Annotated in this window: 48 protein-coding genes, 1 pseudogene and 1 riboswitch (2 of these 50 cut by a window edge); of the genes and pseudogenes, 34 read left to right on the forward strand and 15 right to left on the reverse strand. The window is 66.3% G+C overall.

What is annotated here, in order from left to right:
• From htpX to bamC, 7 genes are all read left to right on the forward strand, one after another.
• Positions 1–238, forward strand: partial view of a protease HtpX gene (gene htpX / locus ACP7EY_RS03780; RefSeq protein WP_426190617.1) — the final stretch only. It extends 647 nt beyond the left edge of the window; 238 of the gene's 885 nt are visible here — the last part of the coding sequence; the start codon falls outside the window, past its left edge; its stop codon occupies positions 236–238.
• Between the two features lie 18 nt (positions 239–256).
• On the forward strand, positions 257–877 hold the full coding sequence (locus ACP7EY_RS03785) for an L-threonylcarbamoyladenylate synthase (protein ID WP_426190619.1): 621 nt from the start codon (positions 257–259) through the stop codon (positions 875–877).
• A 61-nt stretch (positions 878–938) separates the two neighbouring features.
• Positions 939–1,607: a site-2 protease family protein gene (locus ACP7EY_RS03790; protein WP_426190621.1), complete on the forward strand. Its 669-nt coding sequence runs from the start codon at positions 939–941 to the stop codon at positions 1,605–1,607.
• 6 nt (positions 1,608–1,613) lie between these two features.
• Positions 1,614–2,816 (forward strand): tryptophan--tRNA ligase, encoded by a 1,203-nt coding sequence (locus tag ACP7EY_RS03795; RefSeq protein ID WP_426190623.1) that lies wholly within the window; start codon positions 1,614–1,616, stop codon positions 2,814–2,816.
• Between the two features lie 25 nt (positions 2,817–2,841).
• Positions 2,842–3,426, forward strand: a complete 585-nt coding sequence (locus ACP7EY_RS03800) for a class I SAM-dependent methyltransferase (protein WP_426190625.1) — start codon at positions 2,842–2,844, stop codon at positions 3,424–3,426.
• 61 nt (positions 3,427–3,487) lie between these two features.
• The gene (gene dapA / locus ACP7EY_RS03805) at positions 3,488–4,372 is read left to right on the forward strand and encodes a 4-hydroxy-tetrahydrodipicolinate synthase (protein ID WP_426190627.1); all 885 of its coding nucleotides are present in this window, start codon (positions 3,488–3,490) and stop codon (positions 4,370–4,372) included.
• 82 nt (positions 4,373–4,454) lie between these two features.
• A complete protein-coding gene (gene bamC, locus ACP7EY_RS03810) occupies positions 4,455–5,606 on the forward strand; it encodes an outer membrane protein assembly factor BamC (RefSeq protein ID WP_426190629.1) in 1,152 nt (383 codons plus the stop codon).
• A 209-nt stretch (positions 5,607–5,815) separates the two neighbouring features.
• On the opposite strand, the gene ACP7EY_RS03815 is transcribed toward bamC, so the two are convergent.
• The 3 genes from ACP7EY_RS03815 to ACP7EY_RS03825 form a co-directional block, all read right to left on the reverse strand.
• Positions 5,816–6,067: a hypothetical protein gene (locus tag ACP7EY_RS03815; protein ID WP_426190631.1), complete on the reverse strand. Its 252-nt coding sequence runs from the start codon at positions 6,065–6,067 to the stop codon at positions 5,816–5,818.
• Positions 6,068–6,375: 308 nt separating this feature from the next.
• Positions 6,376–6,861 (reverse strand): hypothetical protein, encoded by a 486-nt coding sequence (locus ACP7EY_RS03820; protein WP_426190633.1) that lies wholly within the window; start codon positions 6,859–6,861, stop codon positions 6,376–6,378.
• 11 nt (positions 6,862–6,872) lie between these two features.
• Positions 6,873–7,994 (reverse strand): JmjC domain-containing protein, encoded by a 1,122-nt coding sequence (locus tag ACP7EY_RS03825; RefSeq protein ID WP_426190635.1) that lies wholly within the window; start codon positions 7,992–7,994, stop codon positions 6,873–6,875.
• A gap of 82 nt (positions 7,995–8,076) precedes the next feature.
• On the opposite strand from ACP7EY_RS03825, the gene ACP7EY_RS03830 reads away from it, so the two are divergent.
• Positions 8,077–8,625, forward strand: a complete 549-nt coding sequence (locus tag ACP7EY_RS03830) for an FKBP-type peptidyl-prolyl cis-trans isomerase (RefSeq protein ID WP_426190637.1) — start codon at positions 8,077–8,079, stop codon at positions 8,623–8,625.
• An 82-nt stretch (positions 8,626–8,707) separates the two neighbouring features.
• On the opposite strand, the gene ACP7EY_RS03835 is transcribed toward ACP7EY_RS03830, so the two are convergent.
• Positions 8,708–9,706: a hypothetical protein gene (locus ACP7EY_RS03835; RefSeq protein ID WP_426190639.1), complete on the reverse strand. Its 999-nt coding sequence runs from the start codon at positions 9,704–9,706 to the stop codon at positions 8,708–8,710.
• Complete coding sequence (gene mutS, locus ACP7EY_RS03840) at positions 9,706–12,399, reverse strand: DNA mismatch repair protein MutS (RefSeq protein ID WP_426190641.1); 2,694 nt, start codon at positions 12,397–12,399, stop codon at positions 9,706–9,708. The genes ACP7EY_RS03835 and mutS overlap by 1 nt, the downstream gene beginning before the upstream one ends.
• Before the next feature lie 172 nt (positions 12,400–12,571).
• Between mutS and ACP7EY_RS03845 the strand changes: the two genes are divergently transcribed.
• Positions 12,572–12,898, forward strand: coding sequence for an H-NS family nucleoid-associated regulatory protein (locus ACP7EY_RS03845; protein WP_426190643.1), 327 nt, complete (start codon positions 12,572–12,574; stop codon positions 12,896–12,898).
• Positions 12,899–12,925: 27 nt separating this feature from the next.
• On the opposite strand, the gene ACP7EY_RS03850 is transcribed toward ACP7EY_RS03845, so the two are convergent.
• Positions 12,926–13,438 (reverse strand): hemerythrin domain-containing protein, encoded by a 513-nt coding sequence (locus ACP7EY_RS03850; RefSeq protein ID WP_426190645.1) that lies wholly within the window; start codon positions 13,436–13,438, stop codon positions 12,926–12,928.
• 71 nt (positions 13,439–13,509) lie between these two features.
• Complete coding sequence (locus tag ACP7EY_RS03855; RefSeq protein ID WP_426190754.1) at positions 13,510–13,746, reverse strand: KGG domain-containing protein; 237 nt, start codon at positions 13,744–13,746, stop codon at positions 13,510–13,512.
• A 453-nt stretch (positions 13,747–14,199) separates the two neighbouring features.
• A riboswitch (TPP riboswitch) is annotated at positions 14,200–14,306 on the forward strand.
• Positions 14,307–14,373: 67 nt separating this feature from the next.
• On the opposite strand from ACP7EY_RS03855, the gene thiC reads away from it, so the two are divergent.
• The 5 genes from thiC to thiE are packed head-to-tail and all read left to right on the forward strand — an operon-like array spanning position 14,374 to position 18,860.
• Positions 14,374–16,299: a phosphomethylpyrimidine synthase ThiC gene (gene thiC, locus ACP7EY_RS03860; protein ID WP_426190647.1), complete on the forward strand. Its 1,926-nt coding sequence runs from the start codon at positions 14,374–14,376 to the stop codon at positions 16,297–16,299.
• A gap of 8 nt (positions 16,300–16,307) precedes the next feature.
• Positions 16,308–16,511, forward strand: coding sequence for a sulfur carrier protein ThiS (gene thiS, locus ACP7EY_RS03865; RefSeq protein WP_426190649.1), 204 nt, complete (start codon positions 16,308–16,310; stop codon positions 16,509–16,511).
• 47 nt (positions 16,512–16,558) lie between these two features.
• The gene (locus ACP7EY_RS03870; RefSeq protein ID WP_426190651.1) at positions 16,559–17,353 is read left to right on the forward strand and encodes a thiazole synthase; all 795 of its coding nucleotides are present in this window, start codon (positions 16,559–16,561) and stop codon (positions 17,351–17,353) included.
• Positions 17,350–18,183, forward strand: coding sequence for a bifunctional hydroxymethylpyrimidine kinase/phosphomethylpyrimidine kinase (gene thiD, locus ACP7EY_RS03875; protein ID WP_426190653.1), 834 nt, complete (start codon positions 17,350–17,352; stop codon positions 18,181–18,183). The genes ACP7EY_RS03870 and thiD overlap by 4 nt, the downstream gene beginning before the upstream one ends.
• Before the next feature lie 8 nt (positions 18,184–18,191).
• Complete coding sequence (thiE, locus tag ACP7EY_RS03880) at positions 18,192–18,860, forward strand: thiamine phosphate synthase (RefSeq protein ID WP_426190756.1); 669 nt, start codon at positions 18,192–18,194, stop codon at positions 18,858–18,860.
• A gap of 5 nt (positions 18,861–18,865) precedes the next feature.
• Here thiE and ACP7EY_RS03885 read toward each other — a convergent pair whose 3' ends face one another.
• The 5 genes from ACP7EY_RS03885 to ACP7EY_RS03905 all read right to left on the reverse strand — a co-directional run bounded on the left by ACP7EY_RS03885 (position 18,866) and on the right by ACP7EY_RS03905 (position 25,141).
• Positions 18,866–19,375, reverse strand: a complete 510-nt coding sequence (locus ACP7EY_RS03885; protein WP_426190655.1) for a hypothetical protein — start codon at positions 19,373–19,375, stop codon at positions 18,866–18,868.
• 151 nt (positions 19,376–19,526) lie between these two features.
• The gene (locus tag ACP7EY_RS03890) at positions 19,527–19,712 is read right to left on the reverse strand and encodes a hypothetical protein (RefSeq protein ID WP_426190657.1); all 186 of its coding nucleotides are present in this window, start codon (positions 19,710–19,712) and stop codon (positions 19,527–19,529) included.
• 86 nt (positions 19,713–19,798) lie between these two features.
• Positions 19,799–22,369 carry a cyanophycin synthetase gene (gene cphA / locus ACP7EY_RS03895; protein ID WP_426190659.1) on the reverse strand — a complete coding sequence of 857 codons (2,571 nt, stop codon included), beginning with the start codon at positions 22,367–22,369 and terminating at the stop codon, positions 19,799–19,801.
• A gap of 76 nt (positions 22,370–22,445) precedes the next feature.
• Positions 22,446–24,626 (reverse strand): cyanophycin synthetase, encoded by a 2,181-nt coding sequence (gene cphA / locus ACP7EY_RS03900; RefSeq protein ID WP_426190661.1) that lies wholly within the window; start codon positions 24,624–24,626, stop codon positions 22,446–22,448.
• Positions 24,627–24,817: 191 nt separating this feature from the next.
• On the reverse strand, positions 24,818–25,141 hold the full coding sequence (locus ACP7EY_RS03905) for a hypothetical protein (RefSeq protein WP_426190663.1): 324 nt from the start codon (positions 25,139–25,141) through the stop codon (positions 24,818–24,820).
• On the opposite strand from ACP7EY_RS03905, the gene ACP7EY_RS03910 reads away from it, so the two are divergent.
• The 17 genes and pseudogenes from ACP7EY_RS03910 (at position 25,128) to ACP7EY_RS03990 (ending at position 49,977) form a co-directional block, all read left to right on the forward strand.
• Entirely contained in the window at positions 25,128–27,239 is a 2,112-nt protein-coding gene (locus ACP7EY_RS03910) for an ABC transporter ATP-binding protein (RefSeq protein ID WP_426190665.1), read from the forward strand. The genes ACP7EY_RS03905 and ACP7EY_RS03910 overlap by 14 nt on opposite strands.
• 16 nt (positions 27,240–27,255) lie before the next feature.
• On the forward strand, positions 27,256–27,726 hold the full coding sequence (locus tag ACP7EY_RS03915; protein ID WP_426190667.1) for a DUF1854 domain-containing protein: 471 nt from the start codon (positions 27,256–27,258) through the stop codon (positions 27,724–27,726).
• Between the two features lie 290 nt (positions 27,727–28,016).
• A pseudogene (locus tag ACP7EY_RS03920) lies at positions 28,017–28,328 on the forward strand (GAF domain-containing protein); the annotation flags it as partial.
• 130 nt (positions 28,329–28,458) lie between these two features.
• On the forward strand, positions 28,459–30,606 hold the full coding sequence (locus tag ACP7EY_RS03925) for a putative bifunctional diguanylate cyclase/phosphodiesterase (protein ID WP_426190669.1): 2,148 nt from the start codon (positions 28,459–28,461) through the stop codon (positions 30,604–30,606).
• 150 nt (positions 30,607–30,756) lie between these two features.
• The gene (locus ACP7EY_RS03930) at positions 30,757–31,983 is read left to right on the forward strand and encodes a glycosyltransferase (protein WP_426190671.1); all 1,227 of its coding nucleotides are present in this window, start codon (positions 30,757–30,759) and stop codon (positions 31,981–31,983) included.
• A 167-nt stretch (positions 31,984–32,150) separates the two neighbouring features.
• On the forward strand, positions 32,151–33,287 hold the full coding sequence (locus ACP7EY_RS03935) for an OmpA family protein (RefSeq protein ID WP_426190673.1): 1,137 nt from the start codon (positions 32,151–32,153) through the stop codon (positions 33,285–33,287).
• Between the two features lie 216 nt (positions 33,288–33,503).
• Complete coding sequence (locus ACP7EY_RS03940; RefSeq protein ID WP_426190675.1) at positions 33,504–36,080, forward strand: ATP-binding cassette domain-containing protein; 2,577 nt, start codon at positions 33,504–33,506, stop codon at positions 36,078–36,080.
• A gap of 40 nt (positions 36,081–36,120) precedes the next feature.
• Positions 36,121–39,612: a response regulator gene (locus tag ACP7EY_RS03945; RefSeq protein WP_426190677.1), complete on the forward strand. Its 3,492-nt coding sequence runs from the start codon at positions 36,121–36,123 to the stop codon at positions 39,610–39,612.
• 35 nt (positions 39,613–39,647) lie between these two features.
• Complete coding sequence (locus ACP7EY_RS03950; protein WP_426190758.1) at positions 39,648–40,436, forward strand: CheR family methyltransferase; 789 nt, start codon at positions 39,648–39,650, stop codon at positions 40,434–40,436.
• Positions 40,433–41,110, forward strand: coding sequence for a chemotaxis protein CheB (locus tag ACP7EY_RS03955; RefSeq protein ID WP_426190679.1), 678 nt, complete (start codon positions 40,433–40,435; stop codon positions 41,108–41,110). The genes ACP7EY_RS03950 and ACP7EY_RS03955 overlap by 4 nt, the downstream gene beginning before the upstream one ends.
• Entirely contained in the window at positions 41,107–42,360 is a 1,254-nt protein-coding gene (locus ACP7EY_RS03960; protein WP_426190681.1) for a hybrid sensor histidine kinase/response regulator, read from the forward strand. Before ACP7EY_RS03955 ends, ACP7EY_RS03960 begins: the two co-directional genes overlap by 4 nt.
• 419 nt (positions 42,361–42,779) lie before the next feature.
• A complete protein-coding gene (locus ACP7EY_RS03965; protein ID WP_426190683.1) occupies positions 42,780–42,959 on the forward strand; it encodes a DUF3553 domain-containing protein in 180 nt (59 codons plus the stop codon).
• A 12-nt stretch (positions 42,960–42,971) separates the two neighbouring features.
• On the forward strand, positions 42,972–44,042 hold the full coding sequence (locus tag ACP7EY_RS03970; protein ID WP_426190685.1) for a ligase-associated DNA damage response exonuclease: 1,071 nt from the start codon (positions 42,972–42,974) through the stop codon (positions 44,040–44,042).
• On the forward strand, positions 44,035–45,672 hold the full coding sequence (locus ACP7EY_RS03975; protein WP_426190687.1) for an ATP-dependent DNA ligase: 1,638 nt from the start codon (positions 44,035–44,037) through the stop codon (positions 45,670–45,672). The genes ACP7EY_RS03970 and ACP7EY_RS03975 overlap by 8 nt, the downstream gene beginning before the upstream one ends.
• Positions 45,669–48,134, forward strand: coding sequence for a ligase-associated DNA damage response DEXH box helicase (locus ACP7EY_RS03980; protein ID WP_426190689.1), 2,466 nt, complete (start codon positions 45,669–45,671; stop codon positions 48,132–48,134). Before ACP7EY_RS03975 ends, ACP7EY_RS03980 begins: the two co-directional genes overlap by 4 nt.
• Positions 48,131–48,781, forward strand: a complete 651-nt coding sequence (pdeM, locus tag ACP7EY_RS03985) for a ligase-associated DNA damage response endonuclease PdeM (protein WP_426190690.1) — start codon at positions 48,131–48,133, stop codon at positions 48,779–48,781. Before ACP7EY_RS03980 ends, pdeM begins: the two co-directional genes overlap by 4 nt.
• Positions 48,782–48,933: 152 nt before the next feature.
• A complete protein-coding gene (locus tag ACP7EY_RS03990; protein WP_426190692.1) occupies positions 48,934–49,977 on the forward strand; it encodes a glycine zipper 2TM domain-containing protein in 1,044 nt (347 codons plus the stop codon).
• Between the two features lie 73 nt (positions 49,978–50,050).
• Here the strand turns inward: ACP7EY_RS03990 and ACP7EY_RS03995 are convergent, their stop codons facing one another.
• The 3 genes from ACP7EY_RS03995 to ACP7EY_RS04005 all read right to left on the reverse strand — a co-directional run bounded on the left by ACP7EY_RS03995 (position 50,051) and on the right by ACP7EY_RS04005 (position 52,533).
• Positions 50,051–50,842, reverse strand: coding sequence for a Crp/Fnr family transcriptional regulator (locus tag ACP7EY_RS03995; RefSeq protein ID WP_426190760.1), 792 nt, complete (start codon positions 50,840–50,842; stop codon positions 50,051–50,053).
• Positions 50,843–51,291: 449 nt separating this feature from the next.
• Positions 51,292–51,936, reverse strand: a complete 645-nt coding sequence (locus ACP7EY_RS04000) for a response regulator (protein ID WP_426190694.1) — start codon at positions 51,934–51,936, stop codon at positions 51,292–51,294.
• Between the two features lie 132 nt (positions 51,937–52,068).
• A complete protein-coding gene (locus ACP7EY_RS04005) occupies positions 52,069–52,533 on the reverse strand; it encodes a universal stress protein (protein ID WP_426190696.1) in 465 nt (154 codons plus the stop codon).
• A 357-nt stretch (positions 52,534–52,890) separates the two neighbouring features.
• Here ACP7EY_RS04005 and ACP7EY_RS04010 point away from each other — a divergent pair, with 357 nt between their 5' ends.
• From ACP7EY_RS04010 to leuC, 3 genes are all read left to right on the forward strand, one after another.
• Entirely contained in the window at positions 52,891–53,730 is an 840-nt protein-coding gene (locus ACP7EY_RS04010) for a protein phosphatase CheZ (RefSeq protein WP_426190698.1), read from the forward strand.
• Positions 53,730–55,664 (forward strand): chemotaxis protein CheA, encoded by a 1,935-nt coding sequence (locus tag ACP7EY_RS04015; protein WP_426190700.1) that lies wholly within the window; start codon positions 53,730–53,732, stop codon positions 55,662–55,664. Before ACP7EY_RS04010 ends, ACP7EY_RS04015 begins: the two co-directional genes overlap by 1 nt.
• A 241-nt stretch (positions 55,665–55,905) precedes the next feature.
• On the forward strand, positions 55,906–57,098 hold the 5' portion of the coding sequence (leuC, locus tag ACP7EY_RS04020) for a 3-isopropylmalate dehydratase large subunit (RefSeq protein ID WP_426190702.1). Its footprint extends 211 nt past the window's final position; only the first 1,193 of its 1,404 coding nucleotides appear in the window; its start codon is at positions 55,906–55,908; its stop codon lies off the right edge, out of view.

Below are 57,098 nucleotides of genomic sequence, written 5' to 3' on the forward strand. Positions count from 1 at the left end.
CTGGTTTTCGCGCCAGCGCGAATTTCGCGCCGATGCCGGCTCGGCCAAGCTGCTCGGCTCGCCCCTGCCCATGCAGCGCGCGCTGGCCCGCCTGTCCGGCCAGCATCCGGGCGAGCTGCCGCAGAGCATGAATGCGCTGGGCATTTCCGGCGCCAACTCGGGCTGGGGCGCCCTGTTCGCCACCCATCCGCCGATGGAACAGCGGATTGCGGCATTGCAGGGCCAACAGCCCGTTTAAAAAAATCAAACAGACCCGATGAGCCAATTTTTCACGATTCACCCGGACAACCCGCAAGCGCGCCTGATCAAGCAGGCCGCGCAGATCATCCACGGCGGCGGCATCGTCGCCCTGCCCACCGACTCGTGTTACGCGCTGGTGTGCCACCTCGACGACAAGGCCGCGGTGGAACGCCTGCGCCGTATCCGCGGCATCGACGAAAAGCAGCACCTGACCTTGCTGTGCCGCGACCTGTCGGAAATTGCCCTGTATGCGCGGGTCGACAACCGCCAGTTCCGCCTGCTCAAGTCGGCCACCCCGGGACCGTTCACGGTGATCCTCGAAGCGACCCGCGAGGTGCCGCGGCGCCTGTCGCACCCGTCGCGCAAGACCATCGGCCTGCGCGTGCCCGAACACGGCGTGGCCAGCGCCCTGCTGGAAGAACTGGGCCAGCCCCTGATCGGCACCACCCTGATCATGCCCGACGGCGAACTGCTCAACGACGCCGAGGACATCCGCGAACGCCTGGCCAAGCTGGTCGACCTGGTCATCGATGGCGGCCCCTGCCCGATGGCGCCCACCACCGTCATCGACCTGAGCGGCGAGCAGCCGCTGCTGATACGCCAGGGCCGCGGCGACGCCGCCGTATTCGGCCTGTAAGCGGGCGCCCCTTCCACCCCGCGCCGCCGGTTCGCCGGCGGCGCTCTGTTAGAATCGACCCATGAACGAAATTATCCAGGCGATCGCCGTGTATGCCTTGCCGGTCATCTTCGCGATCACCTTGCACGAAGCGGCCCATGCGTATGCGGCCAAGTATTTTGGCGACGACACCGCATTTGCCCAGGGCCGCATGAGCCTGAACCCCATGCGCCACATCGATCCCTTCGGCACCCTGGTGCTGCCAGCCTTGCTCTATATCACCAGCAAATCGCTGGGCTACCCCATGTTGCTCGGCTACGCCAAGCCCGTGCCGGTCGACTACAGCCGCCTGCGCAATCCGAAAAAGCAGATGGCCTTCGTGGCGCTGGCGGGGCCGATGGCCAATTTCATCATGGCGCTGGGCTGGATCATTTTCGCCTTGCTGCTGTCGAAATTGCAGGTCACGGAACTGTATCCGTTCAAGGTGGCCCAGGCCGGCATCCTCACCAACTGCGTGATGTTCGTGTTTAACTTGTTGCCCATTCCCCCCCTCGATGGCAGCCGCGTGGTGTACGCCCTGTTGCCGAACCGCCTGGCCGCGCAGTACGCCAAAATCGAGCCCTACGGCATGTTCATCGTGCTCGGCTTACTGGTGCTGCAACTGCTTAATTATTGGTTTGTGCCCATGATGGCCCTGACGCAAATGCTGCTGCGCTGGACTGCCTTTCCTTTCCGATTGCTGCTCGGCTAAGCGCCCATGTATCCTGATCGCGTCGTTTCCGGCATGCGCCCCACCGGGGCCATGCACCTGGGGCACTATCACGGGGCCCTGAAAAATTGGGTCAAGTTGCAGGCCCAGCAGCCCTGCCTGTTTTTCGTCGCCGACTGGCACGCCCTCACCACCCACTACGACGACCCTGCCATCATCGAGCGGGCCACCTGGGACATGCTGGTCGACTGGCTGGCGGCCGGCGTCGATCCCTCGCAGGCGACCCTGTTCATCCAGTCGAAGGTGCCGGAACACGCCGAACTGCACCTGCTGCTGTCGATGGCGACGCCGCTGACCTGGCTCGAACGGGTGCCCACCTACAAGGACCAGATCGACAACCTGGCCGGGCGCGACCTCACCACCTACGGCTTTCTCGGCTACCCGCTGCTGCAGGCGGCCGACGTGCTGATCTACCGGGCCAGCGAAGTGCCGGTGGGTGAGGACCAGGTGCCGCACATCGAAATGATGCGCGAACTGGCGCGCCGCTTCAACCACTTGTATGGCAAGGAAGCCGGCTTCGAAGAGAAGGCCCAGGCCGCCGTCAGGAAACTGGGCAGCAAGCGCGCCAAGCTGTACCTGGAACTGCGCACCGACTACCAGCAGGACGGCAAGGAAGCGGCCCTCGAGCAGGCCCGCGCCATGCTCGACGATGCCGCCAGCCTGAGCAATATCGACCGCGAACGCCTGTTCGGCTACCTCGAGGGCAGCCGCAAGCTGATCCTGGCCCTGCCGCGGGCAACCTTGAGCAGCGCCTCGCGCCTGCCGGGACTGGACGGGCGCAAGATGTCCAAGAGCTATGGCAACGCCATCGGCCTGCGCGAGGACCGCGACAGCGTCACCAAAAAAGTGCGGACCATGCCGACCGACCCCGCGCGCGTGCGGCGCACCGACGCGGGCGATCCCGCCAAGTGCCCCGTGTTCCAATTGCACCAGGTCTATACCGACGACGCCACGCGCGACTGGGTGCAGAAGGGCTGCACGTCGGCGGCGATTGGTTGCATCGAGTGCAAGCAGCCCGTGATCGACGCCATCATCGCCGAGCAGCAACCCATGCACGAGCGCGCCCAGCAGTACCTGGACGACCCCACCCTGGTCCGCGCCATCGTCGCCGACGGTTGCGACCAGGCCCGCAAGCTGGCCCAGGAAACCATGCGCGACGTGCGCGAGGCAATGGGGCTGGGCTACCTGTGAAATCAACGATGGACACCGTCTCGCCATGAGCCTTGTTTCTTCCTGGGTGGCCCGCTGGGCGCCGCTGGCCCCGCCTGGCAAGGTGCTCGACCTGGCCTGCGGCATGGGCCGCCACGCCCATCACTTCGCCGCGCTCGGTCATCCCGTGCTGGCGGTCGACCGCGATGCCAGCGCCCTGATCCACGCGGCGGGAGAGGGCATCGTCACCGTGCACGCCGACCTGGAAAGCGAGGATGCGACCTGTGCGGCGCAGCGCGCGCTGATCCTGCGGCCGGGGCAGTTTGCCACCATCGTCGTCACCAATTACCTGCACCGTCCCCTGATGGCGGCGCTGCTGGCCAGCCTGGCGCCGGACGGCATGCTGATCTATGAAACTTTTGCCGCCGGCAACGAGGCGTATGGCAAGCCGTCCAATCCCGCCTTCCTGCTGCAGCCGGGCGAGCTGCAGGCCTTGGCCGATGCGGCCGGCTTGCGCGTGCTGGCCGTCGAGGATGTGCATGTAATGACGCCGAACGAGGCCCTAATCGGGCGTATCTGCGCCGTTGGCCCCGCATTCACGTTACCAAACGTAAAGCTCGACGTTTCGGGCGGGCTTTCTAGTCAAGAATGAACCACGGGAGCGGCCTATCCGCTACAATCAGGTTTTTCCAGGTCACCAACATTCAGACATTATGATCAAGGGCAGCATAGTAGCAATCGTCACTCCAATGCACGAAGATGGCAGTCTCGACCTGCCTGCGCTGCGTAAACTCATCGACTGGCACTGCGCCGAAGGCACGGACGGCATCGTCATCGTCGGCACCACGGGCGAATCGGCGACCGTCAATGTCGACGAGCACTGCGCGCTGATCAAGCTGGCCGTCGAGCACGCGGCCGGTCGCATGCCAATCATCGCCGGCACGGGTGGCAACTCGACGGAAGAGTCGATCACGCTCACGCGCTTCGCCAAGCAGGCCGGCGCCGACGCCGCCCTGGTGGTGGTGCCGTATTACAATCGCCCCACCCAGGAAGGCATGTACCGCCATTTCAAGGCGATTGCCGAAGCGGTCGATCTGCCCATCATCCTGTACAACGTGCCGGGCCGCACGGTGGCCGACATGAACAACGACACGGTGCTGCGCCTGGCCGCGATTCCAAACATCGTCGGCCTGAAAGACGCCACCGGCAACATTGGCCGCGGCGCCGAACTGCTCAAACTGGCGCCGAGCTCGTTTGCCGTGTATTCGGGCGACGATCCGACCGCCATCGCGCTGATGCTGCTCGGTGGTGCCGGCAATATTTCCGTCACCGCCAACGTGGCCCCGCGCGGCATGCACGAATTGTGCGTGGCGGCGATGGCCGGCGATATCGCCGGCGCCGTCGCCATCAACAATCGCCTCATGCCCCTGCACGCGAAACTGTTTGTCGAGCCGAACCCGGTGCCCGTCAAATGGGCGCTGGCAGAAATGGGCATGATGCCTGCTGGCCTGCGCTTGCCGCTGGCGCCCCTGGCCGAAGAATTCCACGCCACCGTCAGAGGCGCTTTGCGCGATGCCGGTGTGTTGCCGCCGACTTGAGTTTGCCCGCTTCGCTTTCGTCACCCCTTTATTCTGATTCCCGCTGTTTGGTCACTTATTTCAGCACTTACTTCGTTACGACATGACAAAACGCACCATTATCGCCCCGGCCGCCAAGCAAGGTCTCGTCCTCTCCGCGCTGCTCGTCAGCCTGACCGGCTGCACCTTTGTCGGTTCGGTGTTCGAGTCGGACAAGCTCGACTATCGCGCCTCGAAGAAAGCGCCGCCGCTGGACATTCCGCCCGATCTGACCCAGATGCAGAAAGACAACCGCTACGCCATCCCCGATGGCCGTGGCGTGGCCAGCGCATCGAGCTACCAGAAGGGCGCTGCGCCGGCCGGCATGCCGCAAGCGGGCGCCACCGAGACGGTGGGCCTGGCCAGCACGGCCGCGGTCAAGGTCGAGCGCAACGGCAACCAGCGCTGGCTGGTGGTCAAGCAGACGCCGGAGCAGTTGTGGCCGCAGCTCAAGCAGTTCTGGGCCGATTCCGGCTTCACCGTGGAAGAAGAATCCGCCACCACGGGCGTGATGGAAACGAACTGGGCGGAAAATCGCTCGAAGATTCCCCAGGACGTCCTGCGCCGCACGCTGGGCCGGGTGTTCGATTCGGCTTATTCGACGGGCGAACGCGACAAGTACCGCACCCGCCTCGAGCGCGCGGCCGACGGCAGCACCGAGATCTATATCAGCCACCGCGGCGCCGAAGAAGTGCTGACGGGCCCGTCCAAGGAAATCACCCAGTGGACGGCGCGGGCAAATGACCCGGGCCTGGAAGCGCAGTTCCTGGCCAAGCTGATGGCGCGCCTGGGCGGCGTCACCGACGTCAAGACCACCACCGCGCAAGTGCAGAACGCGCCCGTGCAGGCCACCCATGCCAAACTGGTGGGCTCGACGGTCGAAGTCGACGAGGGTTTCGACCGCGCCTGGCGCCGCGTCGGCCTGGCGCTCGACCGCGTCGGCTTCACGGTGGAAGACCGCGATCGGGTCAATGGCGTGTATTTCGTGCGCTATGTCGATCCAGACCTGATCGGCAGCACGGGTTTCCTGAAGAAACTGTTCACCTTCGGCGCCGCCAGCGACAAGGAAAAAGAAGCCCAGCGCTATCGCATCGCCGTCAAATCGGCGCCGAACGCGACCGTCAGCACGGTGTCCGTGATGACCAACGACGGCAAGGCCGAAACGGGCCCGACCGGCACGAAGATCCTGCGCCTGCTCGGCGACGAACTGAAGTAAGCAGCCTTGCTGCAACAAAAAAGCAGGCCTGCGGGCCTGCTTTTTTTCGTCCGCACGCGCAGGGCAGGCGTGCAGGCGTAAAAAAACCGGCCATCAGGCCGGTCAAGCAGTGCGCTACTTTCCCGGGCTGCGGGGCCCAGGCGCATTCATGAATGCGAAGAGACAAAAAAACCGGCCCAAGGGCCGGTTTGATTTGCCAAAGGCAAATATTACTTAGCAGCGGCCGAAGCAGCGGTAGCAGCAGCCGAAGCGGCGGTGCTAGCAGCAGCGGTTGCGTCAGCAGCAGCCGAAGCGGCGACCGAAGCGGCAGCAGCGGCTTCAGCAGCAGGAGCTGGTGCAGCTGCTGGTGCAGGAGCGGCTTCAACGACTGGAGCTGGAGCAACAACAACTGGCTCTTCTTTTTTGCTGCAAGCAGCCAGAGCGATAGCCATCAGGGAGACGATCAGCAGGGATTTTTTCATGGGTTTTCCTTTAATTTTTCAAAAAGTAGAGACGACTGTTATTGCGATGAATAATTACCGGTAATTATCGCTCGTTAGGGAATTCGCGTTAGCTTTCGTACCTGTAATGGTGCCTGACAGACAACGGAAACTTCCTAACCCGATATTATAGCTAAATTTGGTGCTTCGCAATAGCGTAGCGATGCCTTTATGTAATTTTCCCGGGCGATAAGAGACTTCATTTTGTAACAATATGTTTACACCCGTATAAGGGCCATGCGCAATGGGTCCGGCTACAGCGAAAATTCGGTCTTGAACGTGCTGCACACTTACAATCCGGTCGCCGTGCCGGCCAGGGTGGGACGCGATTCCAGCCACAGGGCGGCGAAGCGCTGGGCGCTGATATCGACGGCGGCGGGGTCGTCGACACGCACTTCACCGCGCATGTGGTCGCAATGGAAACGCCGCACGATGTGTACGCCGTCGCCGATACAGAATGAATCGGTCAGTATGCGCAAACCCGGCGGGGTGGCGCGGCAGGCGATGCGGTGGCCGAACTGGCGCAGCAGGAGCAGGAAGCGGGGGCAGTCGCGCTCGATGTGGGTGGTCTCGTGCAGGGCCAGTTCGATGCTGCCGCCCTTGCCCAGAAACCCGCGCAGGGCGGCGTCGACCCGGGCCTCGCCCAGCGGCAGCGCGGTGAAGTCGGGATCGAACAGTTGCAAGGTGCGCGTGGAAGCGCCGACGACGTCGAGGAAGGCGGCGCCGAAGCGGGCCCGCGTGTCGAACAGGGGGGATGCTGGTGGCGTCGCTTCCACGGCAGGTCTCCTTAGCCCAGCACCAGCCAGCCGTCCTGGTACCAGGTGTAGAGCGCTTCGACGACATCGTCGGAGGCGCCCGCCAGCGCGGCGCCGTCCAGCGCGCGCTCATTGGCCAGCGCTTCGAGTACCCGCTTGTCGTTGCGGCCGACGGCAAACGACTCGCCGTTGATGAACACGTGTTTGCCGCGGTACAGCATCTGGCTTTTCAGCGACAGGGCCACGCCCCGCTTGGCAATGGTGTCGATGAAGCGGCCCATGGTCAGCGGTTTTGCCGGTCCCGTGAAGAACACATTGTGCTTCGGCTCCGACAGGTATTCGCCGACGAAGATGGTGATGTCTTCTTCGTCGAAGCGGACCTTGTTCATCTCTTCGGTGATGGTGGCGAGCATGTGGCGGGGAATTTCCGCCGGCTTGCTCGACAGTTCGAGCGCGGGATCGGCGTAGCGGCCCGGCAGGTCGATCGAGTCGGCCATGAACTGCAGGAAGGCCTCGCCCAGTTCCTGGTAGGACGGCGTACGAAAACCGATCGAATAGGTCATGCAGTCGCCGACGGCGACGCCGTCGTGGGCGTAGTGGGGCGGCAGGTACAGCATGTCGCCCGCTTCAAGCACGAATTCTTCGTCGGCCTCGAAGTTTTGCAAAATCTTCAGAGGCATGCCTTCCACCAGCGACAAGTCTTTCTGCGCCGAAATGCGCCAGCGCCGCGTGCCTTGCGCTTGCAGCAGGAACACATCGTAGCTGTCGAAATGGGGGCCGACCCCACCGCCGTCGGTGGCGAAGCTGATCATCAGGTCGTCCAGGCGGGCATCGGGAATGAAGCGGAACTGGCGCAGCAAGGCATCGGCCTTGGCATCGACCAGGTTGACGCCCTGCACCAGCATGGTCCAGCCAGCCTGGCTGCGGGCCGGCAGTTGCGCCAGCGGGCCGTGCTGCATGTTCCACTGGCCGTCGGTGTTGGTGATCAGGCGCGATTCGACGAAATTTTCAGCCGCCATCCGGGTGAGCGCGTCGAAACCGACCAGCGGCTTCATGCCTGGCACAGCCTGGCGGATCAGCAGCGGTTTTTTATGCCAGTAGTCGCGCAGGAACTGGGCCGGCGTCAGGTCGCCGAGAAGGGGAAGTTTTTTCATGCGCCATTATAACCGCGCAGTATGGCCGAACCGGTGGGCGAGGGTATAATCTGCGTGCTCAAAACATAGAAAGGGTAGCACGATGAAGATTGGCAAAAACACCGTCGTCACGGTCAAATACAAACTGTCTGACGCACAGAACAACCTGATCGAAGACGGCAATCAGCCCATGGTCTACCTGCACGGCGGCTACGAAAACACGCTGCCGAAAATCGAAGAAGAACTCGACGGCAAGGAACTCGGCTACGCCGCCACCATCCAGGTCGAACCGGACGACGCCTTCGGCGACTACGATCCGGCGCTGGTCAAGGTCGAACCGCGCGATCGCTTGCCGGAACCACTGGAAGTGGGCATGCAGTTCGAAGGCATGCCCGACGGCTCGGAAGGCGACGATGAAGCGTTGATCTTTACCGTCACCGACATCGCCGACGACAAGGTTGTACTCGACGGCAATCACCCGCTGGCCGGCATGGCCCTGCGCTTTGAACTGGAAGTGGTCGACGTGCGCGCAGCGAGCGACGAAGAAATCCAGCACGAACACGTGCACGGCGCCCATGGCCACCACCACGGCCATGACGACGGCGACGACGACAGCGCCGGCGACGAGTTCCGCTCGCATCCGGTGCATTAAACCGCACAACAGGCTGGCCTTGTAACATGAAAAAGGGGGCGGACACCAGGTGTTCGCCCCCTTTTTTTCAGCCCTGCGGGCACTATTTCTCGTCCGCCGCCCCCTGCAGGGTGAACAGGCGCGCCGTCCCCGGGGCCACCGTCACCTCGACCGCCTGCGCCCCCAGGCTCAGGTGGCCCAGGTTGCCGCGCCACTCGATGGCGGGCACCGCCTTCGGCGCGGCCAGGTCGGTATCGACCAGCAGCACCTTGCCCTCGTACTTGGCCGCCAGCGTGGCGATTTGCCGGCGCGGCACGTCGAAGCCGTCGGCCTTGCTGCTGGCCCGGTCGAGCAGGGCGCGCAGCCCCGTGCGCTGCGCCAGCGCCTTGACGTCGCCTTCCGAAAACAGCACCACCGCTTGCAGCTTTTCCCGCTTGGCCATGGCGAACAGGCGGTTGAGCCAGAAGCGGTTGGCCACCAGGCGGTCCTCGAACTCGCTGTTGCGGCCCGCCTCGGGGCGGAAGTGGTTGTTGTTGGCGGGCAGATTGACGGTGGCGTACAGCACGTCGCCCACCTGCCAGTGGGCATTTTCAGCGTAGCTGCGAAACTTGGCACTGCTCGACAGGCGCGTCACGGGCAGCTTGCGCACGCCCAGCGACAGCGGCTCGCCGAAAAACAGTTCGCGCAGGCGGTTCAGGCGATCGATGGCCACCGAGCGGCCGGCCGAGTTCTTGCATTCGCTCCAGTCGGTGCTTGAGGGCAGCACGATTACGGGGCGCCTGGCGTCATCGAGCAGCTCGCGTCGCCGCGCATACAGGCGATCGCTGCAGGGCTCGTTGACGCCCTTGATGCCGGTGACGACGACAAACGCCAGCGCCGCCTCGCTTTCGTCGGCCAGCGCCTGCTTCAGGCGCGCTTCGCCGCCGCCGGCCGATTCATCGGCATGAAAGCTGTGGCCGATGATGCCGAACTGGTGGCGCGCGGGATCGACCTTGGCGGCGCTGGCCGCCTTGCGGGGCGCGCCCTGGGCCGTCGCCATCGCCGGCACTGCCACCGCCAGCACCGCCAGCGCCGTCGCCGCACCGAGCGCGAGGCGGCGCATCAGGCGGCCAGGCGCTTTAACTGGTACAACTGCTCGAGCGCCTCGCGCGGGCTCATGGCGTCCGGGTCGAGCGCGTCGAGCGCGGCGCGCAGGGCCTGGTGGCCGGCCCGGTCGGCGTCGTCATTGTCGTCGTCGCCGTCATGGCCGATGGCGTCGTCGGCGGCGTCCGGCTCGACGCAGGGCAGGGCGAACAGGTCGAGCTGGGCGGTGCTGTCGAGCGCCTGCGATTCGAGCCGCGCCAGGTGCTTGCGGGCGGCCTTGATGACGGCGGGCGGCACCCCGGCCAGCTGCGCCACCTGCAGGCCGTAGCTTTGCGACGCCGGCCCGGCCTGCACCGCGTGCAGGAATACGATGCTGTCCTTGTGCTCGACCGCCGACAGGTGCACATTGGCGGCGCTGGGATGGCTTTCGGGCAGCTGGGTCAATTCAAAATAATGGGTGGCGAACAGGGTGAAACTGCGGCTGACGTCGATCAGGTGGCGGGCGATCGCCCACGCCAGCGCCAGGCCGTCGAAGGTCGAGGTGCCGCGCCCCACTTCGTCCATCAGCACCAGCGAGCTGGCGGTGGCGCCGTTGAGGATGGCGGCCGATTCCGTCATCTCCACCATGAAGGTCGAGCGCCCGCCGGCCAGGTCGTCGGTGGCGCCGATGCGGGTAAAGATGCGGTCGATGGGGCCAATGGTGGCGGCCACCGCCGGCACGTAGCTGCCGACGTAGGCGAGCAGGGTGATCAGGGCGACCTGGCGCATGTAGGTCGATTTACCGCCCATGTTGGGGCCGGTGATGAGCAGCAGGCGGCGCTCGTCGGAAAAGCCGCAGTCGTTGGCGATGAAGCGTTCGATCTGCGCTTCGACGACGGGGTGGCGGCCCTCGCGGATGTCCAGGCAGGGCTCGGCCACCAGCTGGGGCGCGCACCAGTTGCGCTCGAGCGCGTGGGCGGTCAGGGCGGTGAGGGTGTCGAGCTGCGCCAGCGCCCCGGCGATGTGCTGCAGGAGGGTGATGTGGGGCGCCAGGTCGGCCAGCAGCAGCTCGTACAGGGCCTTTTCGCGCACCAGCGCCTTGTCCTGCGCCGACAGGGCCTTGTCCTCGAACAGCTTGAGTTCGGGGGTGATGTAGCGCTCGGCGTTTTTCAGGGTCTGACGCCGGCGGTAATCGTCGGGCACCTTGTCGGTCTGGCCGTGCGTGACCTCGATATAAAAGCCGTGCACGCGGTTGTATTCGACGCGCAGGTTGGCGATGCCGGTGCGGGCGCGCTCGCGCGTTTCCAGGTCGACCAGATAGGCGCCGGCGTTGTCGGACAGGCCGCGCAGTTCATCGAGTTCGGCGTCGAAGCCGGGCGCAAAGACGCCGCCGTCGCGCACCATCGCCGCCGGCTCTTCGGCCACCGCGCGCGTGAGCAGGTCGAGACAGGCGGTGGGGGTGGCCAGCGCCGCGTGGATGGTGCACAGCAGGTCGGGCGTGCCGGCGACAAAACTGTGTTCGACGTGCTGGCGCAGCGCGGGCAGCTGGCGCAGGCCGTCGCGCAGGCTGGCCAGGTCGCGCGGGCGGGCGCTGAGCAGGGCCACGCGGGTGGTGATGCGTTCGATGTCGGGCACCTTGGCCAGCGTGCTGGCGAGCGCCGCGCTGGTGTCGCTCGCGGCCAGCGCCGCGATCGCCTGGTGGCGCGCACGCGCCACCGCCTGGTCGCGCCGCGCGTGGTGCAGCCAGTGGCGCAGCATGCGCGAACCCATCGCCGTGCGGCAGTGGTCGAGCAGGGAAAACAGGGTGGGCGCTTCCTGGCCGCGGATGGTCTCGGTCAGCTCGAGGTTGCGGCGGGTGGCGGCGTCGAGGCCGATGAATTCGTGTTCGGTCTCGCGCGTGAGGCTTTTCACGTGCTGCAGGCCGCGCCCCTGGGTCGCTTGCGCGTAGCGCAGCAAGGCGCCGGCGGCGCCGAAGGCGGCGCCCATGCCATCGGCGCCGAAGCCGGTGAGGGTGGCGACATTGAGCTGTTCGAGCAGGGCGCGGTGGCCGCCGACGACGTCGAAATGCCAGGCGGGGACGGTTTGCGTGTGGCCGGAAAACGCGCCGTCGTCAAACAGGTCGGCGCCGTCGCCGTACAGGATTTCGGCCGGCACGATGCGTTCGAGTTCCTGCTGCAAGCGCGCGCCGACGGTGCGGGCGTCGCCGGAAAACTCCATCAATTTGAGCACGCCCGAGGCCAGCGACAGCCAGGCCAGGCCGGTGGTGGCCACTTTGCGCTGGCTGATCACGCACACCGCCAGCAAGGGCCGTTCGGCCTTCTCCGGCAGCAGGTCGGTATCGGTCAGGGTGCCGGGCGTGACCACCCGCACCACCTTGCGCTCGACCGGACCCTTGCTGGTGGCGGGGTCGCCGATCTGTTCGCAGATGGCGCACGACTCACCGAGCTTGACCAGCTTGGCCAGGTAGGGATCGAGCGCGTGGAAGGGCACCCCGCACATGCGGATGGGCGCGCCGTTCGAGTTGCCGCGGCTGGTGAGCGTGATGCCGAGAATGCGCGCGGCTTTTTCAGCGTCGTCGTGAAACAGCTCGTAGAAATCGCCCATGCGATAAAACAGCAACATGGTCGGATAGTCCGCTTTGAGGCGCTGGTATTGGGCCATCATGGGCGTGACTTTTTCGGCGGCGCCCAGCTTGGCGGCGGCCTGGTTGATTTCGGTGGGAGCGGTGGTCATCGATGAGTATGTGGGAATGCGCAGCCACGCGGCTGATCCCGGCATTTTACCGTGGATGGGCGAGGGTGCCGTCCACTTTCAGCGCGACAGGGCGCGGCGCCACCGCGCCAGCGCGCACCAGACACGGCGCCTTTGGTTAGAATGGTGGTTCATCATCGAACCGAAGGTCGCAATGAAGCTGTCAATCCTGTCCATGGACCAATTGCACGCGCTCGACGCGGCGGTCACGCAAGCGCTGGCGAAGGACGCCGCCCGCGTCGAATCGCGCCGGCGCCTCGACGCAATCGAACAGATTTACGCGGTGGCGCACCGCCTCGGCATGCCGCTGGCGATGATACTCAACGGTGGCAAGGGCGTCAGCGGCGGCGCGCGCCGCGCCGCCGCGCACTACGAGGATCCGGCCAATCCCGCCAACCGCTGGGGCGGCGCGGGACCGCGGCCGGCCTGGCTGAAGGCGGCGCTGGCGGCCGGGGTGCGGCTCGAGAGCCTGCGCGGCTAAAACTGCGTCAGCCAGCCCGGCGGCGCCTCATTGGGCCCGCGGTAGCGCCACTTCCTGCTTGCGGGCGACGATGGCCTGGCCCAGCGCCGCCAGATCGAGCCCCGCCTTGCGCGCTTGCGGAAACATCTCGCCTTCCTCTTCGTCGACGTGATGTTCGATCTGCTCGGCCAGTACCTTCAGCTTGGCGTCGTACAGGTCGTCCTGCGGATCCATGCCGACGATTTGCGCAATGAGGTCCTTGGCCGAGGCGTGTTCGACCTGCGCTTCGTCGACCAGGTCCCCGGCGTCTTCGACGGCGGCGCGCACGGCCGGGTAAAAAATCTCTTCCTCGGCGGTGGCGTGCTTGGTCAGGGCCAGGCAGATCTCCAGCGCCAGGCGGCGCTTGCTGGCGATGGAACGATCGCTGAGCGCGTCGTAGGTGTCAAACATGCCACGGACTTCTTCGTGGTCTTGTGTCAACAAATCAATGGCGTCGATGGACGCGGCAGCGCCAGTAACGGGGCTGCTACTGGTGCTGGTCGATTTCGAGGTGCCTGCCATGGTGCGACTCCTTGTAGATATGAATCAAAAAAGAGCCAGGCGCACGCTGCGCCTGGCCCGGGGTGGCGGGTTTATTTGGAACGCGACCCGCCCGTGCCACCGCTGTCGCCCGACGCTTTGCCGCCGCCGCTGCCCGAGCCGCCGCTACCAGCGCTGCCGCCGCTGCCGCTCTGCTCATTGCCGTCGTTCTTGTGGCTCATCGAGCCTGCCTTGCGCGCCTCTTCGGAGGTGAATTCGTGGGCGTGGCCTGAAGCGTGCGCGGCCCGACCGCCCTCGGCGGCAATTTCACGCTGCTTGTCCGGGTCCATCGAGGCGAAGCCGCGGTTGCTGGTGTCGCCACTCTGGCGGCTGCCCTGATCGCTTTGACCACCCTGGCTGCCTTGATTGCCCTGGTTGGCCTGCTTGCCTTGCGTCCCCTGCTTGTCCGCCGATTTATCGTCGCTGCCCGATTTGCTGCCACTGTCCTTGTTCGTTGCCATGTCGATCTCCCGTTGTGATTGGATCAATGTCACCCGCATTGCCGCGGGCGCTTCCTGTGAAGGGAGTTCATCGTAGGGCCGGGCGCTGCCCGTCCATGTAGGAAGCTTTTTGAGCGTCGTGTAGGAGGGGCCCTCGCCGAAAAAGAACATTTTGTGGGGGCCATTGTTCGAGGAAAAGGAGGGGAGGCGCCCACGCGCCGGGCGGGGCCGGCAAAAACTATTTCGCAGCAAGGCTTGTGGCCTGCTTTCGATTGGGCTTAGAATCGACGCTGCCGCGCAAGCGGCAAACGCTAGGGGTCCTGCAATACGCGAAAGCGTGGCGCGGGTGAGAAACACCCTCTGAACCTGATCTGGATAATGCCAGCGAAGGGAAGCAACGTGATCGGGGGCCGTGCGCCGCCATCGCGCCCTCCTTTGCTGGCTCCTTATTTCGAGCCACCCAAAGGAGCCAACCACATGACCGTCACATCTCGCGCCAAGGCGCCGTTTTTATCGTCCACCGCCGTCGTCGACGACGCCGCCATCGCGCCGCTGCCGAACTCGCGCAAAATCTACGTGCAAGGCAGCCGCGCCGACATCCGCGTGCCCATGCGCGCCATCGCCCAGGCGGCCACCGGCGACGCCTTCGGCGGCGAAGCGAACCCGCCCGTGTATGTCTACGACACCTCCGGGCCCTACACCGACCCCGACGTTCGCATCGATATCCGTTCTGGCCTGGCCTGCCCGCGCACGCCGTGGATCGTCGAGCGCGACGACACGGTCGAGCTGCCAGGGCCCAGTTCCCGCTTCGGCGCCGAGCGCGCGGTCGATCCCGCCACCGCCGCCATGCGCTTTGATTTGCAGCGCAAGCCGCGCCGCGCCCGCGACGGCGCCAACGTCACCCAGCTGCACTACGCCCGGCGCGGCATCATCACGCCGGAGATGGAGTTCGTCGCCATCCGCGAAAACCTGCGCCGCAAGGAGTACCTGGCCGAACTCGAAGCGTCCGGCCCGATGGGCTACCGGCTGGCCGCAGTGATGGGGCGCCAGCATCCCGGCCAGTCCTTCGGCGCCGCCACCCCGGCCGAGATCACGCCCGAATTCGTGCGCGCCGAGGTGGCGCGCGGGCGCGCCATCATCCCCGCCAACATCAACCATCCGGAAGTCGAGCCGATGATCATCGGTCGCAATTTCCTCGTCAAGATCAACGCCAACATCGGCAATTCGGCGGTGAGCTCGTCGATCGGCGAAGAGGTGGAAAAGATGACCTGGGCGATCCGCTGGGGCGGCGACAACGTGATGGACCTGTCGACCGGTAAGCACATTCACGAAACGCGCGAATGGGTGATCCGCAACAGCCCGGTGCCGATCGGCACCGTGCCGCTCTACCAGGCGCTGGAAAAGGTCAACGGCAAGGCCGAAGACCTCACCTGGGAGATTTACCGCGACACCCTGATCGAACAGGCCGAGCAGGGCGTCGACTATTTCACCATCCACGCCGGCGTGCTGCTGCGCTACGTGCCGATGACGGCCAGTCGCCTGACCGGCATCGTTTCGCGCGGCGGCTCGATCATGGCCAAGTGGTGCCTGGCGCATCATCGTGAGTCCTTCCTGTACACCCATTTCGAGGACATCTGCCAGATCATGAAGGCCTACGACGTCGCCTTCAGCCTGGGCGACGGCTTGCGCCCCGGCTCGATCTACGACGCCAACGACGAAGCCCAGCTGGCCGAACTGAAGACCCTGGGCGAGCTGACCCAGGTGGCGTGGAAGCACGACGTGCAGGTGATGATCGAAGGCCCCGGCCACGTGCCGCTGCACCTGATCCGCGAGAACATGGACCTGCAGCTCGATCAGTGCATAGAGGCGCCGTTCTACACGCTGGGGCCCCTCACGACCGACATCGCGCCCGGCTACGACCACATCACCTCGGGCATCGGCGCGGCCACCATCGGCTGGTACGGCACCGCCATGCTGTGCTACGTCACCCCCAAGGAACACCTTGGGCTGCCCGACAAGGACGACGTCAAGGACGCCATCATCACCTATAAAATCGCTGCCCACGCGGCCGACCTGGCCAAGGGCCACCCGGGCGCCCAGATCCGCGACAACGCCCTGTCGAAGGCGCGCTTCGAATTTCGCTGGGACGACCAGTTCAACCTGGGCCTCGATCCCGACAAGGCGCGCCTGTTTCACGACGAAACGCTGCCGAAGGAATCGGCCAAGGTGGCCCATTTCTGCTCCATGTGCGGGCCGCATTTCTGCTCGATGAAGATCACCCAGGAGGTACGCCAGTACGCCGCCACCCTGGGCCTGTCGGCGGGGGGCGCGGTGGCGCAGGGGATGCAGGTCAAGGCGGTCGAATTCGTCCAGCGCGGCGCCGAACTGTACCAGAAGGTATAGGGGCGGCCATGTGCGAATTTTCCCTCAACGGCGCGCCCTGCCAGCTGGCCGCCGGCAGCACCCTGCTCGACCTGGTCGAGTCGCTGGCGCTGCGCGGCCAGGCGCTGGCGCTGGCGGTCAACCGCAGCGTGGTGCGGCGCGCCGACTGGCCGGCGCGGACCATCGCCGACGGCGACCGCGTCGAGGTGGTGCGCGCCATCGGCGGCGGCTGAACGGCCGCATCGATCTCCCCTGTGAACCCCATTCAAGGAAAGCCCTCATGCAAGCAACTACCCACGACGACGGCCTGACCATCGCCGGCGTCACCTATCAATCGCGCCTGCTGGTCGGCAGCGGCAAGTACCGCGACCTGGCGCAAACGCGCGCGGCGACCCTCGCCGCCGGCGCCGACATCATCACCGTGGCGATCCGCCGCGTCAATATCGGCCAGGACCCCACGGCGCCCAACCTGCTCGACGTGCTGCCGCCGTCGCAGTTCACGATCCTGCCCAATACCGCCGGCTGCTACACGGCGGCCGATGCGGTCTATACGCTGCAACTGGCGCGCGAACTGCTCGACGGTCGCAAGCTGGTCAAGCTCGAGGTGCTGGGCGACGAAAAGACCCTGTTCCCGCACATGCCGGAAACCCTGAAAGCGGCCGAAATCCTGGTGCGCGACGGCTTCGACGTGATGGTCTACTGCAGCGACGACCCGATCCAGGCCCGGCTGCTCGAGAGCATCGGCTGCGTGGCGGTGATGCCGCTGGCCTCGCTGATCGGTTCCGGCATGGGCATCGTCAACCCCTGGAACCTGTCCCTGATCATCGAGCAGGCGACGGTGCCGGTGCTGGTCGACGCGGGCGTCGGCACGGCCTCGGACGCGGCCATCGCCATGGAACTGGGCTGCGACGGCGTGCTGATGAACACGGCGATCGCCGGCGCGGGCGATCCGCTGCGCATGGCGCGGGCAATGAAACTGGCGGTGCAGGCGGGCCGCGAAGCGCGCCTGGCCGGGCGCATGCCGCGCAAGTTCGCCGCCGCGCCGTCCTCGCCCATGGCCGGGCGTCCCGCATGAGCACCATGCCCAATCTGACCCGGCCGACGGTGCTGGTGTTCGCCGGGCTCGATCCCAGCGGCGGCGCCGGCCTGGGCGCCGACCTGCTGGCCATCGCCGCGCTGGGCGCCCACGCGCTGCCGGTGGCCACCGCCATCACGGTGCAGGACAACGACCATGTGTTTGCGGTGACGGCGCTGGACGCCGCGCTGGTCGAGGCGCAGGCGATGGCGCTGGTGCGCAAGATGCAGGTGCACGCGGTCAAGCTGGGCATCCCCGGCAGCGTCGCCAACGCCGCCGCGATTGTCCGCGTGATCACGCTGCTGCGCCAGCGCCACCCGGGGCTGCCGGTGGTGCTCGACCCGGTGCTGGTGAGCGGCCACGGCGACGACCTGTCGCCACTGGCGGCGCTGGAACTGCTGCTGCCGCTGGCGAGCCTGATCACGCCGAACCTGCCGGAGGCGGCGGCGCTGGCCGGCGTCGCCGGCGGCGTCGAGGCGCAAGGGGCGGCCTTGCGGCGGCGCTGCCGCGGCGACGTGCTGATCACCGGCGGGCATGGCGCCAGCGGCGACGAGCGCAACCTGGTGATCAATCGCTGGTTCGGCCCCGCCAGCGCGCGCAGCTGGCGCTGGCCGCGGCTGGCGGGCGCCTTTCATGGCAGCGGCTGCACGCTGGCGGCGGCAATTGCCGCCCGCCTGGCCTGCGGCGACGCCGTCGGCGCGGCGCTCGACACGGCCCAGCGCTACACCCACGAAGCGTTGGCCGAGGCGTTTTCGATCGCCTGCGGACAGCGCATTCCGGCGCGCTGCCAGCGGCTGTCGCGCTTGCCCCACGAGGAGCCGTTTTTATGATGAACGCCATGAACGCCATGAACAACAGGACCGGCCTGTACCTGGTCACACCCGACTGGGACGACACGGACCGGCTGCTCGCGTGCAGCGAGCAAGCGCTGGCCGCCGGCGTGGCCATGCTGCAGTACCGCCACAAGGGCGCCAGCGCGGCGCTGCGGCGCCGGCAGGCGGGCGAACTGCTGGCTTTGTGCCGGCGCTACGACACGCCGCTGGTCATCAACGACCACCTGGCCCTGTGCCTGGAACTGGGCGCCGATGGCGTCCACGTGGGCGGCACCGACGCCGGCGTGGCCGCGGCACGGGCGCAGCTGGGCGCGGCGGCGATCGTCGGCGCGTCCTGCTACGGCGAGCGGGCGCTGGCCGCTGGCGCGGCCGCCGACGGCGCCAGCTATGTCGCCTATGGCGGCTTTTATCCCTCGCGCGTGAAGCAATACGCGGTGAGCACGCAGGCCGACATCGTCGACTGGTCGAAGGCCCGCATCGCGCTGCCGCTGGTGGTCATCGGCGGCATGACGGCGGCGAACGCGGCGCCGCTGGTCGGGCGCGGCGCCGACATGGTGGCGGCCATTTCGAGCGTGTATGGCGCGCCCGACATCGCGGCGGCGGTGCGCGGCTTCGGCGCCTTGTTTGACCGCCGCGTTGACCGCCGCGTTGACAGCCGCACCGGCGCCACCTGAGTGGCTCAGGTCTCGCGCCTGGGCGCCATCTCGTCGAGCTGCGAAGCCAGCGACGGCTCGTCGGCGCTGACGCTGCACTTGCCCTCGTCGGCCGGTTCGCTGTCGAGCTGCAGGCGGCGCGCTTCCATGGCGATCATTTTGCGCAGGTTTTCCTTGTGCAGTTCGGCCAGCCGGCGCGTGCGGTGCAGCGCTTCGCCGCTGAAATCGACCTGCATCGGCGTCGCCGCCGGGAACACCAGCGAGGGCGCCAGCAGTTGCAGCATCTCGTGCACGCAGCCGGGGGTGGCCAGCGAATCGGCCAGCACCGCGGACGGTTGGGTCAGGGTGCGCAGGCGATGGTGGCGGGCGCGCTCGGCCACCACCTGGTGCATATAGGTGGAATGGCCGATCTGGGTGGCGATGCGCTCGACTTCCTGCATCGTTTCGGCCAGGGCGCCTAACGGCTGCTCGAGCCGGGCCGCCGCTTTCATAAAGCGCGCCGGATCGGCGCGCGCTGGATCGATGATCGGGTTCATGATGACGACTCCCGTAGTGCGGTAGGAGTGTCCATGGTGCGCCACTGGCGAATATTTTGCCGCACGCAATGTCGCCCGCAGAAATGCGTCTGGGCACGCGGATTGGTCGAAGGAAAGCCGGGCGTTCCGTAATACCCGTGCCCGCCTTCGCTCAGGGCCAGCTCAGCGTTGGGCGTTGCACTGCGGTGAAGGCGTCGTCGCGGCGGCGGCGCCGTGCCACCAGCGCACCCGTACGGGCGCCGGCGGCGCGCCGGTCCCGCGGCGCGCGCGCCGCTTGTGCCGGGGCGGGCGTGGGCCCGGCCACCTGCTTGAGGTCGTTATCGATGCGCTGGGCCATGCTGGTCTCCTGGTAAACAGTCAGGGGTCCAGCTTAAAAGAACGCCCGGGCCCGGTACTGAGCAAGCCCAAGCATCAAGATAGCACTCAGAGCGCGGCCACCCGTGCGGCGATATGGGCCAGCGCTTCGTCGACCTGGTCGATCAGGATGAGGCACAGGTCGCCTTCGCCCAAGCGTGCCAGCGCGCGGTCGATGGCGACGAATTCGCCGTTGATTTCCTCGATATGGCTGGTGCGCACGGCGCCCTGCAGGCCCTGGCGCAACAGCGCCACCACTTCGCCGTCGGCGCGGCCGCGCTGGCACTGGTCCTGGTAGAGCAGCACGTCGTCGAAGGCGGCGCCGAGAATGGCGGTCTGGCCGACGATGTCCTCGTCGCGGCGGTCGCCGGCGCCGGAGATGACCACCGAGCGGCGCTTGGCTGGCATGGCGTCGACCGCGCCGACCAGCGCCAGGATGGCGTCCGGATTGTGGCCGTAGTCGGCGATCACGGTGGCGCCCCGATAGCTGAACACGTTGAAACGCCCCGGCGCGTTGTCGCTCTCGCCGGCGAAGGTGAGCAGGCCGGCGCGGATGGCATCCCACGAGACGTCGATGGCCCAGGCGGCAGCCACCGACGCCATCACGTTCTCGACCTGGAAGCCGATCACCCCGCCGCGCGTGAGCGGCACGTTCGCCAGCGCCACCTTGTGCACCGTCTTGCCCTGTTCGGCCACCAGGTGACCGTTGTCGATGTAGACCACGCGGCGCCCCTTGGCGCGGTGCATCGACAGCACCGGATGCTGGCCGTCGTTGGCGAAGAAGGTGACGTCGCCGCGGCAGTTGCCGGCCATGCTGACGACGATGGGATCGGCCGCGTTGAGCACGGCCATGCCGCCCGCCATCACGTTTTGCACGATCACCCGCTTGAGCACCGCCAGGTCTTCCAGCGTGGTGATGTAGTTCAGGCCCAGGTGGTCGCCCGAGCCGATATTGGTCACCACCGCCACCTGGCAGCGGTCGAAGGCGAGGCCCTCGCGCAGCAGGCCGCCGCGCGCCGTCTCGAACACGGCGGCGTCGACATCGGGGTGCATCAGCACGTTGCGCGCGCTGCGCGGGCCGCTGCAGTCGCCGCGGTCGATGGCGCGTCCTTCGACATACACGCCGTCGGTATTGGTCATCCCCGTGCGCAGCCCGGAAGCGCTCAGCAGGTGGGCGATCAGGCGCACGGTGGTGGTCTTGCCGTTGGTGCCGGTGACGGCGATGACGGGAATGCGGCCATCCTCGCCCTCGGCGAACATGGCGCCGATGATCGCTTCGCCGACCGCGCGGCCCTTGCCGAACGAAGGCGACAGGTGCATCCGCAGGCCCGGCGCGGCATTGACTTCCACCACGCCGCCGCCTTGCTCTTCAATGGGTTTCAACACGCTGTCGCACACCAGGTCGACGCCGCAGATGTCGAGCCCCACCATGTGGGCGGCGGCGACGGCGCGCGCCGCCACTTCCGGGTGGACGTCGTCGGTGACGTCGGTGGCGGCGCCGCCCGTCGACAGGTTGGCGTTGTTGCGCAAGATGACGCGCTGGCCGCGCGGCGGCACCGAGTCGGCCTGGTAACCCTGGGCCGACAGGCTGGCCAGGGCGATGTCGTCGAAGCGGATCTTGGTCAGCGAGGTCGAATGGCCATTGCCGCGGCGCGGATCGAGGTTGACCTTGTCGACCAGTTCGCGCACGCTGGCGACGCCGTCGCCGATCACCTGGGGTGGGTCGCGGCGGGCGGCGGCGATCAGCTTGTCGCCCACCACCAGCAGGCGGAAATCGTTACCGGGCAGGTAGCGCTCGACCAGGATATCGTCGCGGAATTCGGCGGCGGCGATGAAGCCGGCCGTCATCTGCTGCCTGGTCGTAATGTTGACGGTGACGCCCTTGCCCTGGTTGCCATCCTTCGGCTTGATCACCACCGGCAGGCCGATTTCCAGCGCCGCCGCCCAGGCGTCGTCGGCGTCGGTTGCCACGCGCCCGTGTGGCACCGGCACGCCGGCCGCGTCGAGCAGCTTCTTGGTCAGTTCCTTGTCCTGCGCGATCGACTCGGCGATGGCGCCGGTGCTGTCGATTTCCGCGGCCTGGATCTTGCGCTGTTTGCTGCCCCAGCCGAACGCCACCAGGCTGCCATCGGTCAGGCGGCGAAACGGGATATTGCGGGCGATCGCCGCGTCGACGATCGAGCCCGTCGAGGGGCCCAGGCGCACGTCTTCATCGAGTTCGCGCAACTGGTTCAGGGCGGCGTCGACGTCGAACGGGGTGTCCTCGAGCGAGGCCTTGACGAGCTGCTCGGCCAGTTGCAGGGCCAGCCGGCCGACCGCTTCTTCCGAGTACTCGACCACCACCTGGAACACGCCCGCATCGACGGTGGCGGTGGTGCGGCTGAAGGTGACGGGGCAGCCGGCCTGCGCCTGCAGGTCGAGCGCGGCCAGTTCGAACACGTGCGCCATCGGCACCCGGTCGTCGTGGCCGGTCGGCTGCAGCGGCGACAGGGCAGGGAAGCGGGCCCGCAGGCGCGCTTCGAAGCCGGCCAGGGTGCCGACGCATTCCTCGTCGGGCGAACAGACCAGCACTGCCTCGACCGAGGTGTGGTGGCTCCAGAGGTTGGGGCCTCGCAGCGCCCGTACGCGTGATACTTGCATAAACCGTAGTCCTGTTGTTTTGTTCAGCGTGCTGCGTGCTGATTCTGCCGGCGCCACGCGCCGGCAGTCGTTCTTGTTACGCGCGCTTGCTGGCTGTCGCTGCCGCGTCGAAGGTGCGCAGGCCCGCCGCCAGGATGGTCGGCTCGACGTCGAGCGCCCATGCCGCCGCCACCGCCGCCAGCACGCTGGTGGGCCAACTCGCCGTCGTCGGCTTGAGCGCGGCCAGCGCCAGCAGCACCTGTTCGTGCGCGCCGTCGCCCAGCACGATGGCGCCGTCGCGCACGAACACGCTGCGCTGGCCCGCCGCCCGCTGCGCCAGCAGGCGCGGGTGGTCGGCGTCGGCCGCATAAAAAATCACCTGGCCGTCGCACAGCGCGGCCATCTCGGCCACCGCGTCGATCTCCGCGTTGAGCACCGCGGTGCCGTGCGGCAGGATCACGTCGACCTGGGTGCGCACCACGCTGGCCACGCCATCGGCGTCATGGATATAGAACTCGGCCAGGCCGGCGGCGCCTTCGACGTCGGTGACGATGCCGACCTGGCACTTGTCGTAGGCCAGTCCCTCGGCCAGGATGCGGCGCGCGTTCGACTCGAACACGGCGGTGGTGAGGGTGCGGTTGATCAGCAGGCGCTGGCCGGCATCCCATCCGGTGCAGTCGCCGGCGGCCACCTGGCGCTGGTTCAGGTACAGGCCCTGGCCGCTGGCCACGCCCACCTGGGCGCCCGTCAGGCTGACCAGGCAGCCCACCAGGCGGGCGATCAGGCTCGTGCCCAGCGTGCCGGTGATACCGACCAGCGGGATGCGGCCATGCTCGCCGTCCTCGAACAGGTGCGCGATGATGGCCTTGCCGACCGGCCGCGGCGGACCTTCGGCCGGTTTCAGGTGGGCCAGCAGGCCGGGACTGGCATTGACTTCAATGACGGCGCCGCGCTGCTCGTCGAGCGGACGCGAGATGTCTTCGCAGACCAGGTCGACGCCGGCGATGTCGAGGCCGACCACGCGGGCGGCCAGCGCGGCCGCATGCGCCACCGACGGGTGGATGCGGTCGGTGACGTCGTGGGCGACGTTGCCGTTCGGCTGGATCAGCACTTTCTGGCCGGCCAGCGGCACCGAATAGGCGGTCAGGCCCTGGCGCTGCAGTTCGAGGATGATTTCGGCGCCGTGCTGGGGCGCCAGCGCGTTGAGCGGCGCGTCCTCGCCGCTGCCGCGGCGGGGATCGGTGTTGATCTGGCTGTCGACCAGCGCGATGATGTCGGACACGCCGTCGCCCACCACCCACAGCGACTCGCCGCGCGCCACTGCCACCACGTGTTTGCCCACCACCAGGATGCGGTGTTCGTCGCCGGTGATGAAGCGCTCGACGATGACGCTGCTGCTGTCGCCCTTGCGGCTGGCCAGTTCATAGGCGGCGCGCACGTCCTCTTCGGTGACCAGGTTGAGCGAGACGCCGCGGCCATGGTTGCCGTCGTAGGGCTTGAGCACCACCGGCAGGCCGATGTCCTGTGCTTCGTCCCAGGCTTCGTCGGCGCTGCGCACCAGTGCGCCTTCCGGCACGGGGATGCCGCAGGCGGCCAGCATGCTCTTGGTCAGGTCCTTGTCGCTGGCGATCGATTCGGCAATCGCGCTGGTGCGGTCGGTTTCGGCCGTCCAGATGCGGCGCTGGGCGGCGCCGTGACCGAGTTGCACCAGGTTGCCATCGGTCAGGCGCAGCGCGGGAATGCGCCGCTCGGTGGCCGCTTCGACGATGTGGGCGGTGGACGGGCCCAGGCAGTGCTCGTCAACGAGCTCGCGCAGTGCCTCCACGTGCGTGGCCAGGTCGAAGGGCAGGTCGGCAATGGCCGCCCGCAGCAGTTCGCGGCCGGCCGCCAGCGCGGCGCGGCCGACGTGCTCGTCGCGGGTGCGGAAGGCCATTTTATAGATGCCGTGCTGGCCCACGCCGCGCGTTTTGCCGAAGCCGGTTTTCATGCCGGCCAGGTTCTGCAGTTCCAGCACCACGTGTTCGAGGATGTGGCCGGCCCAGGTGCCTTCGCGCAGGCGCTCGAGAAAGCCGCCGTGCTCGCCCACGCCGCAGCGGTGCACCACCAGCCCCGGCAGCCACGCCACCAGCCGCTCGTACAGGCCGGGAATCTTGTCGGACGGTGCTTCTTCCAGGGTACCCAGGTCGATCACCACTTCGATGACGGGGCGGTAAGTCCAGATATTCGGTCCGCGCAGGTGTGTCACACGCAGGAAATCGAGGTCGATCTTGTTTGTCATTGAGCTAATTTCTTGGTCACGCCACCGTCGCCTTCACAGCGACGGCCGGCGTCATGCCTTGCCTGTGTTGAACTTCACCGCGCTGCTCCCCGGCTACCGCGCTGCCCGTGGTGCTTGTTACGCGCATCATGTTGTATACTTGCTTTAACGAAGCTTACCGCGCCGAACCGATTTCTGCCAGTGCATCGCCTTTAAACGGGCCGCGCCGACACAATTACCGTCGATTGTCGCGGTGCTTGGCCATCCACCCCGAGCGGGCCTGCCAGCGGTGCATCGCCCGGCGGCGCCGCTTCCCCACCTTTTTCAAGACCCTGGCCTGGATCGCGCGGCATGACGATGACATCGCAACAACTTGACACTTCCACCAACTTTTCCGTGCCCCTGGCAAATAACTTGCCGGAACGCTGGCTGCCAGATGTCGAGAAAAAACTTTTACCCGGGGAAAACGTTTTATGTAGCGTCGAGGTTGACCTCGACACAAAATTACGTTTCATCAAGGGCGTGGTGATCGTCACCGACCGTCGCCTGCTGGCGCGCGCGCCCGGCGAGACGGTGTTGCGCGAATGGGCCTACCGCCCCGGCTTGTCACTTAAACACCACGATCACGCCGGTGTCGGCCAGCTCGAACTGGTCGATGGCGAGGGCCGGCTGGCGTCCTGGCGCTTCACGCTGGGACAGAATCTGCATGCCATGCGCGTGGTCGACCAGTTCACCGAGCAACTGGCGGCCGTCGTTGAAGGGCGCGCCGTGCACCAGTTGGCGCACAACACCTGTCCCAGCTGCAAGGCACCGCTGGAAGCGGACCAGGAAGAGTGTCCAATTTGCACCAAAGTGGTGCATACGCCGCCGTCGACCTGGACCTTGCTGCGCCTGTGGCAGTTTGCCCGTCCTTACCAGTTCCAGCTGGGCCTGGGCTTTTTCCTGATGGTGGCCAGTACTGCCGCCCACATGATTCCGCCGTACTTGACCATGCCATTGATGGACAATGTTCTCATTCCCTTCCAGAACGGTCAGCCGGTCGACCAGAAACTGGTGTGGCTGTACATGTCCGGCCTGTTCGGCGCCTCGGTACTGGCGTGGCTGCTGGGCTGGTGGAAGACCTATGTGCTGGCGCTGGTGTCCGAGCGCATGGGCGCCGACTTGCGCTCGGCCACCTACGAGCACCTGATGCGGCTGTCGCTGGAGTTTTTCGGCGGCAAGCGCACGGGCGACCTGATGTCGCGCATCGGCAGCGGCTCGGACCGCATCTGCGTGTTCCTGTCGCTGCACCTGCTCGACTTCGCCTCCGACGTCCTGATGATCATCATGACGGGGGTGATCCTGTGCTCGATCAACCCGTGGCTGGCCGTCATCACCCTCGTGCCCTTGCCCTTCATCGCCTGGATGATCCACATCGTGCGCGACCGCCTGCGCACGGGCTTTGAAAAAATCGACCGGGTATGGGGCGAAGTGACCAATGTGCTGGCCGATACCATCCCCGGCATCCGCGTGGTCAAGGCGTTTGCCCAGGAAAAACGCGAAGCGAGCCGCTTCCGCGAAGCGAACAAGCACAACCTGGCCGTCAACGACAAATTGAACAAGGTCTGGTCGCTGTTTTCGCCGACGGTCTCGTTCCTCACCGAACTCGGTTTGCTGGTGGTGTGGGTGTTCGGTATCTACCTGGTGTCGAACCACAACATCACGGTGGGGGTGCTGACCCTGTTCATCACGTACAGCAGCCGCTTCTATGGCCGCCTCGATTCGATGAGCCGGATCGTCTCGGTGACGCAGAAATCGGCCTCCGCCGCCAAGCGGATTTTCGACATCCTCGATCACGTCTCGTCCGTGCCGGAACCGGCCCGGCCCGTCAAGCTCGACAAAGTCGAGGGCCGCATCGACCTGCGCGAAGTCGGTTTCAGATATGGCAACCGCGCCGTCAACCGGGGCATTTCCCTGAACATCAAGGCGGGCGAATTCGTCGGCCTGGTGGGCCACTCCGGTTCCGGCAAAAGCACGCTGGTGAACCTGATCTGCCGTTTTTACGACGTCTCCGAAGGGGCCATCCTGTTGGATGGCGTCGACATCCGCTCGTTCGCCGTGGCCGATTACCGGCGCCATATCGGCCTGGTGCTGCAGGAACCGTTCCTGTTCTTCGGCACCATCGCCGAGAACATCGCCTATGGCAAGCCGGGCGCCTCGCGCGACGACATCATCGCCTCGGCGCGCGCCGCGCATGCCCATGAGTTCATCCTGCGCCTGCCGCAAGGCTATGACTCGATGGTGGGCGAGCGGGGCCAGGGCTTGTCGGGCGGCGAGCGCCAGCGCATCTCGATCGCGCGCGCGCTGCTGATCGATCCGCGCATCCTGATCATGGACGAGGCCACCTCGTCGGTCGACTCGGAGACGGAAAAAGAAATCCAGAAGGCGCTCGACAACCTCGTCAAGGGCCGCACCACGATCGCCATCGCGCACCGCCTGTCGACCCTGCACCGGGCCGACCGCCTCGTCGTGCTCGACCGCGGCGTGGTGGTCGAACAGGGCAGCCACGACGAACTGATGGCCAAAGAGGGTGCCTACCACCGCTTGTACGAAGCGCAGGCACGCAATGTCGATGGCGACATGGACGAACAATAATTCAAGGACCGGTGCAATGGCCACTTCCCAGTTTGACCTGCGGCGCGACAGTTTCGGCGTGCTGCACCTGACCACCGCCGACGGCGACAGCCACGCCGGCGTGGCGCCCGTGCGCGCCTTTCCCATCGAGTCGCCCGACGCCGCCATCGCCATGGTGCAGGGCGATGGCAAGGAAGTGGCGTGGATCGACCACCTCGACGACCTGGCCCCGGCCGTGCGCGCGCTGCTGCAGGAAGAGCTCGACGGGCGCGAGTTCATGCCCGAGATCGTGCGCATCACCCACGTGAGCAGCTTTGCCACGCCGTGCACCTGGAGCGTGGCCACCGACCGCGGCGATACCGCCTTCGTGCTCAAGGACGAAGGCGACATCCGCCGCATCGGCGACGCATCCCTGCTGGTGGCGGACAACCATGGCATCCATTATCTGATCCGCAATATGTTTACTATCGACAAGCATAGCCGCAAGATCCTCGACCGCTTCCTGTAGACGCGGATCGACCTTTTTGTATCTTGCTTTTAAGAATTTAATAACAATCCGATATACACTGACAGTGATATTCAAGAAGCGGCCGACGGCGGCCGGGTGAAGCGGGAGCGGGCATGAATCAACAGGGCAGTGAGATTCCCATGCGCGCACCAGCGCCCGACAAGGGCGCCGTTCTCAGTCGCGCCATCAAGCTGCTCAGTTCCTGCAGTACCGCGCTGTTGCAAGCAGACAAAGAAAAAGCCCTGCTGGAGTCGATCTGCGCGCTCGCCGTCGATGGCGCCGGCTACGCCATGGCCTGGGTCGGATTTCCCGATGACACTCCCGAACGGTATTTGCAGGCGCGCGCGATGGTCGGCGGCAGCGGCGATATCGGCTTGCTCGAGCAGGCCTTGCACGCCGCGCCTGCCCAGGCGCTGGCCCACCATCCGGCCCGCCGCGCGCTGCTGGGCGGCCACTCGGTGATCGTCGGCGACCTGCAGGCGGACCCCTCGATGACGTTCTGGCGGGAGAGGGCGATCGAGCTGGGTTTTCGCTCGAGCATCGCCTGTCCCCTGCTGGCGGGCGGCGCGGCCTTTGGCGTGCTGTCGATCTACGCCCATGAATTGCATGCCTTCGGCAGCGACGAAGCGGGCTTGCTGGAAGAACTGGCGGGCAATCTCGCTTACGGCATCGGCGCCCTGCGCGCGCGCGCGGGCGGCCGCCCAGGCCAGCGCGCTGCGCGAGGGCGAGCGCGTGCAAGCCCTGCTGCACCACGCGGGCGACGGCATCCACATCATCGACGCCGATTGCCGCCTGATCGAGGCCAACGACGCGTTTTGCGCCATGCTGGGCTACACCCGCGCGCAGCTGATCGGCATGTACGCCTGGCAGTGGGCGGGCGTGCTCGACCAGGACCAGGTGCGCGCCAAGGTGGCCGACCTGATGGCCTATCCGCGCAAGGTACGCTTCGAAACGCTGTACCGGCGCCGCGACGGCAGCCTGCTGCACGTCGAATTGAGCAGCAATACGATCACCATCGGCGGCGTCGTCGAGGTGTTCAATTCATCGCGCGACATCAGCGAGCGCAAGCTGGCCGAAGCGGCCCTGCTGCGCAAGCAGGCCGAGTTGCGCGAGAGCGAAGCGCGCCACCGCGAGCTGCTGCAAAACCTGCAGACGGCGATCGTGGTGCTCGACGCCGACCTGGTGGTGGTGTTCAGCAATGCGCGCGCCAGCGCGCTGCTGGCCCGGAGCGCGGCGCAGATGCGCAAGCTCGACGTGCGCCAGCCCAGATGGAAAATCATCGACGAGCATGACAACCCGATCGCCCCCGCCGACTACCCGGCGGCGCGGGTGCTGCTCACGCGCCGGCCCGTGCGCAATGTGCTGATGGGCGTGGTGCGGCCACCGGGCCGCAACGGCTGGCAGGCGTCGCCTACCTGGATCCTGGTGTCGGCCTTTCCCGACTTCGCCGCCGACGGCGCACTCACCCGCATCGTCGTCAATTTCGACGACATCAGCGCGCGCCGCCAGGCCGAGCAGAAGGTCCAGCAGATGGCTTTCTATGATGTGCTCACGGGCCTGCCGAACCGGCGCCTGCTGCTCGATCGCCTTGACAGCGCGCTGGCGGCGAGCGCGGCCAGCGGCCAGTGCGGCGCCCTGCTGTTCGTCGACCTCGACCGCTTCAAGAGCATCAACGACCTGCACGACCACCAGCGCGGCGACCGCCTGCTGGTGGGCGTGGCCGAGCGGCTCGCCCGTTCCCTGCGCGCGGGCGACACGGTGGCGCGCATCGGCGGCGACGAATTCGTGGTCCTGCTGACGGGCCTGGACGCGGACCGCGCGGGGGCCGCCCACCAGTCCGCGCTGACGGCGGACATGCTGCGCCTGGCAATGGGGGCGCCGTTCGACCTGGACGGCCATCTCCACCGCACCTCGCCCAGCATCGGCGCCACGCTGTTTCTCGGCACCGGCGACAGCCCCGACGTGCTGCTGCGCCAGGCCGATATCGCCATGTACAAGGCCAAGGACGGCGGCCGTGACACGGTGCGCTTTTTCAACGGCGCCATGCAGCAGGAAGTGGAAACCCACGCCGCGCTGGAAGCCGATTTGCGCCAGGCGGTGCCGGGCGACCAGTTGCGCCTGCATTATCAGCTGCAGGTCGATGCCCGCCAGCGGCCGATCGGCGCCGAGGCGCTGGTGCGCTGGGTCCACCCCCGGCGCGGCATGGTCTCGCCCCTGCAGTTCATCGGCATCGCCGAAGAGAGTTCGCTGATCCTCGACATCGGCGCCTGGGTGCTCGACATCGCCTGCGCGCAGCTGGCGCGCTGGGCGCAGTCGCCCGAGCTGGCGGCCCTGACCCTGGCCGTCAACGTCAGCGCCCGCCAGTTCCGCGAGGCCGCCTTCGTCGACAGCGTGACGGTGGTGCTCGAGCGCCACCGCTTTCCGCCCTCGCGCCTGAAGCTCGAGTTGACCGAAAGCGTCATCGTCAACGACGTCGACGATGTCGTCAGCAAGATGCACCGGCTGCGGGCGATGGGGGTGGCGCTGTCGATGGACGACTTCGGCACCGGCTACTCGTCGCTGGCTTACCTGAAAAAGCTGCCGCTCGACCAGATCAAGATCGACCAGAGCTTTACCCGCGATATCAGCAGCGACCCGAACGACGCCATCATGGTCAAGACCATCATCGACCTGGCGCGCAATTTCCGCCTGCACGTGATCGCCGAAGGCGTCGAAACGGTCGAGCAACTGGCCTTCCTGCGCGAGAACGGCTGCGCGGCCTACCAAGGCTACCTGTTCGGCCAGCCCACCGAGATCGGCCACTTCGAGGCCTTGGTGCGCTGGTACGGCGCCGACCCGGACGCCAGCGCCCCAGCGACCGTGGTGGCGGGGCAGCGGTAACGATTGCTTGCAATTTTGTCTACTGGATCGACTGGGTCATGTGGCAACATCGGGGCGATTCAAGCGTCATCGCACCGATGGCGCCCCGCGCACGCCTACTGAACGTCATCTCCAGGGAGCACCATCAATACCCACATCCACTTCGTCGTCATGGCGATCGGCTCGGCCGGCGACCTGTTTCCCATGCTGCGCATCGCGCTCGCCTTGCGCCAGCGCGGCCACCGCATCAGCGTGCTCGGCCCCGAGCAGCACCGCCCCTACGTCCTGCAGGCCGGCCTGGCGTTTCATGGCGAACCGGTCGACGAGGCGGTGCTCGACGATCCGCGCCTGTGGCATCCCCGCCATGGCTTTGGCGTGGTCTGGGCCGCCACCCGCGGCGTGGCGGGGGCGCTGCCCCGTTTTGTCGAGGCCTTGCCGGTGGCAGAAGCGTGCGTGCTGCTGGTCCATCCGCTGGCGCTGCCGGAGGCGGACCTGTGCCGCGCGGCACGCCCTGACATCCGCGTCGCCACCGTCTACCTGGCGCCGTCGAACCTGCCCACGGTGCACGACCCGCTGATGGTCGGCCCGCTGGCGGTGCCGCGCTGGGTCCCCGCAGCGGCGCGCCGCTGGCTGTGGCGCCAGGTGGGCGAACGCCTGATCGACCCGGTGGTGCTGCCCGGCGTGAACCGCGAGCGCCGCTTGCGCGGCTTGTCACCCGTGCGCCACGCCCTCGGTTACCTGCTGCAGGTGCCCGACCTGTCGCTGGCGCTGTTTCCGGCATGGTTCGCCGCCACCCAGCCGGACTGGCCCAAGCCCCTGCTGCACGCCGATTTTCCCCTTTACGAGCCGGATCCGGCGGCGTCGTTCACGCCCGCACTGGCGGCCTTCCTGGCCGCCGGCGAGGCCCCCGTGGTATTCACCCCCGGTACCGGCAACCGCCAGGGCGCCGCCTATTTTCAGTGTGCGTTGCAGGCGACGCTGCGCCTGCAACGGCGGGCGATTTTCCTGACACCCCATGCGCAGCAAGTGCCGGCCAGCTTGCCGCCCGGCGTGCTGTGGCAGCCGTATGTGCCGCTGGCGCGCTTGCTGCCCGAGTGCGCCGCCATCGTCCATCACGGCGGCATCGGCACCACCGCCGAGGCGCTGCGCAGCGGCATTGCCCAGCTCGTGGTACCCTTCGCCCACGATCAGTTCGACAATGCGGCGCGGGTCACCGCGCTGGGCGCTGGCCAGACCTTGCCCGCGACCGGTTTGTCGGCCTCGAGGTTGACCCGCAGCCTGCGCCGCGTGTTGTCCTCGCGCGCGCTGGCCGTCAATTGCCGTGCACTGTCCTCCCGCTTCGCGCCCAATCCCGACATCGAGCAAGTGTGCGCCGCACTGGTGAATTTGCCTTTGTGACGTGTTTTTGCAGAATTGTTGTATTTTCATGCGAAATGGCTCATTTGTTGTCGCAATGAGCGCTACCGAACAGAAGCGAAAATGCGAGGCAGCAATAATGAACTCATCAAACGCGGACGAAATCCGGCTTGACCACCTATTAATAACATTTGAACGGACCTACCACCATGAAACTTGCTAAAAAGCTGATTTCCTTGACCGCAATCGCTGCGGCTGTGCTGTCGAGCCAGTCGAGCTTCGCTGCCGATGACTTCATCAACCCGGATTGGGCGAACACCGCGTCGTACATCGGCGTTGGCGTCGGCGGCACCCGCGGCTTCATCAACAATGACGACTACCACCGCGTCATTGGCCGCACCGGTTTCGTCAACAGCTTTTCGGAAGACAAAAAAGACATCGGCGCCAAGTTTTTTGTCGGCAAGAACTTCAATCGCTACGTCGCGATGGAACTCGGTTACGTAGATCTGGGCAAGTTTGAATACAAATCGTCGACCTCGAACGGCAATTCGCTTAACCGCGAAGTCAACTTCCGCGGCGGCTACCTCGACCTGATCGGCACCATCCCGATGAGCGAGCGTTTCTCCGTCTACGGCCGCGTTGGCGGTTCGTACGGTCAAGTCCGTGACGACTACACCGGCAACCGTGGTCCTGCTGTCACCAGCCCGAACGGCCGTTTCAAGTCGGGTAACGTCAAGGCCGGCGTCGGCCTGGAATACAAATTCAGCGAAGCGCTGGCAGTGCGCGGTGAAATCGAGCGCTATCGCATCAAGGATGCCCTGGAACACCGTGGCGACGTGAACTTCGCGTCGGTCTCGCTGGTCTACAAACTGGGTCGCCCAGTTGCCGCGCCAGTGGTCTACACCCCGCCACCAGCACCGGCACCAGTGCCAGTCGCAGTCGTCGCACAGACCCCACCACCACCGCCACCAGCACCAGTGGCTGTGTCGGAAAAAGTCTCGTTCGCCGCTGAAGCCCTGTTCGACTTCGACAAGTCGGTTGTCAAGTCCGAAGGTAAAGTCGCACTGGACGATCTGCTGATGAAACTGCAAGGCATGAACACCGAAGCCATGGTCACCGTCGGCCATACCGACTCGGTCGGCACCGACGACTACAACCAGCGCCTGTCGCTGCGTCGTGCTGAAGCTGTCAAGGCTTACCTGGTCTCGAAAGGCGTCGATCAGTCGCGCGTTTTCGTTGAAGGCAAGGGCGAGACCCAGCCAGTTGCTGACAACAAATCCGCAGAAGGCCGCGCCAAGAACCGTCGCGTGACCGTCGAAGTCGTCGGTAGCCGCACCGGCCGTTAATTCGGCCCCCTGATGCGCCCCCCGCCGCAAGGCGGGTGCGGTGCACGGTAAAAAAAGCCGCCCCGCGCAAGCCGGGCGGCTTTTTTGCGCGCCAACGGCCCCACGGCGCCGACGGCGTGTCCGTTTTTGTGCATCAGCGCACTGAGCAAATCGGCACAAGATGCGGTAATGCTGTCTTTGCCACCATTCGCACGCTCCGGCTGCCGCACCCCCCCCATGACGACCCCTGACGACATCCTCCCAGCACGCCCCGGCTACGTCAGCGTGCGCGGCGCCCGCGAGCACAACCTGAAAAACGTCTCGCTCGACATCCCGCGCGACGCGCTGGTGGTGTTTACGGGCGTGTCCGGCTCGGGCAAGTCCTCGCTCGCCTTCGGCACGCTGTATGCCGAAGCCCAGCGGCGCTACCTGGAATCGGTCTCGCCCTACGCGCGCCGGCTGTTCCACCAGATGGCGGTGCCGGAGGTGGACGATATCGCCGGCCTGCCGCCGGCGGTCGCCCTGCAGCAGCAGCGCGGCGGCGCCACCACGCGTTCGTCGGTGGGCAGCGTGAGTACGCTGTCCAATTCCCTGCGCATGCTCTACTCGCGCGCCGGCGACTATCCGCCCGGCCAGGGCCTGTTGTATGCCGAGGCGTTTTCGCCCAACACGGCCGACGGCGCCTGTCCCCGCTGCCACGGACTGGGGCAAGTCTACGAAGTGACGGAGCAGTCGATGGTGCCGGACGACGCGCTGACCATCCGCGAGCGCGCCGTCGCTGCCTGGCCGCCCGCCTGGCACGGCCAGAACCTGCGCGACATCCTCACCACGCTGGGCTACGACGTCGACACGCCATGGCGGGACCTGCCCAAAAAGGACCGCGACTGGATTTTGTTCACCGACGAGCAGCCCAGCGTGCCCGTGTACGCGGGCTTCACCCGCGCCGAAGTGAAGGCAGCCATCAAGCGCAAGGACACGCCCAGCTACCAGGGCACGTTCACGGGCGTGCGCAAATACGTGCTGCACACCTTTGCCAGCACCCCCAGCGCGGCGATGAAAAAGCGGGTGGCGCGTTTCATGGTGAGCACGCAGTGTCCGCAGTGCCACGGCAAGCGCCTGCAGGGCGCCTCCCTGTCCGTCACGTTTGGCGGCCTCGATATCGCCGACATCTCGCGCCTGCCGCTGGCGCAACTGGCCGCCATGCTCCAACCCCACACCGCCCCCGCCGCGGCAGGCCAGGGCGGCATCGACGCCCATCCGGAAAAACGCCTGGTCACCCAGCGCATCGCCGCCGACCTGGTGGCGCGCCTGGACGTGCTGCTGGCGCTGGGCCTGGGCTACCTGTCGCTCGAGCGCAGCACGCCCACCCTGTCGCCGGGCGAATTGCAGCGCTTGCGCCTGGCCACCCAGGTGCGCTCGAACCTGTTCGGGGTGGTGTATGTGCTCGATGAACCGTCGGCCGGCCTGCATCCGGCCGATACCGAAGCCCTGCTCGATGCGCTGGCCCAGCTCAAGGCGGGCGGCAACTCGCTGTTCGTGGTCGAGCACGCGCTCGACGTGATCGCCCACGCCGACTGGATCGTCGACGTGGGCCCGGCCGCCGGCGAGCAGGGCGGCCATGTGCTCTACAGCGGTGAACCGGCCGGCCTGGCGGCAGTGGCCGCCTCGCAGACCCGCCGCTTCCTGTTCGATGTCGGGGAGCCACCCGTGCGCGCGGTGCGAGAGGCCGCCGGCTGGCTGCGCCTGGACGGGGTCAGCCGCAACAATCTGCACGATCTGTCGGTGGCGTTTCCGCTGGGCTGCCTGAGCGCCGTGACGGGGGTGTCCGGTTCCGGCAAGTCGAGCCTGGTCAGCCAGGTGCTGGTCGAACTGGTCACGCGCGCGCTGGGCCAGTCGCTCGAGGCCGAGTCGGCCGAGGACGTCGACGGCCTCGAGCAGGTGGCGGCGGCGCCGCTGGAAGGGCGCATCAGCGCGGGACTCGAGCACATCACGCGCCTGATCCGGGTCGACCAGAAGCCGATCGGGCGCACCCCCCGTTCCAACCTGGCGACCTACACGGGCCTGTTCGACCACGTGCGCAAATTGTTTGCCGGTACAACAATGGCAAAGGCGCGCAAGTACGATGCGGGCCGCTTTTCCTTCAACGTGGCCAAGGGCCGCTGCGCCCAGTGCGACGGCGAAGGCTTCGTGATGGTCGAGCTGCTGTTCCTGCCCAGCGTGTACGCACCGTGCCCCAGTTGCGGCGGCGCGCGTTACAACCTGGCCACGCTGGAAGTGCGCTACCAGGACAAGAATATCGCCGAGGTGCTGGCCTTGACGGTGGACGCGGCGGCGCTGTTTTTCGCCGGCGAAGCGGCCGTGTCGCGCTCGCTGGAGATGCTGCGCGAGGTGGGCCTGGGCTATCTGCGCCTGGGCCAGCCGGCCACCGAGCTGTCCGGCGGCGAGGCGCAGCGCATCAAGCTGGCCACCGAACTGCAGCGGGCCGGGCGCGGCAAGCTGCTGTATATATTGGACGAGCCCACCACCGGCTTGCACCCGGCCGACGTCGAACGCCTGATCGTCCAGCTCGACCGCCTGGTCGAGGCGGGCAACACGGTGGTGCTGGTCGAGCACACCATGGCCGTGGTGGCCGCCTGCGACTGGGTGATCGATGTCGGCCCTGGCGGCGGCGATGGCGGCGGCCAGGTGGTGGCGGCGGCGCCGCCGCGCGCGCTGGCGCAGGTCGCCGGCAGCCGCACCGCGCCCTATCTGGCGCGTTATTTCGCTGGCGCGAAGGGCCCGCATACCTCCGTGCGCAAGCGCGATTTACGTTAAACTGGATTATTTTGTCAACACCTTCACCGGCCCCCAATCAATGATCGATAACAGTCAGTTTCGCCGCATCCTCGCGCGCAATGTCGCCGTGCCGCTGGCCGTGGGCGTCCTCAGTTCGCTGGTGTTCGTCGCCATCATCGTCTACCTCATCAATGTCCTCACCTGGGTCGAGCATTCCGAGCGGGTGATCGGCGACGCCAACCAGGTGAGCAAGATGTCGGCCGAGATGGAAACGGGAATGCGCGGCTACCTGCTCAGCAAGGACGAGCAGTTTCTGGCGCCCTACAAGGCGGCAGTGCCCCGCATTGAGGCCGAACTCGACGCGCTGACGGAAGAGGTGGGGGACAACCCGCCGCAAGTGGCGCGGCTGCGCAAGATTCACGCATCGCAGAAATTGTGGGAGCAGTACGCCGCCGAGGTCATCGATGCGCGCCGCTCCGACGGCGACTACATGGCACTGGTCAAGAGCGGCCGCGGGCGCGCACTGACGGACGAAGTGCGGCGCCAGTTCGCCACCTTTCTGGAGATCGAAGAAAAACTGCTGGTCGAGCGCAACCTGTCGGCCAAGGCGACCACGCGCTGGGCGGTCGGCATGTTCCTGATGTTCAGCCTGTCGGTGGCCGGCCTGCTGGCCTACTTCGGCCGCCGCGAGTTGCTGGCGCTGTCGACCTCGTATGGCAAGGCGATGGGCCAGCAGGCGGCGCACACGGCATTGCTGGAAAACCAGGCCTGGCTGCGCGAAGGGCAGAGCACGCTGGGCGAGGCCATGGCCGGCCACCACGCGCTGGCGCCGCTGGCCCAGGCCACGCTCGACCAGGTCGCCCGCCACCTGGGCGGCCTGGTGGCGGCGATGTACCAGCGCGAAGACGGCGGCGCCCTGCGCCGCATCGCCACCTACGGCTTCGCCGAAGCCTGGGCCGGGCAAAGCCAGTTGTTTCAGCCGGGCGAATCGCTGGTGGGCCAGGCCGTGCGCGAAGAGCGCCTGCTGGCCCTCGACAGCTTGCCGGCCGACTACATCAAGGTGTCCTCGGGCCTGGGACGGGCAGCGCCCGTGCAACTGCTGATCGCGCCGTTTCGCAATGAAGGCGCCATCAACGGGGTGCTGGAGATCGGCTTCCTGCAGCCGACCACGGCGCGCGACCTGGCGTTCCTGGAACTGGTGGGCGAGGCCATCGGCGCGGCGGTGGCGGCGGCGCGCTACCGCCAGCGCCTGCAGGAATCACTGGCGGAAACCCAGCAGCTCAATGAAGAACTGCAGGTCCAGCAGGAAGAGCTGCGCACCGCCAACGAGGAACTGGAAGAACAGTCGCGCGTGCTGGAAGAATCGCAGACCAACCTGGAAAACCAGCAAGCCGAACTGGAGCAAACCAACGAACAGCTGGCCGATCAGGCGCTTCACCTCGATGCCCGCAACGTCGCCTTGAACGAGGCGCAGACGGAGCTGCGCCAGCGCGCCACCGACCTCGAACGGGCCAGCCGCTACAAATCGGAATTTTTGGCCAATATGTCGCACGAACTGCGCACCCCGCTCAACAGTTCGCTGATCCTGGCCAAGCTCCTGTCGGACAATACCAAGGGCAACTTATCTGAAGAGCAAGTCAAGTTCGCGCAGACGATTTATTCGGCGGGCAACGATCTGCTGCACCTGATCAACGACATCCTCGATATTTCCAAGGTCGAGGCCGGCAAACTGGAGCTGGTGCTCGAGTCGCTGACGGTGCGCCGCATGGTCGAATCGCTGGCCATGACGTTCGAGCCGCTGGCCATGCAAAAGCAGTTGCGCTTCCAGGTGCAGGTCGAGCCCTCGGTGCCGGCCACCGTGTGGAGCGACCGCCAGCGCCTCGAGCAGGTGCTGAAAAACCTGCTGTCGAACGCCATCAAGTTTACCGAAGCGGGCCAGGTGACGCTCAACGTGAGCAGTACGCCGGGCGGCCCCTTGCGTTTCGTGGTCGAAGACTCGGGCATCGGCATCGCCCCCGAGCAGCAGGCGAAGATTTTCGATGCATTTCACCAGGCCGACGGCACCACCAGCCGGCGCTTTGGCGGCACCGGCCTGGGCCTGTCGATTTCGCGTGACCTGGCCGCCTTGCTGGGCGGCGAGATCGCCGTCACCAGTTCGCCCGGCAATGGCAGTGTGTTCATCCTGACACTGCCGCGCACCTGTCCCGCGTCCGCCGACGGGGCGAGCGATGCGCCGGCCGTTGACACCGCTGCGCCTGCGCCGCGCCCGGTCATTGCGGCGCCGGCCGTCCAGGCGAGCGTCGCCGTGCCCGTGCCCGCGCCCGCGCCCGCGTCCCAGGCCGAAGCGAGTTTCGCCGACGACCGCCACCGTCCCGCCGCCCCGCACGAACGCTCGGTGCTGGTGATCGAGGACGATCCGGTGTTTGCCGATATCCTCTACAAGCTGGCGCGCGAGATGCGCTACCGCTGCCTGGTGGGCATGACGGGCGGCGAGGGGCTGCAACTGGCCGAATCCTTGCTGCCGGACGCGATCTTGCTCGACATGCGCCTGCCGGACCGCTCCGGCCTGTCGGTGCTGCAACTACTGAAAGACAATCCGCACACCCGCCATATTCCCGTGCACGTGGTATCGAGCAACGACAACGGCGGTGAGGCCCTGAACCTGGGCGCCATCGGCTACGCCCTCAAGCCCACCACGCGCGAAGAGCTCGAGCAGGTGTTCCGCAAGCTCGAAGGCAAATTCACCCAGAAGATCAAGCGCATCCTGCTGGTCGAGGACGACGAGCGCCAGCGCGAGAGCGTGGTGGCACTGATCGCCGACAGCGACGTCGAAATTGCCGCGGTCGGCTCCGGCGAAGAAGCGCTGGCCCTGCTGCGCACCGACGTCTTCGACTGCATGATCATCGACTTGAAACTGCCCGATATGCAGGGCAATGAGTTGCTGGAAAAAATGTCCGGCGAGACCTTGTGTTCGTTCCCGCCCGTGATCGTCTACACGGGCCGCAACCTGACCCGCGCGGAAGAGTCCGAGCTGCTCAAATATTCGCGTTCAATCATCATCAAGGGCGCCCGCTCACCGGAGCGCCTGCTCGACGAGGTGACCCTGTTCCTGCACAAGGTGGAGGCGAAGCTGTCGACCGAGCGCCAGAGCATGCTGCAAACGGTGCGCGGGCGCGACCGCGTGTTCGAAGGGCGCACCATCTTGCTGGTCGATGACGACATGCGCAATCTGTTCGCCCTGACGGCGGCGCTCGAGCAGCGTGGCGCCAAGGTGGAGATCGGCCGCAACGGCTTTGAAGCCATTGCCAAGCTGGACGAAGTGGCCGCCATCGACGTGGTGTTGATGGACATCATGATGCCCGGCATGGATGGCCTGGAAGCGATGCGCCGCATCCGCGCCGACGGCCGCTACGACCGCCTGCCCATGATCGCCATCACCGCCAAGGCGATGAAGGACGACCAGGAGCAATGCCTGGCGGCGGGCGCCAACGATTACCTGGCCAAGCCCATCGACCTGAACCGCCTGTATTCGCTGCTGCGCGTGTGGATGCCCAACCTGGAGCGCATTTGAAAGCCCAGCTCCACGCGGCCGATATTGAATTGCGGATGTTGATCGAAGCGGTCTACCTCCAGTACAACTACGATTTTCGCGATTACACGGGGGCGTCGCAAAAACGCCGGGTGCTGCATGCGCTGCACGAAATGAATTGCCCGACGATTTCTGCCTTGCAAGCGAAGGTGATGCACGATACGGCCGCGTTCACCCAGCTGCTGCAGTATCTGACCATCCCCGTCACCGAGATGTTCCGCGATCCGCCGTTTTACGGGGCGCTGCGCGACCAGGTGCTGCCTTTCCTGAAAACCTACCCGTCGCTGAAGATCTGGGTGGCCGGTTGCAGCACGGGGCAGGAAGTCTATTCGATGGCGATCCTGCTGCGCGAGGAAGGCCTGCTCGAGCGTGCCATCATTTACGCCACCGACATCAACCCGCAGTCGCTGGAGACGGCGCGGCGGGGCGTGTTCCCCCTCGAGCACATGCAGCTGTACACGGAAAATTACCAGGCGGCGGGCGGCAAGACGGCGTTTTCCGACTATTACACGGCCGCATACGGCGGCGCCCGCTTTGACCAGAGCCTGATGGAAAACGTCACCTTTGCCGATCACAGCCTGGCCACCGACAGCGTGTTTTCGGAAACCCACCTGATCAGCTGCCGCAACGTGATGATCTATTTCAACCGCAAGTTGCAGAACCGGGTGTTCGGCCTGTTTCACGAGTCGCTGTGCCACCGGGGTTTCCTGGCGCTGGGCAGCAAGGAAAGCGTCGATTTTTCCGATTACGGCGGCCGCTTCGATGCACTGGCCAAGCGCGAGCGCATCTTCCGGAAGGGCACATGACGGCGCCGGCCCGGCCTGCGCGCGGCGCCGCCGACCTGCGTCCGGCGGCGATCGTCATCGGCGGCTCGGCCGGCGGCGTCGATGCCCTGCTGACGGTGTTGAGTACCTTGCCGGCAAGCATGCAAGTTCCCGTCATCTGCATGCTGCACATGCCGGCCCACCGCGAGAGCCGGCTGGCCGAGGTGTTCGCGGCACGCCTGCCGGTGCCGGTGCGCGAGGCGGGCGACAAGCAGCCGATCGACGATGCCACCGTGTATTTTGCCGGCTCGGGTTACCATTTGTCGGTGGAGAGGGATTACCGATTTTCTCTCAGCTGCGAACCCCCTGTACACTTCGCCCGGCCCGCCATCGACGTGTTGATGAGTTCGGCTGCGGACGTGTATGGTGCCGACCTGGTCGGCATCTTGCTCACGGGCGCCAATGCGGACGGCGCGGCCGGCATGGCCGACATCCGTGCGCAAGGCGGCTTTACGGTGGTGCAAGATCCCGCCGAGGCGCAGGTGGCCACCATGCCGCGCGCGGCGATTGCCGCCTGCGCGCCCGACCTGGTCCTGACGCTGGCCCAGATCGCCCAGTTGCTGCAAAAGATCACGCCAAGGGAGGGCGCGCACGGTGCGCGCCAGCCTGAACAAAAAAGAGCCGCCGTAGAGAACCACAAGCTGGAGAAACCATGAAGGCGCACGTGTTAAGCAAAGTATTGATCGTTGATGATCTGGCCGACAACCTGCAGGCGCTCGACGCCCTGATCCGCGATGAGCAGCGGATCATTTTTCACGCGGCCTCGGGCGACCAAGCCTTGCAATTGCTGCTCGAGCACGAATTCGCGCTGGCCATCCTCGATGTGCAGATGCCGGGGATGGATGGCTTCGAACTGGCCGAGCTGATGCGCGGCACCGAACGCACGCGCCACATTCCCATCGTGTTTACCAGCGCCGCCGGGCGCGAACTCAATTACGCCTTCAAGGGCTATGAGTCGGGCGCCGTCGATTTTCTCTACAAGCCGCTCGACAGCGACGCCGTGCGCAGCAAGGTCAATGTGTTCGTCGCGCTCGACCAGCAGCACCACGAGCGCCTGCGCCAGATTGCCGCCATCGAGCAAAGCCGGCGCGAACAGCAGGCCCTGCTCGAGCAATTGAGCGCCACCCAGGCCGAGCTGCAACGTTCATTGCGCATGCGCGACGATTTCATGTCGCTGGTGGCGCACGAATTGCGCACGCCCTTGAACACCCTGTTCTTGGAAAGCCAGATGCGCATGCTGCAACTGCAGCGCGGCAATGTCGAAGCGCTGGGACCGGAGCGATTGCCCGCCATGATCGCCCGCGACCAGCGCCAGATCCAGTCGATGATCCGCCTGATCGACGACATGCTCGACGTCTCGCGCATCCGCAGCGGCCGCCTGTCGATCCGGCCCACCCATTTCGAACTGATGGCCTTGCTCAAGCGGGTCGTCAGCGACCTGTCGCTGCAGGCGGGCGGCTACGGCACCACCATCGCCTTGCATCCGCACGAGCCGGTCGAAGGGCAGTGGGACGAATTTCGCATCGAGCAGGTGATCATCAATCTGCTCACCAATGCGCTACGCTACGGCAACGGGCAACCGGTCGATGTGGTGGTGGAGGGCAATAGTCAGGAAGTGCGCATCGATGTCATCGACGGCGGCATCGGCATTTGCGAAGCGGATCAAAAGCGCATTTTCGAGCCCTTCGAACGGGGCGCGAGCAGCAAGGAAGTCAAGGGGCTGGGCCTGGGGCTGGCGATCTCGCGCCAGTTGGCCGAAGCCCATGGGGGCCGGCTATTCGTCACCAGCGACGGCATGACGGGGTCCATCTTCAGCGTGGTGCTGCCGCTGTTTACCAGCGACGATACCAGCGCGAACCGGGCGGTGGCGGTGGTGGCCGCACAGGATGCGGCGGCCGAGCGCTAGGCTGGCGCAGCGGGCAAGATCAGTGAATGAACAGCGAGGCGCCGCGCAGCATGTCGGTCGAGCACAGCACGTAGGCCGACGCGCCGGCAAGGGCGAGTTGGAGGCTGGTCCAGGTCATGGGCAGTTTGTTCATCATGGTAGTGCTCCTCAATGCGGTGTTTTCTTCTTGAATGGCTCCATCTTAAACAAGATGGTTCTTGAAAGCATCGGAATCCCGTCCGTCGTTCTGTAGGACAACGCCGTAGCGGGCTGTGCGACAGTTGCGCGGTGGCGCTGGCGGGCCTTCCTACCTGGTCAGTAGAGGGTGTCCTGTAGCAAGCGCACAGCGTGCTCGTTACAGTGGGGACCATGACAAACCATGCCCCCCACCTGATGCAACGGGCCCGATGCCACCGTGCCGCTCGAGCCCATCCGCGAGGATGAATTCGACCGCCCCCGCGCCCCCCCGCGCCGCGCCCCGTTTCGCCCCGGGCGACGCCGTTCGTGTGCCGAAATATGCCGACGGGGTGGTACAGTCAAGCGCTGGCGAGCAGGTCACGATCGTCTTTTCCGACCAGGTGGCGCGGACCTTCATGGCCGACTTCGTGACGGCGGTATGAACAAGGAGTGGCATGGCAGGGCGTAATTCGAACGATATGGTGGTGGTGCGCAAGCAGGGGCTGTACTGCGTGCCGGGCGATTTTTACATCGACCCGTGGCGGCCGGTGCCGCGCGCCGTCATCACCCACGCCCACGGCGACCACGCGCGGGTGGGGCACGGCCACTACCTGTCGGCCAGCCTGGGCGTGGACATCCTCAAGGCGCGGCTGGGCCAGGACATCCACATCGACGGCCTCGCTTACGGCGAGGGCGTGCTGCACAACGGCGTGCGCATCTCGCTGCACCCGGCCGGCCACGTGCTCGGATCGGCCCAGGTGCGCATGGAGCACCAGGGCGAAGTGTGGGTGGCGTCGGGCGACTACAAGGTCGAGCCGGACCGCACCTGCGCGCCGTTCGAACCGGTGCGCTGCGACACTTTCATCACCGAGTCCACCTTCGGTTTGCCGATCTACCGCTGGCAACCGGAGCAGGCGATTTTCGACGACATCAACGCCTGGTGGCGCAACAACGCCGCCGCCGGCCGCTGCAGCGTGGTGTTCGCCTACAGTTTCGGCAAGGCCCAGCGCATCCTGTCGGGCCTCGATCCGTCCATCGGCGCCATCTTGTGCCATGGCGCGGCCGAGCCGCTCAACGCCGTCTACCGCGCCAGCGGCGTCGACCTGCCGGCCACCCGCCTGGTCACCGAGGTCGACAAGGCAGCCATCGGCACGGCGCTGGTCATTGCGCCGCCGTCGGCGGGCGGCTTGAGCTGGATGCGCCGCTTCGGCGACTACAGCGACGCCTTCGCCAGCGGCTGGATGCTGCTGCGCGGGGCGCGTCGCCGGCGCGGCGTCGACCGCGGCTTCGTGCTGTCCGACCATGCCGACTGGCCTGGCCTGCTGACGGCAATCGACGCCACCGAAGCGCCCCGCGTGATCGTCACCCACGGTGCGATTCCCACCATGGTGCGCTACCTGCGCGCGCGCGGCCTCGATGCGTCGGGGTTCGACACCGAGTACGGCGATGACGACGCCGATGACAAGGCGCCGGCCGCTGAAGCGGCTCCCCCGTCGGTCACCATCGCCCAGGCCGGCGATGCGTGAATTTGCCCGCCTCTATGCCGCACTGGACGAGACCACGGCGACCAGCCGCAAGCTCGACGCCCTGCAACGCTATTTTCACAGTGCGGCGCCGGAAAACGCTGCCTGGGCCGTGTATTTTCTCGCCGGCGGCAAGCCGCGCCAGGCGGTGCCAACCAAGCTGCTGCGCCAGTACGCGATCGAACTGGCCGGCATCGACGACTGGCTGTTCGACGAGTGCTACCACGCCGTGGGCGACCTGGCCGAAACCATTGCCCTGATCTTGCCGCCGCCCGAGGCGCGCAGCGATATCGGCCTGGCCACCTGGATGCAGGAGCGCATCGGCCCCCTGCGCGGCGCCGATCCGGCCACCATCGGCGCGGCCCTGATCGGCTTCTGGCGCGAGCTGGAAACCGGTGAGCGCTTCCTGCTGGCCAAGCTGATCGGCGGCGGCTTCCGGGTCGGCGTATCGAAGCTGCTCGTCACGCGCGCGCTGTCGACCATCGCCGCCGTCGACGCCAAGCTGATCGCCCAGCGCATGATGGGCTGGACCGATGGCAGCGTGCGCCCCAGCGCCGAGGGCTTTCTGCGCCTGATCGCCGGCCAGTCCGACACCGAGCACGCGCAGCGGGGCGGCCACCCCTACCCGTTTTTCCTGGCCCACCAGTTGCAGGCCGATCCGGCCAGCCTGGGCGACTTGAGCGATTGGCAGGTCGAATGGAAGTACGATGGCATCCGCGCCCAGCTGGTGCGGCGCGACGGCCGCAATTACCTGTGGTCGCGCGGCGAAGAGCTCATCACCGACCGCTTTCCCGAGTTGGCCGCACTGCGCCTGCCGGAAGGCACCGTCATCGATGGCGAAATCCTGATCTGGGCGGACGGGCCGGCGCCGTTCGCCGATCTGCAAAAGCGCATCGGCCGCAAGACCGTCTCGGCCCGGCTGATGGCCGAGCTGCCGGCCGTGCTGGTGGCCTACGACCTGCTCGAAGAGGCGGGCGTCGACCTGCGCGCGCTGCCGCAGCAGGAGCGCCGCACCCTGCTCGAAGCGCTGGTGGCGGCTTGCCCGCAGCAGCCCCTGAAAATTTCGCCGCTGGTGCAGGCGGCCGACTGGGACGCGCTGGCACGCCTGCGCGCCGAGTCGCGTTCGCGCGGCGTCGAGGGCATGATGGTCAAGGCGAGAAGCGCCCAGTACGGGGTGGGACGCACCAAGAACGTGGGCACCTGGTGGAAGTGGAAGGTCGACCCGTACAGCATCGACGCCGTGCTCATCTATGCCCAGGCCGGGCACGGCCGCCGCGCTTCGCTCTACACCGACTACACCTTCGCCGTCTGGGACGACGATGCAAGCGATGACGCGGGGCAGCGCAAGCTGGTGCCGTTCACCAAGGCGTATTCGGGCCTGTCCGACGCCGAAATCGCCGTCGTCGACAGCGCCATCCGCAAGACCACGGTGGAGAAATTCGGCCCCGTGCGCAGCGTCAGGCCGTCCATGGTGTTCGAGATCGGCTTCGAGGGCATCGCGCTGTCGTCGCGCCACAAGGCCGGCATCGCCGTGCGCTTTCCCCGCATCCTGCGCAAGCGCGACGACAAGGCGGTCGACGAGGCCGATACGCTGGCCACCCTGAAAGGCCTGCTGGCCGCCGCCGGCGCATGAGCAAAAGCGCGATGACGGTCCGCGTCGACGCCTGGTTCGCCAGCCGTGGCTGGAAAGTGTTCGCGTTCCAGCGGGCCGTGTGGAAAGCGGCCGTGGCCGGCCAGTCGGGCCTGCTGCATGCGAACACGGGCGCCGGCAAGACCTACGCCGTGTGGATCGCCGCCCTGCTGCGCGGCGAGAAGGCACGCCAGGCCGGGCGCACGGGCTTGCAGGTGCTGTGGATCACGCCGATGCGGGCGCTGGCGGCCGACACCGTGCGCGCGCTCGAGGAATCGGCGGCGCAACTGGCGCCCGGGACGAGCGTGGGCGCGCGCACGGGCGACACCGGCGCGGCCGAGCGCGCGCGCCAGGGCCGCAAGCTGCCGTCCGCGCTGGTGACGACGCCGGAGAGCCTGTCGCTGTTACTGAGCCAGGCGCAGGCGCAGGCGCAGTTCGCCAGCCTGGACATGATCATCATCGACGAATGGCATGAGCTCATCGCCAGCAAGCGGGGCGTGCAGGTGCAACTGGCGCTGGCCCGGCTGCGCCAGTGGCATCCGCAGCTGGTGGTGTGGGCGCTGTCGGCCACCATGGGCAACCTCGACCAGGCCCGCGCGGTGCTGCTGGGAGAAGGGCAGGGCGTGCTGGTCGAGGGCGGCGTGACCAAGCAGATCGTCGTCGATTCGCTGATCCCGGCCGATGTATCGCGCTTTCCGTGGGGCGGCCACCTGGGACTGCAGATGCTGCAGCCGGTGATCGACGAAATCGACCAGTGCGAGGCCACGCTGGTGTTTACCAATACCCGTTCGCAGTCGGAACTGTGGTACCAGAATATTCTCGAGGCGCGCCCCGACTGGGCCGGCCTGATTGCCCTGCACCACGGCTCGCTGGACCGCTCGGTGCGCGACTGGGTCGAGCTGAGTCTGAAAAAAGGCCAGTTGAAGGCGGTGATCTGTACCGCCAGCCTGGACCTGGGGGTCGACTTCCTGCCCGTCGAACGGGTGCTGCAGATCGGCAGCGCGAAGGGCGTCGCCCGGCTGCTGCAGCGGGCCGGGCGCAGCGGCCACGCGCCCGGACGCGTCTCGCGCGTGACGCTGGTGCCCACCAACAGCCTGGAAATACTGGAAGCGGCCGGCGCGCGCGCGGCGGTGGCGGCGCGCCGCATCGAGGCGCGCCCGGTGCCCGAGCAGCCCTTCGACGTGCTGGTGCAGCACCTGGTGACGGTGGCGCTGGGCGGCGGCTTTCTGCCGCAGGCGATGCTGGCCGAGGTGAGAAGCGCCTGGTCATATCGCCACCTGACGGACGCGCAATGGCAGTGGGCGCTCGACTTCGTCGCCCGCGGCGGCCAGAGCCTGACCGTCTACCCTGAATACCAGCGCGTGCTGGCGGACGACCAGGGCGTCTACCGCGTGCCCAGCGTGGCGCTGGGGCGGCGCCACCGCATGGGCATCGGCACCATCGTCGCCGACGCCAGCATGCAGGTGAAATACCTGAGCGGGGGGCGCCTGGGCAGCGTCGAAGAGTCCTTCATTGCGCGCCTGAAGCCGGGCGACTGTTTTCTGTTCGGCGGGCGCATGCTCGAACTGGTGCGCGTGAACGAGATGACGGCCTTCGTCAAGCGCGCCAGCGGCAAGCAGAAGGGCGCCGTGACCCGCTGGGCCGGGGCGCGCATGTCGCTGTCGTCGGAGCTGGCCGATGCGGCGCTCGAGCAGTTGCGCCTGGCGTCGCTGGGGCAGTTCCTTGGCCCCGAGATGCAGGCCCTGCGACCGCTGATCGCCATCCAGCAAGCCTGGTCGGCCCTGCCCACCAGCGACACCCTGGTCGTCGAGCGCATGCAAAGCCGCGAGGGCCACCACCTGTTTGTGTATCCGTTCGCGGGCCGCTCGGTGCACACGGGGCTGGCCGCGCTGCTGGCCTACCGGGTGGGCAAGCGCCAGCCGATCACGTTTTCGATCGCCGTCAACGACTATGGCTTCGAGTTGCTGGCGGCCGAGCCGGTCGACTGGGTGGACTTGATGGCCGGTGCCACCGGCGCCGACGTCGCCCTGCTGTCGCTGGCGCAGCTGCAGGAGGACGTGCTCGAGAGCCTGAACGCGACGCAGTTGTCGCAGCAGCGCTTTCGCGAAGTGGCGCGCATCGCCGGCCTGATTTTCCAGGGCTATCCGGGGCAGCCGAAAAGCACGCGCCAGATCCAGGCCTCGTCGTCGCTGTTTTTCGAGGTGTTTCGCAAGCACGACGCCGCCAACCTGCTGCTGCTCCAGGCCCGCCGCGAGGTGATGGAACAGGAGCTCGAACTGACGCGCCTGCGCGCCACCCTGGGCATGCTGCACGGGCGCCGGCTGGCGCTGTGCGAGATCAGGCGCGCCACGCCGTTCGGCTTCGCCCTGATGGTCGAGCGCTTGCGCGAAAAGGTCAGCACGGAAAAGCTGTCGGACCGGGTGGCGCGCATGGTGCGCGAGCTGGAAAAGGCGGCCCGGCCTTGAGCGCCGCGCACCTCGTCGTCGCCGGAGAAGCGCTGGTGCTGCTGCCCGAGAAAGCCCTGCTGTGGCCGCGCGAAAAGATGCTGATCATTGCCGACATCCATTTCGGCAAGGCGGCATCGTTCCGCGCCGCCGGCGTGCCGGTGCCACGCGGCACCACCAGCGAGAACCTGGCGGCGCTCGACGTCCTCATCGAGGCCCACGACGTCGCCCACATCATGTTCCTGGGCGACTTCCTGCACGCCCGCGCCGCCCACGCCAGCGCCACCGTGGCGGCCATGCTGGCCTGGCGTGCGCGCCACCCGCGGCTGGCGCTGACATTGGTGCGCGGCAACCATGATCGCCACGCGGGCGACCCCGCCGCCAGCCTGCAGATCGCGCTGGTCGATGAACCGCACACGATCGGGCCGTTCGCGTTCTGCCACCATCCGGACCTGGACACGGCCGGCTACGCGCTGGCCGGCCACATCCACCCCACCTTTCGCCTGGCCACGCGCTTCGATAGCCTGCGCCTGCCGTGCTTCGTGGTGGGCGGAGGGCGCATGATCCTGCCGTCGTTCGGGGCGTTCACGGGTGGTTTTCAGATGACGCGGGCGCCGGGCGACGCCCTGTATGTCAGCTCGGGCGAGGCGGTTCACTTGGTACGCTAGCGTACGGACTTTTCTTAAAGGCAAGAGTATCTTGGCCTTGTCCGCTGTCAATACGGCAGCGCCCCAGCCAGTCCAAGGAGAACATCATCAAAACCAAGACCAATACTTCACTGATCGCGGGCCTGTTTGCCGCAGCCCTGCCCCTGTTGTCGATGACGGCGATCAGCGCGCCCGCCCAGGCGCAACAATACAATGCACCGGCCGAACGGGGCTTCGAGCCCGTCATACGCGGTTTCAACGTCGACGAGGTGCGCCGCATCGCCCCCGGCGCGGAACTCAATTTCGATGTCTACGGCACCCCCGGCGGCCGCGTCTACCTGCAGATCGCCGGCGCTGCCCGCAACCTGCAACTCGATGAAACCGAACCGGGCGTGTACGAGGGTGTCTACACCATCGGCAGCCGCGACCGCATCACCGCCACCAGTGCCGTCACCGCCAATATGCGCGTGGGCAATCAGGTGACCACGGGCGTGCTGCGCGAATCGCTGCAGACGGGTGTCGGCCGTCACGAAGCGCCACGCCGGGGCGACCTGGCCGCGGTGCCCCGCATCGAGCGTTTCGACGTGCGCGGGGTGGACGATCTGCGTGCGGGCAATGAACTGGTCTTCATGCTACGCGGCACGCCAGGCGCCAAGGTCGACATGAACATCGCCGGCACCCGCGGCGTGTTCTTCCTGCCGGAAGTGCGTCCGGGCGAGTATGAAGGGTCGTATGTGATCCGCCGCGGCGACCGCATCGAGCGCGCCACCCCCGTCACCGCCAACTTGCGCGTGGGCGGCCGCGTCGCCACGGTCAAACTGGGCAAGCCGCTGCAACTGGTGGGCGCGCCACCGCCGCCACCGCGTGAAGCGCGTTACTGCTCCAACTGCGCCACCGTCGAAGCGATCAACGTCATTGAAGTCAAGGGCGACGGCAATTACATCGGCACCATCGGCGGCGGCGTGCTCGGCGCGCTGGCCGGCAACCAGGTCGGCGGCGGCAACGGCCGCACCGCGGCCCAGATCGCCGGCGCCCTCGGTGGCGCCTACGTCGGTCGCAACATCGACCGCCAGAACGACAAGCAGACCCGTCACTTTGAAGTGGTGATCCGCTTTGCCAACGGCGGTACCCAGACGGTGCAGTACGCCAACGATCCGGGCCTGCGCGTCGGTGAGAAGGTCAAGATCAACGACGGCACGCTCACGCGCGACAATTGATCGACGGCGCCGCCGCATGAAAAAAACCGCCGCTCCAGCAGGATGCGGCGGTTTTTTTATGTGAAGTCGATGCTCAGATGGTGCTGGCCAGCGCGTCGCCGGACGGTTCGAGGTCGTTTTTCGACTTGGCCGGGGCCTTGGTGCGCGAGCGCGACGGTGGCAGGCGGCGCAGGGTCTTGAGGGCATCGGCGTCCTTGATGCCGATGGTGCGCTGGTCCACGGAGATCAGGCCGATTTCATTGAAGGCCGACAGGGTGCGGCTGACCGTTTCCAGCGTCAGCCCCAGGTAGCTGCCGATTTCGTGGCGCGTCATGCGCAGATTGAACAATTTGCTCGAATAGCCCATGGCGGCGAAACGGTCGGCCAGCGAGACCAGGAAGCGGGCCACGCGCGCTTCGGCCGACAAGGCGCCCAGCATGCCGATCATCGATTGCTCGCGCACCAGTTCGCGGCTCATGACGCCGTACATCAGGTTTTCCAGTTCGCTGTGGACGCGGCCCAGGGCCGTCAGCTTCTTAAATGGCAGCAAGATCAGGTCGCAGTCGGACAGCGCCACCGCTTCCGATGCGTAATGGCGGGTGTGGATGCCATCGACGCCGAGCATGTCGCCCTTCATGGGAAAGCTGAGCACCTGTTCGTTGCCGAATTCGTCGATCAGCACGGTTTTCAGAAAGCCCGAGTTGACGATGTACAGGGTGTCGAAGGCCTGGCCGATGGTGTGGACGCGCTGGCCCGTCTTGAACTGGACATGCTGGAACAGCAATTCTTCGCTGTTGACGGACATTGCGGTCGGAATATGGAGCAGGTCGCACACTTCTTTCAGGTTCGACCACAGGCGTCCCTGGCGCTGGCGGCCCGCTTCCATGGGGGACGTGTGCATGGTGGACGACGCGTTACGGGGTTCGGGCAAGGGCGTGGACATGATGCTCATCTCCAATTAAGAATTCTGCTGTGGCTGCTGTAAATCACAGCTGCGAACCGCGGGCAAGACCCGCTAGGCGGCTTCAGCAGTGACAGACGGGCGCTGGACCAAACTCACATGACCAGGAAAAAATTATCCGGAGCAAGTCGAATCGCTGGATTTAGTATGCCAACTCGAGTCCGGCATTCATATCAGCGAACCCTGAATCTGGCGGTAGGAGATAGGAGCAGAAAGTAGGACAAGTCTTACTGGAGAGGGGCGATTCCGCAGGGGGAAGGGGCACTGGCGCGCCGCGGTGCACGGGCGCACGCGATATGGCCGCGCTCGCATGAAAAACAACGCCGGCACTTTTTTGCGCCAACGGTGTCTGAGTTGTCTGGGCCGGGCGGTGCTCAGGTCTTGAACGGCGACAGCAGGCGGTGGGCCACCGCATATTGCACCATCTCCGACAGCGAAGTCATGCCCATTTTTTGCATGATGCGGGTCTTGTGGGTGCTCACAGTTTTCACGGACAAATGCAGGCTGTTGGCGATCTCGGTGATCGACTTGCCGCTCACCAGCATGGAAAACACTTCGAATTCACGGTCCGATAATTGCTTGTGCAGCAGTTGCTCGTTCGGCGTCATGATGTTCAGCGCCAGTTGCTCGGCCACTTCGGTGCTGATGTAGGGGCGCCCCGAGGCCACCTTGCGGATCGCCCCCACCAGCTGGGTGCCGGCGCTTTCCTTGGTCAGGTAGCCCTGGGCGCCGGCGCGGATGGCGCGCACGGCGTATTGCTCTTCTTCATGCATGGTCAGTATCAGCACGGCCAGCTTGGGCGCCACCGCCTTGATCTGGCGGATCAGGTCGACCCCGCTGCGGCCGGGCATCGACAGGTCCGTCAGCAGCAGGTCGAAGCCGCCCTGGCGCACGTGGTTGAGCACCTCGAAGCCGTTGGTCGCTTCACCAACGATATCGATATCGGGCGCGCCATCGAGGATGCGCTTGAGGCCCTCGCGCATGATGGTGTGGTCGTCTGCAATAACGATGCGTATCATAAATTCGCCAATTCAAATCAAGGTGAAATCAGCCGCCGCGGGTGGCCTGCGTTTACGCGTGAGCGTACGCCGCGCCATGTGCGGGAACAAATGAAGGCTTGCTAGCTTGACGATTGAAAAATTATCGATTAATCAGCTGCCTGGCTCCTCGATCAGGCGGTGCACCAGCACGGGCTTGAGGGTGTGCGACAACACCTTGTTGGTCACGCTGCCCAGCAGCAATTGCCCCCAGCCGCTGCGGCCGTGCGAGCCCATGAAAATCAGGTCGCAGTGTTCTCGCTCGGCGACCTCGACGATCATGCTGGCCGGCGAATTGGCGAACTCCGTCAGCGCCGCGTGCGCCAGGCCCGCCCTGGCCGCCGCTTCGATGATGGGGTGGGTATGCTCGGCGCCCGTGCGGCGCATGGTGGCGATGTACTCGTCCTCGATGGGATAACTGGGCGGGATGATCTCCACGTACACGGGATACTGGTATTCCGGCGCCACGAACAGCACCAGCACCTCGGCGCCGAGCTGGCCGGCGAATTTGACGCCGGCGCAGGCGGTGGACTTCGACACCGCCGAGCCGTCGGTCGTAATCAGAATTTTCCGGTACATGGTCATTTCTCCCACAGGACGCTGTATTGTCCATTGTAGTGAGGGCGCCGCCGAATGCCAGAACGCGTCCGCGTGATCTTGCTCAACAGTTAAAGGCGCGGGCCCGGATGGCGCGCCGACCCCGCCGACAAGCACAAAATACAACACTTGCGACGGGAAAAGTATCCGTACGGACACATTTTCTTATCTTCGCAATAAGTTTCCCGAGCGAAATCAATTGCTGGCGAGGTCGGTGATTTACCAACGTCATCGACGCTGCTACACTCAGGACAAAACCCGCTGGCCCAGCCCCCGCCCAGTACCCCTGACACGCAATCGCGCATTGCAAAATTAGTATTTATTGGAGAAGCACGGACCATGACCGACGCCGCTGATGATTTCGACGCCCTGTTCGACGAGGTGAGCGCCCAGCGCGACGCCACGCCGGCCGCTGCCCCGACCCCGACCGCCGCGACCGCCCAGGACATCGCCGACGATGACTTCGAAGCGCTGTTCGAGCAGGCTGCCGCGCAAACGGTCGCCGCCCCGGCGCCGGCCCCGGCCCCTGTTGCCGTTGCCGCCGTGGTGGCCGCTGCCGACGCCGACGGCGAAGGCAACGCCGCCGACAAGCCCATGTTCGAACGGCTCGGCGGCATCGTGCGCCTGCTGCACGATTCGCTGCGTGAACTGGGCTACGACAAGGCGCTCACGGAAGCGTCGACCCAGATCAACGATGCCCAGGACCGCCTCGAATACGTCGCCACGCTGACCGAGCAGGCCGCCAACAAGGTCCTCAACACGCTCGACGAAGGCATGCCGGCACAGGACGTGCTGTCGAAAAACGCCAAGCAGATGGAAACCCGCTGGGCCGACCTGTTCGCCGGCAAGGTCTCGATCGACGACTTCAAGACCCTCGCGGGCGACTCGCAAGCATTCGCCCAGGCCGTCACCAAGGCCACCGATGCGGAAAAAGCCCGCCTGCTCGACATCATAATGGCGCAGGATTTCCAGGACATCACGGGCCAGCTGATCAAGAAAGTGGTGGCGATCACCAAGACGGTCGAGCACGAACTGGCCGAACTGCTGCGCGATAACGCCCCGCCTGCCGTGCGCGAAAAACTGGCCGCCAAACCAGGCCTGATGTCCGGTCCCTCGGTGCCGTCGGTGGCCCTGGACCAGGACAACGTTGACGATTTACTTGCCGATCTGGGGTTCTGATGGACGATATGCTCAAAGATTTCGTCGTCGAGGCGATGGATCTCGCAGTCAATGTGGAAGAGCATTTGCTGCGACTCGAGCGCGACCCGAACAACAAGGAAACGCTCAATGCCGTGTTCCGCTCGTTCCACACGATCAAGGGCGGCGCCGGCTTCATGAACCTGACGGCCATGGTGACGGCCTGTCACCTGACCGAAAACCTGTTCGACGCCCTGCGTAACGGCGCCGCGCCCGTCACCCCGCTGGCGATCGAAGCGGCGCTGCAGGCGTCCGGCTTCGTGGCCGACCAGTTGACCGATCTGAGCAACGGCGCCGCCCCGGAGCAACTCGCTTCGATGCCGGCAGCGCTCGAGAGCATCCTGGTCGACGCCATCGCCGGCAAGACCCATTCGACGCCGGCCGCCGCGCCCGTGGCGGTGGCGGCGCCGACGCCGGCGCCAGCACCGCTGGCCGCCGCGCCCGCGCCCGTGTTCGTCGCCAAGGGGCCTGGCGCCGATGGCCTCGACTGGGAAGCGATGTACATGGCGGTGGTCCCGCCCGGCACGTATCAGCCGGCGGCGAATGTCGCCGCAGTCGCCGCAGTCGCCGCACCGGCCATCGAGGCCGCCGCAGCGGTGGCGGTGGCGGTCGATGCCACCCCCGCGCAAAGCGCCGCCGCCGCAGCCGCAGCCGCCGCCGCCAAGCATGCGTGGGACGGCAACGAGCGGCGCGAAGAGAAGGTGCAGGAATTCCGCGCCGCCTCCGCCCCGGCCAAGGAAGAGAGCATCCGCGTCGATGCCGTCAAGCTCGACGCCCTGCTGGAAGTGGCGGGCGAATCGGTGCAGGCGGCCAACCAGGCGGCCGTGCTGCTCGAGCGCCTGTCGCAATTCAAGTTCGAGGGCCAAGCCGCCACCCTGATGGCGACCCTGACGGAAACGCTGGAGCGGGCCTCGCGCTATTCGGCCGAACTGCAGCGCGCCACCCTGGCCACCCGCATGCAGCCGGTCGGCCGCCTGTTCCAGAAATTTCCCCGCCTGGTGCGCGAACTGGCCAAGGACCTGGGCAAGGACGTCGAACTGAACATCGAAGGGGCCGAGACGGAAGTCGACCGCGTCGTCGTCGACAGCCTCTACGATCCGCTTGTGCACATGCTGCGCAACGCGCTCGATCACGGTGTCGAGTCGCCCGAACAGCGCGTCGCCAGCGGCAAGCCGGCCAAGGCCTTCATTTCCCTCAAGGCCTGGCAGGAAGCCAATAGCGTGATGATCGTGCTGCAGGACGATGGCAAGGGCATGGACCCGGTCGCCCTGCGCAAGAAGGCCATCGAAAAGGGCCTGATCAACGAAAACGGCGCGCCCAGCGACGAGGAAGCGTACCAACTGGTGTTCCTGCCCGGTTTCTCGACCAAGGAACTGGCCACCTCGGTGTCCGGCCGCGGCGTCGGCATGGATGTGGTAAAAACCGCGGTGGAGAAAAACCGCGGCGCCATCCACATCGATTCCTCGCTCGGTCACGGCACCAAGTTCGCCATCCGCCTGCCGATCGAACTGTCGATCGTGCCGACCATGCTGGTGTCGACCTCGGGCGCCGCGCTGGCGCTGCCGATGGCGATGGTCGAACGCGTCGTCGAACTGCCCGACACGTTCCTGCAAGTGGGCGGCGCGCCGGTGCTGAAAGACCAGGGCCGTCCGCTGCCGGTGCGCTCGCTGGCCGGTGCGCTCGGCTACGACGCCTGCCTCGAGAAGGTCGGCATCGTCGTCTCGGCGCCGCAGCCCTACATCCTGGCCGTGTCCGCCGTCGACGGCACCGCCGACCTGGTGATCAAGCCGATGACGGCGATTGCCGTCGAAGGCATCACCGGCACCGCCCGCTCGGCAGAGGGCGAACTGGTGCTGGTGGTGGGCCTGTCGTTCCTGATGGACGGTTGCCGGCCAACGGTCAAGCTGGCCGCCTGATCGCCTGCACAAAACGGGTGCGGTCTGAAAATATAGCGGACCTGGACGAACGAGACGAAAAATGCCCGCTATCACTAGCGGGCATTTTTTATTTGTAAAATCGATTTATTTTGCAAATAATATTTGTGATAAATCGTATTGGTGCAAATAAGGTTCCAAAAGAGGGATGCTTCTGCGGCAATGCACAAATATGGCATAATCAAATGCGCAACCCCATACCACCGACTGCCGACCACCGACCATGATCAAAACGCTCTACGAAAAACTGTGGGACTCGCACGTGGTGCGCGCCGACGAAGACGGCACCACGGTGCTCTACATCGACCGTCACCTGGTCCACGAAGTGACCAGCCCGCAGGCCTTCGACGGCTTGCGCGCGGCCGGTCGTCCGCTCTGGCGCAACGCCGCCAACCTGGCCGTGGCCGACCACAACGTGCCCACCACCGACCGCCAGGGCGGCATCGCCGACCCGGTCTCGCGCCTGCAGGTAGAAACGCTCGACGCCAACGCCAAGAGCTACGGCCTGACCTATTTCAACATGAACGACAAGCGCCAGGGCATCGTCCACGTGATCGGACCCGAGCAGGGCGCCACCTTGCCCGGCATGACGGTGGTATGCGGCGATTCGCACACCTCGACCCACGGCGCCTTCGGCTGCCTCGCGCACGGCATCGGCACCTCCGAAGTCGAGCACGTGCTGGCCACCCAGACCCTGCTGGCGAAAAAATCGAAAGCGATGCTGGTGCAGGTCGACGGCGTGCTGCCGGCCGGGGTGACGGCGAAAGACCTGGTACTGGCCGTGATCGGCCGCATCGGCACCGCCGGCGGCACCGGCTACGCCATCGAATTTGGCGGCTCGACGATCCGCGCGCTGTCGATGGAAGGGCGCATGACGGTCTGTAACATGGCCATCGAAGCGGGCGCGCGCGCCGGCATGATCGGCGTCGACGACACCACCATCGAGTACGTCAAGGGGCGCCCGCTCTCGCCCGTCGGCCCCCATTGGGAGCGCGCGGTGGCCTACTGGCGCACCCTGCACTCCGATCCGGGTGCCCGTTTCGACCTGGTCGTCACGCTCGACGCGGCCCACATCACGCCGCAGGTGACCTGGGGCACCTCGCCCGAAATGGTCGCCTCGATCGACGGCCGGGTGCCCGATCCCGAGCAGGAAAAAGACGCCGTGCGGCGCGACGCCATGGAAAAGGCGCTGGTGTACATGAATTTGTTGCCGAACACGCCGATCAGCGACATCCGCATCGACAAGGTGTTCATCGGTTCGTGCACCAATTCGCGCATCGAAGACCTGCGCGCGGCCGCCGCCGTGGTGCGCGGCAAGCAGCGCGCCTCCAACGTGCGCCTGGCGATGGTGGTGCCCGGTTCCGGGCTGGTCAAGGACCAGGCCGAGCGCGAAGGGCTCGACCGGATTTTCCGCGA

It is taken from the genome of Massilia sp. DWR3-1-1, from assembly GCF_049898325.1.
Classification (GTDB): domain Bacteria; phylum Pseudomonadota; class Gammaproteobacteria; order Burkholderiales; family Burkholderiaceae_D; genus JAFCUW01.

What these genes read in the sequence shown, in the direction of transcription:
- ACP7EY_RS03935 (WP_426190673.1), top strand. Translation starts at nt 32,151, where the DNA reads ATGAAACTTGCTAAAAAGCTGATTTCCTTGACCGCAATCGCTGCGGCT.
- ACP7EY_RS03965 (WP_426190683.1), top strand. Translation starts at nt 42,780, where the DNA reads ATGAATTCGACCGCCCCCGCGCCCCCCCGCGCCGCGCCCCGTTTCGCC.
- ACP7EY_RS04000 (WP_426190694.1), bottom strand. Translation starts at nt 51,936, where the DNA reads ATGATACGCATCGTTATTGCAGACGACCACACCATCATGCGCGAGGGC.
- ACP7EY_RS03855 (WP_426190754.1), bottom strand. Translation starts at nt 13,746, where the DNA reads ATGGACCCGGACAAGCAGCGTGAAATTGCCGCCGAGGGCGGTCGGGCC.
- thiC (WP_426190647.1), top strand. Translation starts at nt 14,374, where the DNA reads ATGACCGTCACATCTCGCGCCAAGGCGCCGTTTTTATCGTCCACCGCC.
- ACP7EY_RS03825 (WP_426190635.1), bottom strand. Translation starts at nt 7,994, where the DNA reads ATGAAAAAACTTCCCCTTCTCGGCGACCTGACGCCGGCCCAGTTCCTG.
- thiE (WP_426190756.1), top strand. Translation starts at nt 18,192, where the DNA reads ATGAACGCCATGAACAACAGGACCGGCCTGTACCTGGTCACACCCGAC.
- ACP7EY_RS03815 (WP_426190631.1), bottom strand. Translation starts at nt 6,067, where the DNA reads ATGAAAAAATCCCTGCTGATCGTCTCCCTGATGGCTATCGCTCTGGCT.
- ACP7EY_RS03915 (WP_426190667.1), top strand. Translation starts at nt 27,256, where the DNA reads ATGGCCACTTCCCAGTTTGACCTGCGGCGCGACAGTTTCGGCGTGCTG.
- ACP7EY_RS03975 (WP_426190687.1), top strand. Translation starts at nt 44,035, where the DNA reads ATGCGTGAATTTGCCCGCCTCTATGCCGCACTGGACGAGACCACGGCG.
- cphA (WP_426190661.1), bottom strand. Translation starts at nt 24,626, where the DNA reads ATGACAAACAAGATCGACCTCGATTTCCTGCGTGTGACACACCTGCGC.
- mutS (WP_426190641.1), bottom strand. Translation starts at nt 12,399, where the DNA reads ATGACCACCGCTCCCACCGAAATCAACCAGGCCGCCGCCAAGCTGGGC.
- ACP7EY_RS03930 (WP_426190671.1), top strand. Translation starts at nt 30,757, where the DNA reads ATGGCGATCGGCTCGGCCGGCGACCTGTTTCCCATGCTGCGCATCGCG.
- ACP7EY_RS03945 (WP_426190677.1), top strand. Translation starts at nt 36,121, where the DNA reads ATGATCGATAACAGTCAGTTTCGCCGCATCCTCGCGCGCAATGTCGCC.
- thiS (WP_426190649.1), top strand. Translation starts at nt 16,308, where the DNA reads ATGTGCGAATTTTCCCTCAACGGCGCGCCCTGCCAGCTGGCCGCCGGC.
- ACP7EY_RS03890 (WP_426190657.1), bottom strand. Translation starts at nt 19,712, where the DNA reads ATGGCCCAGCGCATCGATAACGACCTCAAGCAGGTGGCCGGGCCCACG.
- ACP7EY_RS04015 (WP_426190700.1), top strand. Translation starts at nt 53,730, where the DNA reads ATGGACGATATGCTCAAAGATTTCGTCGTCGAGGCGATGGATCTCGCA.
- ACP7EY_RS03955 (WP_426190679.1), top strand. Translation starts at nt 40,433, where the DNA reads ATGACGGCGCCGGCCCGGCCTGCGCGCGGCGCCGCCGACCTGCGTCCG.
- ACP7EY_RS03990 (WP_426190692.1), top strand. Translation starts at nt 48,934, where the DNA reads ATGACGGCGATCAGCGCGCCCGCCCAGGCGCAACAATACAATGCACCG.
- ACP7EY_RS03800 (WP_426190625.1), top strand. Translation starts at nt 2,842, where the DNA reads ATGAGCCTTGTTTCTTCCTGGGTGGCCCGCTGGGCGCCGCTGGCCCCG.
- dapA (WP_426190627.1), top strand. Translation starts at nt 3,488, where the DNA reads ATGATCAAGGGCAGCATAGTAGCAATCGTCACTCCAATGCACGAAGAT.
- ACP7EY_RS03980 (WP_426190689.1), top strand. Translation starts at nt 45,669, where the DNA reads ATGAGCAAAAGCGCGATGACGGTCCGCGTCGACGCCTGGTTCGCCAGC.
- ACP7EY_RS04005 (WP_426190696.1), bottom strand. Translation starts at nt 52,533, where the DNA reads ATGTACCGGAAAATTCTGATTACGACCGACGGCTCGGCGGTGTCGAAG.
- ACP7EY_RS03940 (WP_426190675.1), top strand. Translation starts at nt 33,504, where the DNA reads ATGACGACCCCTGACGACATCCTCCCAGCACGCCCCGGCTACGTCAGC.
- ACP7EY_RS03795 (WP_426190623.1), top strand. Translation starts at nt 1,614, where the DNA reads ATGTATCCTGATCGCGTCGTTTCCGGCATGCGCCCCACCGGGGCCATG.
- ACP7EY_RS03995 (WP_426190760.1), bottom strand. Translation starts at nt 50,842, where the DNA reads ATGGAAGCGGGCCGCCAGCGCCAGGGACGCCTGTGGTCGAACCTGAAA.
- ACP7EY_RS03870 (WP_426190651.1), top strand. Translation starts at nt 16,559, where the DNA reads ATGCAAGCAACTACCCACGACGACGGCCTGACCATCGCCGGCGTCACC.
- ACP7EY_RS03850 (WP_426190645.1), bottom strand. Translation starts at nt 13,438, where the DNA reads ATGGCAGGCACCTCGAAATCGACCAGCACCAGTAGCAGCCCCGTTACT.
- cphA (WP_426190659.1), bottom strand. Translation starts at nt 22,369, where the DNA reads ATGCAAGTATCACGCGTACGGGCGCTGCGAGGCCCCAACCTCTGGAGC.
- ACP7EY_RS03785 (WP_426190619.1), top strand. Translation starts at nt 257, where the DNA reads ATGAGCCAATTTTTCACGATTCACCCGGACAACCCGCAAGCGCGCCTG.
- ACP7EY_RS03950 (WP_426190758.1), top strand. Translation starts at nt 39,648, where the DNA reads ATGTTGATCGAAGCGGTCTACCTCCAGTACAACTACGATTTTCGCGAT.
- thiD (WP_426190653.1), top strand. Translation starts at nt 17,350, where the DNA reads ATGAGCACCATGCCCAATCTGACCCGGCCGACGGTGCTGGTGTTCGCC.
- ACP7EY_RS03790 (WP_426190621.1), top strand. Translation starts at nt 939, where the DNA reads ATGAACGAAATTATCCAGGCGATCGCCGTGTATGCCTTGCCGGTCATC.
- ACP7EY_RS03845 (WP_426190643.1), top strand. Translation starts at nt 12,572, where the DNA reads ATGAAGCTGTCAATCCTGTCCATGGACCAATTGCACGCGCTCGACGCG.
- ACP7EY_RS03830 (WP_426190637.1), top strand. Translation starts at nt 8,077, where the DNA reads ATGAAGATTGGCAAAAACACCGTCGTCACGGTCAAATACAAACTGTCT.
- ACP7EY_RS03970 (WP_426190685.1), top strand. Translation starts at nt 42,972, where the DNA reads ATGGCAGGGCGTAATTCGAACGATATGGTGGTGGTGCGCAAGCAGGGG.
- ACP7EY_RS04010 (WP_426190698.1), top strand. Translation starts at nt 52,891, where the DNA reads ATGACCGACGCCGCTGATGATTTCGACGCCCTGTTCGACGAGGTGAGC.
- bamC (WP_426190629.1), top strand. Translation starts at nt 4,455, where the DNA reads ATGACAAAACGCACCATTATCGCCCCGGCCGCCAAGCAAGGTCTCGTC.
- ACP7EY_RS03885 (WP_426190655.1), bottom strand. Translation starts at nt 19,375, where the DNA reads ATGAACCCGATCATCGATCCAGCGCGCGCCGATCCGGCGCGCTTTATG.
- ACP7EY_RS03835 (WP_426190639.1), bottom strand. Translation starts at nt 9,706, where the DNA reads ATGCGCCGCCTCGCGCTCGGTGCGGCGACGGCGCTGGCGGTGCTGGCG.
- ACP7EY_RS03960 (WP_426190681.1), top strand. Translation starts at nt 41,107, where the DNA reads ATGAAGGCGCACGTGTTAAGCAAAGTATTGATCGTTGATGATCTGGCC.